45 protein-coding genes and 8 pseudogenes (2 of these 53 cut by a window edge) are annotated in these 57,671 nt (G+C 60.8%); 25 read left to right on the top strand and 28 right to left on the bottom strand.

The window, feature by feature from the left end; all coding sequences use genetic code 11:
• Positions 1-251 carry the 3' portion of a helix-turn-helix domain-containing protein gene (locus tag NA637_RS01730; protein WP_019751556.1) on the top strand. It extends 25 nt beyond the left edge of the window, so only the last 251 of its 276 coding nucleotides appear in the window; the start codon falls outside the window, past its left edge; its stop codon occupies positions 249-251.
• Between the two features lie 350 nt (positions 252-601).
• Here NA637_RS01730 and ligD read toward each other — a convergent pair whose 3' ends face one another.
• The 3 genes and pseudogenes from ligD to NA637_RS01715 form a co-directional block, all read right to left on the bottom strand.
• Entirely contained in the window at positions 602-3,196 is a 2,595-nt protein-coding gene (gene ligD / locus NA637_RS01725; protein ID WP_019751555.1) for a DNA ligase D, read from the bottom strand.
• Positions 3,197-3,393: 197 nt separating this feature from the next.
• Positions 3,394-4,161: pseudogene (locus NA637_RS01720) on the bottom strand (DNA polymerase ligase N-terminal domain-containing protein); the annotation flags it as partial.
• Positions 4,162-4,217: 56 nt separating this feature from the next.
• Positions 4,218-4,535 (bottom strand): hypothetical protein, encoded by a 318-nt coding sequence (locus NA637_RS01715; protein WP_256070706.1) that lies wholly within the window; start codon positions 4,533-4,535, stop codon positions 4,218-4,220.
• A 272-nt stretch (positions 4,536-4,807) separates the two neighbouring features.
• On the opposite strand from NA637_RS01715, the gene NA637_RS01710 reads away from it, so the two are divergent.
• Positions 4,808-5,089: a DUF1652 domain-containing protein gene (locus NA637_RS01710; RefSeq protein WP_256070705.1), complete on the top strand. Its 282-nt coding sequence runs from the start codon at positions 4,808-4,810 to the stop codon at positions 5,087-5,089.
• A 32-nt stretch (positions 5,090-5,121) separates the two neighbouring features.
• Here NA637_RS01710 and NA637_RS01705 read toward each other — a convergent pair whose 3' ends face one another.
• Positions 5,122-5,652, bottom strand: coding sequence for a ferritin-like domain-containing protein (locus NA637_RS01705; protein WP_256070704.1), 531 nt, complete (start codon positions 5,650-5,652; stop codon positions 5,122-5,124).
• Positions 5,653-5,836: 184 nt separating this feature from the next.
• On the opposite strand from NA637_RS01705, the gene NA637_RS01700 reads away from it, so the two are divergent.
• The gene (locus tag NA637_RS01700) at positions 5,837-6,949 is read left to right on the top strand and encodes a mechanosensitive ion channel family protein (RefSeq protein ID WP_256070711.1); all 1,113 of its coding nucleotides are present in this window, start codon (positions 5,837-5,839) and stop codon (positions 6,947-6,949) included.
• 91 nt (positions 6,950-7,040) lie between these two features.
• On the opposite strand, the gene NA637_RS01695 is transcribed toward NA637_RS01700, so the two are convergent.
• On the bottom strand, positions 7,041-7,541 hold the full coding sequence (locus NA637_RS01695) for a CinA family protein (RefSeq protein ID WP_256070703.1): 501 nt from the start codon (positions 7,539-7,541) through the stop codon (positions 7,041-7,043).
• 301 nt (positions 7,542-7,842) lie between these two features.
• On the opposite strand from NA637_RS01695, the gene glgA reads away from it, so the two are divergent.
• The 7 genes from glgA to NA637_RS01660 all read left to right on the top strand — a co-directional run bounded on the left by glgA (position 7,843) and on the right by NA637_RS01660 (position 19,814).
• Complete coding sequence (glgA, locus tag NA637_RS01690; protein ID WP_256070701.1) at positions 7,843-9,393, top strand: glycogen synthase GlgA; 1,551 nt, start codon at positions 7,843-7,845, stop codon at positions 9,391-9,393.
• A gap of 12 nt (positions 9,394-9,405) precedes the next feature.
• Entirely contained in the window at positions 9,406-11,187 is a 1,782-nt protein-coding gene (gene treZ / locus NA637_RS01685) for a malto-oligosyltrehalose trehalohydrolase (RefSeq protein WP_256070700.1), read from the top strand.
• Positions 11,187-13,265 (top strand): 4-alpha-glucanotransferase, encoded by a 2,079-nt coding sequence (gene malQ / locus NA637_RS01680; RefSeq protein WP_256070699.1) that lies wholly within the window; start codon positions 11,187-11,189, stop codon positions 13,263-13,265. The genes treZ and malQ overlap by 1 nt, the downstream gene beginning before the upstream one ends.
• Complete coding sequence (locus tag NA637_RS01675) at positions 13,262-16,075, top strand: malto-oligosyltrehalose synthase (RefSeq protein WP_256070698.1); 2,814 nt, start codon at positions 13,262-13,264, stop codon at positions 16,073-16,075. Before malQ ends, NA637_RS01675 begins: the two co-directional genes overlap by 4 nt.
• Positions 16,072-16,464, top strand: coding sequence for a DUF2934 domain-containing protein (locus tag NA637_RS01670; RefSeq protein ID WP_256070697.1), 393 nt, complete (start codon positions 16,072-16,074; stop codon positions 16,462-16,464). Before NA637_RS01675 ends, NA637_RS01670 begins: the two co-directional genes overlap by 4 nt.
• A gap of 105 nt (positions 16,465-16,569) precedes the next feature.
• Positions 16,570-18,720 carry a glycogen debranching protein GlgX gene (glgX, locus tag NA637_RS01665; protein ID WP_256070696.1) on the top strand — a complete coding sequence of 717 codons (2,151 nt, stop codon included), beginning with the start codon at positions 16,570-16,572 and terminating at the stop codon, positions 18,718-18,720.
• 242 nt (positions 18,721-18,962) lie between these two features.
• Positions 18,963-19,814 carry a M23 family metallopeptidase gene (locus tag NA637_RS01660; protein ID WP_256070694.1) on the top strand — a complete coding sequence of 284 codons (852 nt, stop codon included), beginning with the start codon at positions 18,963-18,965 and terminating at the stop codon, positions 19,812-19,814.
• Here NA637_RS01660 and NA637_RS25470 read toward each other — a convergent pair.
• From NA637_RS25470 to NA637_RS01630, 7 genes are all read right to left on the bottom strand, one after another.
• On the bottom strand, positions 19,733-19,993 hold the full coding sequence (locus NA637_RS25470) for a hypothetical protein (RefSeq protein ID WP_336605489.1): 261 nt from the start codon (positions 19,991-19,993) through the stop codon (positions 19,733-19,735). The two genes, NA637_RS01660 and NA637_RS25470, sit on opposite strands and share 82 nt — an antisense overlap.
• 147 nt (positions 19,994-20,140) lie before the next feature.
• On the bottom strand, positions 20,141-20,968 hold the full coding sequence (locus NA637_RS01655) for a DODA-type extradiol aromatic ring-opening family dioxygenase (protein ID WP_256070693.1): 828 nt from the start codon (positions 20,966-20,968) through the stop codon (positions 20,141-20,143).
• 409 nt (positions 20,969-21,377) lie between these two features.
• Complete coding sequence (locus NA637_RS01650) at positions 21,378-22,370, bottom strand: OmpA family protein (RefSeq protein WP_256070692.1); 993 nt, start codon at positions 22,368-22,370, stop codon at positions 21,378-21,380.
• Positions 22,371-22,481: 111 nt separating this feature from the next.
• On the bottom strand, positions 22,482-23,048 hold the full coding sequence (sigX, locus tag NA637_RS01645; RefSeq protein WP_423836694.1) for an RNA polymerase sigma factor SigX: 567 nt from the start codon (positions 23,046-23,048) through the stop codon (positions 22,482-22,484).
• A 107-nt stretch (positions 23,049-23,155) separates the two neighbouring features.
• Complete coding sequence (locus NA637_RS01640) at positions 23,156-23,980, bottom strand: mechanosensitive ion channel family protein (RefSeq protein ID WP_256070690.1); 825 nt, start codon at positions 23,978-23,980, stop codon at positions 23,156-23,158.
• Positions 23,981-23,982: 2 nt separating this feature from the next.
• Positions 23,983-24,228 (bottom strand): CrfX protein, encoded by a 246-nt coding sequence (locus NA637_RS01635; RefSeq protein WP_256070689.1) that lies wholly within the window; start codon positions 24,226-24,228, stop codon positions 23,983-23,985.
• Between the two features lie 385 nt (positions 24,229-24,613).
• Positions 24,614-25,846 carry a glycosyltransferase gene (locus NA637_RS01630; protein WP_256070688.1) on the bottom strand — a complete coding sequence of 411 codons (1,233 nt, stop codon included), beginning with the start codon at positions 25,844-25,846 and terminating at the stop codon, positions 24,614-24,616.
• A gap of 145 nt (positions 25,847-25,991) precedes the next feature.
• Here NA637_RS01630 and NA637_RS01625 point away from each other — a divergent pair, with 145 nt between their 5' ends.
• From NA637_RS01625 to NA637_RS01615, 3 genes are all read left to right on the top strand, one after another.
• Positions 25,992-28,409: an ELM1/GtrOC1 family putative glycosyltransferase gene (locus tag NA637_RS01625; RefSeq protein ID WP_256070687.1), complete on the top strand. Its 2,418-nt coding sequence runs from the start codon at positions 25,992-25,994 to the stop codon at positions 28,407-28,409.
• 76 nt (positions 28,410-28,485) lie between these two features.
• The gene (locus NA637_RS01620) at positions 28,486-29,520 is read left to right on the top strand and encodes a glycosyltransferase family 2 protein (protein ID WP_256070686.1); all 1,035 of its coding nucleotides are present in this window, start codon (positions 28,486-28,488) and stop codon (positions 29,518-29,520) included.
• Positions 29,521-29,599: 79 nt separating this feature from the next.
• Entirely contained in the window at positions 29,600-30,316 is a 717-nt protein-coding gene (locus NA637_RS01615) for a hypothetical protein (RefSeq protein WP_256070685.1), read from the top strand.
• 491 nt (positions 30,317-30,807) lie between these two features.
• On the opposite strand, the gene NA637_RS25600 is transcribed toward NA637_RS01615, so the two are convergent.
• The 4 genes and pseudogenes from NA637_RS25600 to NA637_RS01600 all read right to left on the bottom strand — a co-directional run bounded on the left by NA637_RS25600 (position 30,808) and on the right by NA637_RS01600 (position 32,998).
• Positions 30,808-30,972, bottom strand: a complete 165-nt coding sequence (locus NA637_RS25600; RefSeq protein ID WP_423836693.1) for a type II toxin-antitoxin system HicA family toxin — start codon at positions 30,970-30,972, stop codon at positions 30,808-30,810.
• Positions 30,973-31,042: 70 nt separating this feature from the next.
• Positions 31,043-32,059, bottom strand: coding sequence for a hypothetical protein (locus tag NA637_RS01610; RefSeq protein ID WP_256070684.1), 1,017 nt, complete (start codon positions 32,057-32,059; stop codon positions 31,043-31,045).
• Positions 32,060-32,155: 96 nt separating this feature from the next.
• Positions 32,156-32,386: pseudogene (locus NA637_RS01605) on the bottom strand (transposase); the annotation flags it as partial.
• A 144-nt stretch (positions 32,387-32,530) separates the two neighbouring features.
• Positions 32,531-32,998 (bottom strand): YkvA family protein, encoded by a 468-nt coding sequence (locus tag NA637_RS01600; RefSeq protein WP_256070682.1) that lies wholly within the window; start codon positions 32,996-32,998, stop codon positions 32,531-32,533.
• Positions 32,999-33,748: 750 nt separating this feature from the next.
• Here NA637_RS01600 and NA637_RS01595 point away from each other — a divergent pair.
• From NA637_RS01595 to NA637_RS25465, 3 genes and pseudogenes are all read left to right on the top strand, one after another.
• Positions 33,749-33,988: a ribbon-helix-helix domain-containing protein gene (locus NA637_RS01595; RefSeq protein ID WP_256070680.1), complete on the top strand. Its 240-nt coding sequence runs from the start codon at positions 33,749-33,751 to the stop codon at positions 33,986-33,988.
• Positions 33,988-34,383: pseudogene (locus NA637_RS01590) on the top strand (putative toxin-antitoxin system toxin component, PIN family); the annotation flags it as partial. The gene NA637_RS01595 and the pseudogene NA637_RS01590, both read left to right, overlap by 1 nt.
• A gap of 16 nt (positions 34,384-34,399) precedes the next feature.
• Positions 34,400-34,949, top strand: a pseudogene (locus tag NA637_RS25465) (DUF4158 domain-containing protein); the annotation flags it as partial.
• 213 nt (positions 34,950-35,162) lie between these two features.
• Here NA637_RS25465 and NA637_RS01575 read toward each other — a convergent pair.
• From NA637_RS01575 to NA637_RS01555, 5 genes and pseudogenes are all read right to left on the bottom strand, one after another.
• A pseudogene (locus NA637_RS01575) lies at positions 35,163-35,816 on the bottom strand (aminotransferase class I/II-fold pyridoxal phosphate-dependent enzyme); the annotation flags it as partial.
• Between the two features lie 3 nt (positions 35,817-35,819).
• Positions 35,820-36,398 (bottom strand): annotated as a pseudogene (locus NA637_RS01570) (transposase); the annotation flags it as partial.
• Positions 36,314-36,697, bottom strand: a complete 384-nt coding sequence (locus NA637_RS01565; RefSeq protein ID WP_256070676.1) for a DUF202 domain-containing protein — start codon at positions 36,695-36,697, stop codon at positions 36,314-36,316. The gene NA637_RS01565 and the pseudogene NA637_RS01570, both read right to left, overlap by 85 nt.
• 10 nt (positions 36,698-36,707) lie before the next feature.
• The gene (locus NA637_RS01560; protein WP_256070675.1) at positions 36,708-37,076 is read right to left on the bottom strand and encodes a YidH family protein; all 369 of its coding nucleotides are present in this window, start codon (positions 37,074-37,076) and stop codon (positions 36,708-36,710) included.
• A 249-nt stretch (positions 37,077-37,325) separates the two neighbouring features.
• Complete coding sequence (locus tag NA637_RS01555; protein ID WP_256070673.1) at positions 37,326-39,008, bottom strand: methyl-accepting chemotaxis protein; 1,683 nt, start codon at positions 39,006-39,008, stop codon at positions 37,326-37,328.
• Between the two features lie 559 nt (positions 39,009-39,567).
• On the opposite strand from NA637_RS01555, the gene NA637_RS01550 reads away from it, so the two are divergent.
• From NA637_RS01550 to NA637_RS01535, 4 genes are read left to right on the top strand one after another with little or no spacing between them, the layout of a single operon-like run.
• Positions 39,568-41,106 (top strand): MBOAT family O-acyltransferase, encoded by a 1,539-nt coding sequence (locus tag NA637_RS01550; protein ID WP_256070672.1) that lies wholly within the window; start codon positions 39,568-39,570, stop codon positions 41,104-41,106.
• A gap of 30 nt (positions 41,107-41,136) precedes the next feature.
• Positions 41,137-43,056 (top strand): HAD-IIIC family phosphatase, encoded by a 1,920-nt coding sequence (locus NA637_RS01545; protein ID WP_256070671.1) that lies wholly within the window; start codon positions 41,137-41,139, stop codon positions 43,054-43,056.
• Positions 43,053-43,301 (top strand): acyl carrier protein, encoded by a 249-nt coding sequence (locus tag NA637_RS01540; RefSeq protein ID WP_019339589.1) that lies wholly within the window; start codon positions 43,053-43,055, stop codon positions 43,299-43,301. Before NA637_RS01545 ends, NA637_RS01540 begins: the two co-directional genes overlap by 4 nt.
• 3 nt (positions 43,302-43,304) lie before the next feature.
• Entirely contained in the window at positions 43,305-44,372 is a 1,068-nt protein-coding gene (locus tag NA637_RS01535) for a hypothetical protein (RefSeq protein ID WP_256070670.1), read from the top strand.
• A 71-nt stretch (positions 44,373-44,443) separates the two neighbouring features.
• On the opposite strand, the gene fahA is transcribed toward NA637_RS01535, so the two are convergent.
• Positions 44,444-45,745, bottom strand: coding sequence for a fumarylacetoacetase (gene fahA, locus NA637_RS01530; RefSeq protein ID WP_256070669.1), 1,302 nt, complete (start codon positions 45,743-45,745; stop codon positions 44,444-44,446).
• 1 nt (position 45,746) lies between these two features.
• Positions 45,747-47,051, bottom strand: coding sequence for a homogentisate 1,2-dioxygenase (gene hmgA / locus NA637_RS01525; protein WP_256070667.1), 1,305 nt, complete (start codon positions 47,049-47,051; stop codon positions 45,747-45,749).
• 115 nt (positions 47,052-47,166) lie between these two features.
• Here hmgA and NA637_RS01520 point away from each other — a divergent pair, with 115 nt between their 5' ends.
• The 4 genes from NA637_RS01520 to NA637_RS01505 all read left to right on the top strand — a co-directional run bounded on the left by NA637_RS01520 (position 47,167) and on the right by NA637_RS01505 (position 51,623).
• Positions 47,167-47,940 (top strand): IclR family transcriptional regulator, encoded by a 774-nt coding sequence (locus tag NA637_RS01520; RefSeq protein WP_256070666.1) that lies wholly within the window; start codon positions 47,167-47,169, stop codon positions 47,938-47,940.
• Positions 47,941-48,051: 111 nt separating this feature from the next.
• Positions 48,052-48,246: a hypothetical protein gene (locus NA637_RS01515; protein WP_256070664.1), complete on the top strand. Its 195-nt coding sequence runs from the start codon at positions 48,052-48,054 to the stop codon at positions 48,244-48,246.
• A 752-nt stretch (positions 48,247-48,998) separates the two neighbouring features.
• Positions 48,999-50,633, top strand: coding sequence for an AMP-binding protein (locus tag NA637_RS01510; protein ID WP_256070663.1), 1,635 nt, complete (start codon positions 48,999-49,001; stop codon positions 50,631-50,633).
• A gap of 165 nt (positions 50,634-50,798) precedes the next feature.
• Positions 50,799-51,623: an alpha/beta fold hydrolase gene (locus NA637_RS01505; protein ID WP_256070662.1), complete on the top strand. Its 825-nt coding sequence runs from the start codon at positions 50,799-50,801 to the stop codon at positions 51,621-51,623.
• Here NA637_RS01505 and NA637_RS01500 read toward each other — a convergent pair.
• Positions 51,609-51,866: pseudogene (locus tag NA637_RS01500) on the bottom strand (EamA family transporter); the annotation flags it as partial. The gene NA637_RS01505 and the pseudogene NA637_RS01500 sit on opposite strands and share 15 nt — an antisense overlap.
• A 92-nt stretch (positions 51,867-51,958) precedes the next feature.
• Here NA637_RS01500 and NA637_RS01495 point away from each other — a divergent pair.
• Positions 51,959-52,230 (top strand): annotated as a pseudogene (locus tag NA637_RS01495) (GFA family protein); the annotation flags it as partial.
• 27 nt (positions 52,231-52,257) lie between these two features.
• Here NA637_RS01495 and NA637_RS01490 read toward each other — a convergent pair.
• The 4 genes in view from NA637_RS01490 to NA637_RS01475 are tightly spaced (each overlapping or abutting the next) and all read right to left on the bottom strand, a layout consistent with a single transcriptional unit that may run on beyond the window.
• Complete coding sequence (locus tag NA637_RS01490) at positions 52,258-52,614, bottom strand: copper-binding protein (RefSeq protein WP_256070661.1); 357 nt, start codon at positions 52,612-52,614, stop codon at positions 52,258-52,260.
• On the bottom strand, positions 52,611-55,775 hold the full coding sequence (locus NA637_RS01485) for an efflux RND transporter permease subunit (protein WP_256070660.1): 3,165 nt from the start codon (positions 55,773-55,775) through the stop codon (positions 52,611-52,613). The genes NA637_RS01490 and NA637_RS01485 overlap by 4 nt, the downstream gene beginning before the upstream one ends.
• Entirely contained in the window at positions 55,772-57,214 is a 1,443-nt protein-coding gene (locus NA637_RS01480) for an efflux RND transporter periplasmic adaptor subunit (protein ID WP_256070659.1), read from the bottom strand. The genes NA637_RS01485 and NA637_RS01480 overlap by 4 nt, the downstream gene beginning before the upstream one ends.
• On the bottom strand, positions 57,211-57,671 hold the end of the coding sequence (locus NA637_RS01475) for a TolC family protein (protein WP_256070657.1). The gene runs 793 nt beyond the window's last position; the window shows 461 of its 1,254 coding nt (coding positions 794-1,254); the start codon falls outside the window, past its right edge; the stop codon is at positions 57,211-57,213. Before NA637_RS01475 ends, NA637_RS01480 begins: the two co-directional genes overlap by 4 nt.

Below are 57,671 nucleotides of genomic sequence, written 5' to 3'. Positions count from 1 at the left end.
AAGCGCTACGAAATGCTCGTGTTCGTAAGGGCTTGACACAGGAGGACTTTGGCAGCATCAGCAGTCGAACCTACATCAGCTCCTTGGAGCGGGGGATGAAAGGGGTAACAGTCAACAAACTGACCTCAATTGCCGACATGATGGGTGTGCACCCGCTTAGCATTTTAGCTGAGGGTTTTTTGCTGCAATCTGGGGGCAGTCTTGACGAGCTGCTAGCCCGCGTCCGAACCGAAATTGGTGATGAGCACTGAAGACTCAACATTGTAGGCTTAGCCTGCTGATGCAGACTGCAGCTGGTGAAATATGCACATACAGAAAAGGTAGTTAGCAGCCTTTGCGACAGGCCACTAACACCTCAAAGCCGCATTCCTCTCGGCAATCTGGAGCGGGGTTGGAAAAGCTGTCCACCCTCGCGTACACGCTCATGTGCCTGGTTAGCGGCATGCATTGACGCATCAGCGCTTGTGGGGGGCGAATTGAAAACTCCATTCCCAGATAGAGGTCATGACTGTTCAAGTCGGACGAAACCCCTGGTCACGGGCAGGTAACATCATGGTCAACTCAAGCCCAAATTCCCAATCGTAGGTTTATAGGCTCAGGGTCAGAGCTTCTTCATGCCCACCCGCCGGCGCATCTCGGCAGTAATCGTCTGCCGGGTTTTCTTTATGTCCGCCCAAGGTTCATTGCCTACTTCAGCCAATCGCCCAAGCACATTTTGTATGTTCCACAGGTTACCGCCCTTAAGCTCCTTCACTTCTTCTCGAAATATCGGAACCGACACAGGCAGCCCCTCGCGGGTCCGCGCTGCGTAGGCGCAGATCGTGGTCGCGCCCAATCCGTTGCGCAGGTAATCGATGAAGATCCGCCCGACACGGTTTTTCGGCCCTGATACTGCGGAAAATCGCTCAGGCAGCATTTTAGCCATGTGGCTGACGATAGCGTGGCTGAAGTTCTTGACCTCATCCCAGCCATGCTTGCGGGTCAGCGGTACCACCAAGTGAATTCCCTTACCGCCGCTAGTCTTGAGGAACGCCTTGAGCCCCAACTCATCGAGCACTGTGAGTGTCAGCTGGGTGGCTTCGACCATACTTTTCCATGGCAGCGCCGGGTCCGGGTCGAGGTCAAGGACGAAGCGGTCAGGTTTGTCGAGATGGTCCGAGGTGGCGTTCCAGGTATGTAGCTCGACTGTGTTGATCTGCACCGCCCCTATTAAGGTCTCGACGTTGTTAATGACCATCATTGGCTGGCCCGTGAGTTTATGATCGAGGGAGATGATGCCGGGAACCTTAAGGCGCTCGGCGTTCTTCTGGAAAAACAGTTCTCCGGTAATTCCATCAGGCGCTCGCACTAAAGCTACAGGGCGGTCCTTGAGCTGCGGGAGAATCCACTCGGCCACGCTTGCGTAATATTCCGCGAGTTGGACTTTGGTTGTGCCGCTGGTAGCGTCAATGACGCGATCCGGGTGGGTGATGTGTATCTTGCTATGTTCAGAATTGATCTGAGACGGCGCAGTCGGGGCCTTCTTCTTGGCTGAGGAAGCTTTGGCATCGATATTTTTCCCATGGATATTTTTAATGATAGTCGGCTGCTCCACCGTGATGTCGCTGGCAGGCTTGTCATCACGAAGGCCATGGAACACCGCATGACGCACCGAGCCGTCCTTGGTCATTTCGGCATAGGCCACTTCTGCCAGCAACTGCGGTTTAAGCCAATGCACACGAGTGAGCTCTGCACTTCTGGGCGGGTTAGCCACTGCAGGTTTCTTGGTTCGGAGAGGCTTGATTCGATCATGGATGCTCTTGAGAGTCGCCTCCGTAAACCCGGTGCCGACTTTGCCGACGTAGCGCAACTCACCGCTGTCTCGATCATGCAGCCCCAGGAGCAGGGCGCCGAATGCATTGCGTGAGCCTGTGGGATCGGTGAAGCCAACGATGATGAATTCCTGGCGACGCTTACACTTGAGTTTAATCCAGTCACTGCTGCGCCCAGAAGCGTAGGACGAGCCGAGGCGCTTGCCGATCAGACCCTCCAACTGCATATGACAGGCGCTGGTGAGCAAGTCATTAGGGTCTTCGATGAAGGCCTCGGAAAAACGCAGTAGGGGCTCTTTGCCGGACTTTAGGATCGCCAAGAGCGCAGCCCGGCGTTCCTCGACCGGCACCTCGCGCAGGTCCACGCCATTGAAATAGGGCAGATCGAACAAGTAATAGAAGATATTGCCACTCTGGCCTGCCTCGAAAGCGTTTTGCAAGGCCTGAAAATCCGGTATGCCTTGGTCGTCGATGACCACAATTTCACCGTCTAGCCAAGCTGAATTCAATCCTAAGGAAAGCAATGCCTTGGCCTGCCTTGGCAATTTGTGGGTCCAGTCGTGCCCGTTTCGTGTAAAGAGTCGAACCTTTTGATCTTCTATCCTGGCAAGCATCCTAAAACCATCGAATTTGCACTCATAGATCCATCGACCGCTAGGAGGCTTTTCCACCAGAGTCGCCAGCTGCGGCTTGATGTAGCCCGGCAGTTTCGCCTTGCGCGCACCGGTGAGTGGCGAGAGCTTTGTTTGCCGTACAGGCTCTGCAGCTTTCTTGGTGGGCTTGGCCTTGGCTGTAATTGATGTGTTGGGTGATTTGGCAACGATTGCCCGTTCGCTGATCACGCTGTCGGGTTCGGCGACAACCACGTCGTAAATATCTTCAGGCCGAGCGGAACTGTCTTGATGCTTGATAAGAAACCATTGCTCCTGCTTGCCCGGCATGTGCGTGCGAACCAGGTTCCATAGACCGCTCAGCTTCTCGCCCTGCAGTTCAAACTTGAGGCGGCCCTTTGCGTAGGCCTCGACCGGGTCGCCCAGAGGAATCCACATGCCGCGGTCCCAGACGATGACGTCGCCAGCACCATAGTGGCCTTCGGGTATGCTGCCTTCGAAGGTAGCGTAATCCAGCGGATGGTCTTCGACATGCACCGCCAGGCGCTTGACCTTGGGATCCAGTGACGGCCCCTTTGGTACCGCCCAACTCTTGAGCGTACCGTCCAACTCTAAGCGAAAGTCGTAATGCAAGCGCGAGGCATCATGCTTCTGAATGCAAAACTGCAATGCATGCGCTTTGCCCTTGCGCCTGCTAGATTTTGTGAGGCCAGCAGGCTCTGGACTCTCCTTGAAATCACGCATTTTGTTGTATTTTTCGAGCTTCTTTTCCATGATGCCCTCCGCAGAGTGCTTACAACATCGACCTTCGCCTCACCTGAACTCAGCATTTTGAAATTTACAGCTGTGAGGCTGGGTGATAGATCTCGACGCGAAACGCAACGGGTGCATTTTTTCAATCGCAACACCGTAAACAGCTCAGATAGAAAAATAAGGCTTCTCAAACGCAACAGCTGGGCTGGTACCTATTTGTACTTGACTTCATAGCGCCAATCGCCGTCGGGCACCGACTCGACCAGGGTTGCCAGCTGCGGCTTGATGCTGTCAGGTAAGGGGGCGGGTTTGGCTCCGGAAAGCGTCGCTTGCGCGGGTGTCTTGCGGCTGCGTGCCACCGGCGTCTTGACCGGCTTGACCGGTTTGGCATCGACTTCGAGCTTGGCCTTGCCGCGCTTGCGCGGAATCAGGGTCCGATCGCTGAGCACGCTATCGGGCTGCTCCTTGACGATGTCGTACTCCTGCTCGGAGCGCGCCGCCTCATCGTTCGACTTGATCAGAAACCATTGTTCCTTGCCGCCGTCCATGCGAGTGCGCACCAGGTTCCAGGTGCCGCTGAGCTTTTCCCCCTCCAGGGCGAATTTCAATTTGCCCTTGCGATAACCTTCCTGCGGATCGCCCTGCGGAATCCAGATGCCACGATCCCAGACGATCACATCCCCCGCGCCGTAATGGCCCGCCGGGATGGTGCCTTCGAAGGTCGCGTAGTCCAGCGGATGGTCCTCGACGTGCACCGCCAACCGACGCGACTTGGGATCCAGCGAAGGTCCCTTGGGGACCGCCCAGCTTTTCAGCGTGCCGTCGAGTTCGAGGCGGAAGTCATAATGCAACCGTGTCGCATCGTGCTTCTGGATGCAGTACTGCAGCGCGTGCGGTTCGCCGCGTTTGCGGGCGGCCTTCGCCTCGCCACCGGGTTCGGGGGTCGCGGCGAAATCACGCTTTCGGTTGTACTCGTCAAGCGCCATGGCACAGCCTCCGTGGTGCGCGAACGATTGGCTTCGGCTGGGCGGCGGTTGGGCTCCTATTCAAGCGAGCCCGGGTCCGAGGCGGAATCCGTCGGGCCGCCGTGGCTGGAGTGGCGACCCGGTTGAACGGATGGATCTTTCACGTCCGGGTCAGACTCACCTTCGGTAGCCGGTGGTGTGGCGACTGGATCACCGTCCTCCGTCACCGTGCGGCCCTGGTTGTTCTTGCGGGTCTCGAGGGTTTCCTGCGGCGTTGGATTGCCCATCGGGCTGGGTCGCGCGCCCTTCTCGTCCTCAGGCGTGCCGGCGGGCCATTGAGCAAACGCCGATGAGGCTATAACGCTGGCGAAAATTGATGTCAGTAATAATTTCATCGTTGCATCCTCTCTGCCTATGAGGGACCGCGGCGCCCGAAACGGCCAGGCCCATGATTGCGGGTGGGTAGCGTGATGCCAAACAAGTCGAACCCTTCAGCAGGCGCAACGGCAGCCTTTGCGCCGCGGTTGCCCTTCTGCCGAGCGGTGGCAAAACGGTATTTACAACGAGACAGGTCCTGCTAGCGTTGACACATGCAGCGGGTATCAAGCCGCGGCATCTGGCTGCGAGTAGCCTCGCTGAACCTGGACACACGATGGGAGGAAGGATCATGGCTTCGCGTCTACCTCTGCTGACGATAGAGAACGTCCTGCGCAACTACCTTCATCCGTTCCGCTGCGATTGTCATGCCCAGGAAGACAGCCGCGTCACCGTCCGACTCTACGAAGAACATCTGGATGGAGAGGAGCTGACCGTGCTCGGCATCACCGATGATCAATGTCGCGATGCAGCCAACCTCGTACGGCTCGCCCAGGAATTGCGTTTCGAGCTATACGCGACTCGTGGTGGTCTGACGAACGACTCGCTCCCGGCAAAAGTGGCCGAACGGTAGCCCAGGCTGCCGCTCGGCCAACGGCTGCTCTTTCAGCGCTTGGCCTCGGTGTTGGGTGTTTGCGCACGGGTCAGATAGGCTTGAGTCAACTCCGCAAGATGACTGCGCATCCAGTCGGCCATCGCAACTTCTTCAGCCAGAATGCGAGTGCAGATTTCCTCGGTCTGCGTATCGCCTACGGCCTTGGCAGCGGCGATCAGGATTTCGTAGGAGGCGATCTCCAGGTTCTCGAAGACGTAGCCCATCTGCGCGCCTTTGACGATTTCGTCATTGACCATCATTCCGCCCATGGCCTGCCCCATCGCCATCATCTTGCCCCCCAGATCCTTGAAGCCCGAATAGGACTTGTCGTACCGCTGCAAGCAGGTTTCGATCAACTTGGCCTGGTTCTGGGTTTCGGTGATGTGTTGCTCGATACGTGCCTTCAGCTCGGGATAGTGCTCGATGCGGCTGGCCTGCTTGCTGAGCATGGACTCAGCCTGGGCTTCCATTGCGTGAGCATCACGCAACCATTCAATCAAGCGTTCGCCGCGGACATCATTTCCGGTTTGTGCACTTTGCATGTCGTCTCTCCCATGGTTTTCGATAGCGATCAGGTTCACACCTCTTGTTAATGTGAAACGGACTGCACGTGGGAGTTCCGCGTATCCGACTGACAGCATCTCTGGCATGAACTTGCAGAGCCGCGACCAGTCATTAATGCAGTCATCAACGCGGAGCTGGCGTATCGAAACCTTTGATTTTCTCCTGCAATGGGAGCGCTACATAACCGAGCCCGCATTGCGCACGCTGCTGGCAGCAGCCTTCGTGGTGGTGCCGCTGAGCGTGTTCAGCCGGGTGCTGACGGCGGTGATGCTACGGCTTGGCCGCGGTTTTCTTCTCACCAAGGCCGTCTCCGAACAGCTGGAAAAACCCATTCGGGTATTGCTGCCGCTGCTCGGCCTGCAAGCCGTGCTGACGGCGGCCAGCGACGAACTGGCGCTGATCAGCCTCGCCCGGCGCCTCGCCGCGCTGGTCATGATTGCCTGCTTCACCTGGCTGGCTATGCGGCTGATACGCGGGCTTGAGCAGGCGGTGCGGTTGAGAAACCCCGTCGACGTCAGCGACAACCTGCGCGCACGGCAGATCCAGACCCAGTCGCGGGTGCTATTGCGGACACTGAGCTTCTTCATCGTCTTGATCGGTGCCGCGGGAATGCTCATGACCTTTCCGGGCGCTCGCCAGTTCGGCGCTAGCCTGCTTGCATCGGCGGGTCTCGCGGGCCTGGCCGTTGGCTTCGCCGCTCGCCCAGTGCTGGCCAACCTGATCGCGGGGATTCAGATTGCGATCACCCAGCCGATTCGCCTGGATGACGTGGTGATCGTTGAAAACGAGTGGGGGCGAATCGAGGAGATTACCGGCACCTACGTAGTGGTGCGGATCTGGGATGACCGGCGGCTGGTGGTGCCGCTGCAATACTTCATCGAAAAGCCCTTCCAGAACTGGACGCGGCGCAATTCAAGCATCATCGGCTCGATATTTCTCTGGGTCGATTATTCGCTGCCGTTGGAACCCGTGCGCGAGGAACTGCGGCGGCTGTGCCAGGAGGTGCCGGAGCTGTGGGACGGGCGCGTGATCGTGCTGCAGGTCACCGACAGCAGTGAAAAGTCGATACAGGTCCGGGTGCTGGTCAGTTCACCGGACTCATCGCGCAATTGGGACCTGCGCTGTCACCTGCGGGAGGCCTTGATCAAATTCATCCAGCGCGAATATCCCGGCTCCCTGCCGCAGCTGCGAGCGGACCTCAACGTGGGCCGGAAGCCAAGCGTCGACCACTCAGTTTCCGACCATGTCGAGCCCGAACGTCAGCCGCCGGTGTGACCGCAGTGGACATGCACCGGCTGTGCTGCAATACCGGGCATTAGGCGACGAACTGGTCGTGTGTCGGTGCGTGAAGGCGGTCGATGTCGAGTCATTCATGCTCCCGCAGTTTACGCAGCAGCTGCGCGTATTTGCTCGGCAACTGCTCTAGCCCGTAGCGAGCCGCCTGCTTACGAATCGACACACGATCACCTTCGAACTGAACGGTTTCGCTGATGCTCACTTGGCGCTCCCCTTGCATCAGCGCATAGGCGTAACACTGCGTGCCGCCGGCATCCTCTTCGTTGTCGTCGGCCACGCCAGTGTTTGCAATGGCCATGTCGGCGACGCTGGCGTTCAGCGCGCCGATGGCCATTTCGGTGGCGACCTCTTCGCTGGTAAGGCCAAAGGTTTCGATGGTTTCGAAGCTGACATGCAGCAGACGGTTCTTCGCCTTCGGCGAATAGACGACAAATCCGCTGTCGAGCGCCTTGCCACAACCTGGGATGTCGCCTAACAGGGAGGCCATCAGGCCACAAGTGCAGGATTCCGCAGTGGTCAACGTCATCTGTTTGTCACGAAGAAACCGCACGATTTCAGCAAGGTCTTGCATGGTATTGGCTCCGGCTTTCAGCTTGGAAAAATCTAGCGTCAGTCAGATTTCCGAGGCGATAATCGGAGGCAAAGTTCCGACCCTCCGCACTCGGTGTACAGGCAAGAACTATTTCGCAGCGACCGGGTCTTTTTTCAAGGTAGGGCCAGCGCAGCTCTACGCCGCTCCTCGCGCGGCTCCAGTACAGAAAATCAGCTTTGCCGTGCTCATGGCTTGCAGCGCTCCGAGTGGTGCTGCGTGGAAGAAACGTGCTTAAAGCAGGCCTGCTAGAGACGCTGGCCGCTTGGGGAGAGGTAAACTTATGAGTATTGCAGCTGCGGACACCCGCCCCGTCCGCTTGAACATTGCACAACGCCTGGCGCCGCCGGCTGAACGTCCCTTGCTGCAATTGCGCAGCACCCAGGACGACAAGAAAAAGATCCTTTTTGTGACATCCGAATTGACCGACCTGGTCAAGACCGGCGGCCTGGCCGATGTGTCCGCAGCCCTGCCCCGGGCCCTCGGTGATCGGCATGACGTGCGCGTGCTCATTCCCGGCTACACACAAGTGATGCAGTGCGGCGAGCCGATTCGTATCGTTGGCAGCGTGACGCCCCGCGCTGATCTGCCGCCGAGCCGAATCGGCCGCCTGGACATGCCGGATGGCCTGATCATCTACGTGGTGGTCTGCCCGGACCTCTACGAGCGCGACGGCCTGCCTTATGGCGATGAGCATGGCCAGGATTGGCCGGACAATCCGCTGCGCTTTGCCCGCCTGTGCATGGCTGCAACCGATATTGCCGATGGCACGGCAGGTATCCGCTGGACACCTGATCTGGTCCATGCCCATGACTGGCCGACTGGGCTCACACCCGCCTACATGCATTGGCGCGGCCTGACCACGCCAAGCGTATTCACCATCCACAACCTGGCGTACCAGGGCAACATCGACATGAGCCTGCGCCGCTCCCTGGCAATCCCCCTGGAAGGCTGCGGTCCCGAGCGCATGGAGTTCTACGGCTCGCTGTCGCTACTCAAGGCCGGAATCGCCTATGCGAATCAGGTCACCACTGTCAGTGCGACTTACGCCCGGGAAATCACCACGCCGGAATTCGGTTGCGGCATGGAGGGTTTTCTCAGCATGAAGGCACGCCAGGGCCTGCTCACCGGCTTGCTCAACGGCATCGAAGAAAGCTGGGAGCCGCGCAGCTGTTCTCATCTGGTCAGCCCGCTCGGCCCGAATGACTGGTCGGGCAAACAAGCCAACGCAGCGCATGTTCGCAAGCTGTTCGCGCTGGATGAAGGAAACGGTCCGCTGTTCTGCGTGGTTTCACGCCTGGTGCATCAAAAAGGCATCGACCTGACCATCGAGGTTGCCACCGCCATTGTCGAGCACGGTGGCCAGCTGGCGATCCTGGGCCGTGGCGATCCGCATATCGAAGACCAAGTGCGGCGCCTTGTCGAGCGCTTTCCAGGCCGCGTCGGTGCGCGTATCGGCTTCAACGAAACCGACGCCCGTCGCCTGTTCGCCGGCAGTGACTTCCTGCTCATGCCATCGCGCTATGAGCCGTGCGGCCTGAGCCAGATGTACGCCCAGCGCTTTGCGTCCTTGCCGATAGCCCACCGCACCGGCGGCCTGGCGGACAGCATTGACGACGGCGTCACCGGGTTTCTGTTCAGCGAAGCCACCGTCGACAGCTATCGCGGCGCCGTCGAACGCGCCCTGGCGGTGCATCAGAATACCCAATTGCTCAATGCCATGCGCTGCCGTGCCATGAGCGGGGGATTTTTCTGGAGCCACGCGATCGAACCCTATGACCAGTTGTACCAGCGCCTGTTGGGCGGACGACGCGAGGTCAGTGCCACTATCTAATGAGGTTGATCAATGCAGAACAGGCCCTCGCGCAACGGGCAACACGGACCGGTGCTACTGGATGATTCCCATACCCGGTTCAGGCTCTGGGCACCAGACGCGCAAAGCGTCAGCCTGGTGGTAGTCGGCGGCGATACGCTGCCCATGCAGGAAGGCGCTGATGGCTGGTACAGCGTCGAGGCCGATGTCGGCGCCGGCACACAGTACAGTTTCCTGATCGACAATGAGCTCCAGGTGCCGGACCCTGCGTCGCGGGCACAATCGGTTGATGTGCACGCCCCGAGCGTGGTCGTCGATCCTGCTGCCTACCTGTGGCGCAACACGGATTGGCAAGGCCGCCCCTGGCACGAAACCGTGCTCTACGAGCTGCACGTTGGCAGCTATGGCGGCTATGCGCAGATCGAGCAACGTCTTCAGGCACTGGCTGATCTCGGCGTCACGGCCATCGAGTTGATGCCGCTCGCCGAATTTCCGGGTGACCGTAACTGGGGCTATGACGGCGTCCTGCTCTACGCGCCGGAGGCCTCCTACGGCACACCCGATGAGCTCAAGCACCTGATCGACACCGCCCATGGCCTGGGCCTGATGGTGTTCATCGACGTGGTCTACAATCACTTCGGCCCGGACGGCAACTATCTGCACCGTTACGCCACGCATTTCTTTCGCCACGACCAGCAGACGCCCTGGGGGGATGGAATCGATTTCCGCCGCCGCGAAGTGCGCGATTTCTTCATCGACAACGCGCTGATGTGGTTGATGGACTATCGCTTCGACGGGCTGCGCATGGACGCTGTCCACGCCATTCCCGACCGGACCTTCCTGCCTGAACTGGCTGAACGCGTGCGTGCGGAAGTCGAGCCTGGTCGCCATGTGCATCTGGTACTCGAGAACGAACACAACCTTGCCAGCCTGCTTGCGGATGACTTTACGGCCCAGTGGAACGACGACGGCCATAACGTCCTGCACACCCTGCTCACCGATGAGAGCCAGGGCTATTACGGCGACTACCATAGGGACTCGACCAACAAGCTGGTGCGCTTCCTTGGCGAAGGATTCATCTACCAGGGCCAGGAGAATCGCCGTGGCGAATCGCGTGGCGAACCGAGCGGCCACCTGCCCCCCACTTCGTTCGTCCTGTTTCTGCAGAACCACGACCAGACCGGTAACCGGGCATTCGGCGAGCGCCTGATCAACCTGGCGCCAGCGGATGCATTGAAGGCGGCGACTACCGTGCTGCTGCTCTCCCCCATGGTGCCGCTGCTGTTCATGGGCGAGGAATGGGGCGCACGCGAACCCTTCCTGTTCTTCACCAGCCACCACGGCGAGCTAGCCGATGCCGTACGCGAGGGGCGCCGTGGTGAGTTTGCGGAATTTGCCGAATTCGCCGACGAGCACACCCGCGAGCGCATTCCCGATCCAAATGCGCTGGAGACGTACGAGGCCTCCAAACCCGATTTCAGCAAGCGCGACGAGCCTGAACACGCCGAATGGCTGCGCTTGTATCGCCAGCTGCTCCAGCTTCGCCACGCCGAAATCGTGCCGCGCCTGGAAGGCTCGCGCTTCCTCGGCGCTGAAGCCTTGGGCGACGCCGCTGCGTTGGCGCGTTGGCAACTGGGCGACGGCAACGAACTGCGCCTGGAGCTCAATTTGAGCGCCAAGGACCTTGCCGTTACGCCGCCCGCTGCGAATACGCGCTTGCTGCACAGCAGCCGTGAAGGCGATTCAGGCGGCACTGACACGATACCTGCGCACACCGCCAGGATGTATTTGCTCGATTCTGCAGGAGTGTCTTAATGAGCGATGAACGACTGAACCGCCTGGCCGAGGCGGCTGGCCTGTCCATCGAATGGGTTGATGCAGACGGCAAGGACCAACGGGTCAAGCCGGCGGTCTTGCGTGCCGTGCTTGGCGGGCTGGGGCTACCGGCCGACAGCGATGATCAGATCGAACGCAGCCTGGACAAACTGGACGCTGGCGCAGGGGCCGCTAGCGTGCCACCGCTGCTGACATTCGACCTGGGCGCAGCGCTGGATCTCGGTCAATATTTTGAACCGTCCTCCCGTTACAGCCTGACGCTCGAAGACGGTAGCCAGCAGGACGGCACGTTGGACGCCCAGTCGCGCCTTGCCGCCATTGATGTACCCGGCTATCACCAGCTGAACATCGCCGACCAGCAGCTGACGCTCGCCGTTGCGCCAGTCGCCTGCCCAAGCGTCGAGGACGTGGCCGGCCCGGCCGCCTGGGGAGTCACGGTGCAGCTTTACGGGCTGCGGCGTCCGGGTGACGGCGGGCTCGGCGATACCCAGGCGCTCGAAGCGGTTGCACGCAACGCGGCGGCACATGGAGCCGACGCTTTGGGCATCAGCCCTGTGCATGCGATGTTCACAGGCAACAGCCAGCAATACAGCCCGTACTCACCGTCGAGCCGGCTGTTCTACAACATTCTGCACAGCGCACCTGGCAGCGTGCTGGGTGAAAAGCCGCTGCGCATGGCAATCGAGTCCTGCGGGCTTGCCGACGAGCTGCAGCGCCTCGAGTCGCTCGAACTGATCGATTGGGATGCCGCCTCGCAAGCCCGGCAGTGCCTGCTGCGCACGCTGTACGAGGATTTCTCCACAGGCGGCAACGCTCAGCAGGCAGACTTCGACAGCTTCCGCGAGACCGGTGGTGAGGCGCTGGAAAATCATTGCCGCTTCGAGGCGCTACATGCCGCCCTGCTCAGTCCCGAAGGTTATCCGCAACACTGGCGTGACTGGCCCGAGGAATACCGCACGCCCCAGAGCCCTGCCGTCGAACAGTTCGCGCAACGAAACGCCGCCGAGGTGAGCTATTACGCGTTCTGCCAATGGTTGATCGCCCGTGGACTTGAGCGGGCCCAGATTGCCGCACGCAGTGCCGGAATGAAGATCGGCCTGATCAGCGACCTGGCCGTCGGAGCCGACGGTGGCGGCAGTCAGGCCTGGAGCCGCCAGGACGAAGTGCTGGCAGCACTCAGCGTGGGTGCACCGCCAGACATCATCAATCGCCACGGGCAGAGCTGGGGAATCTCAGCGTTCTCCCCATGGGGCTTGAAGGCCCATGGTTACCGCGCGTTCATCGAAATGGTAAGGGCCAATCTGGCGCATGCCGGTGGCATCCGCATCGACCATGTGATGGGCCTGATGCGCCTGTGGGTGATGCCAGCGGGCGCCGGCCCTACCGAAGGCGCTTACCTCAACTACCCGTTCGATGACCTCCTACGGCTGCTCACGCTGGAAGCCTGGCGGCGCAACGCCGTAGTGCTCGGTGAAGACCTCGGCACCGTGCCCGAAGGGCTACGTGAAAAGTTAGCGGCGCGCAAGCTGCTGGGCATGCGTGTACTGTTCTTCGAACGCGATGACAACGGCACGTTCAAGCCGCTCGAAGAATGGCCCGCCAGTGCAATCGCTACGTCCACCACGCATGACCTGCCCACCATTGAAGGTTGGTGGAAGGCCCACGATATCGACTGGCGTATCCGCGTCGGCCAGCACCGTGAAGACGAGCGCCCGGCGCAGCTGGAGGAGCGCGAGCGCGAGCGCGCCGGGCTGCTGCGGCTGTTGCGCGAGTATGCGCCGAGCGTCAAGGGCGACCTCACCGATCCCGACGTCCTGGCCGACGCCTGCGCGGTGTGCCTCGGACGCTCGCCGGCCCCCTTGGTGCTGTTCCCGGTTGAGGACGCCCTGGGCCTGCTCGAACAGCCGAACATGCCGGGTATTGTCGACACCCATCCCAACTGGCGCCGCCGCTATCCCGGTGACAGCGCCACCATGCTTGACGACCCCGCCTGCTCCCGCCGCCTGGAGCTCCTCTCCAGTGCGCGCGAGCAGGCTATTGGAACTAAACATCGATGAGAGACCTTAGCGCCACGTTGCGACTGCAGTTCCATCGTGACTTCACCCTCGACGATGCTACCGCACTGGTCGATTACTTCGCTGACCTGGGCATCAGTCATCTGTACGCGTCGCCCCTGTTGACGGCCCGCCCCGGCTCGATGCACGGCTACGATGTCATCGACCCTACCCGGATCAATCCGGAACTGGGCGGCGAGCCCGCACTACGGCGCCTGGTCGACGCCCTGCGGGCCAAAGGGATGGGCCTGATACTGGATATCGTGTCCAACCACATGGCGGTGGGTGGCTCGGGCAATCCCTGGTGGCTCGACGTGCTCGAATGGGGCCGCCGTAGCCCCTATGCGCAGTTCTTCGACATTCAGTGGAACTCGCCTGATCCGCTGCTCGAAGGCCAACTGTTGGTTCCTTTCCTTGGCAGTGACTACGGCGAAGCCTTGCAGCAAGGCAAGATCCCCCTGAAGCTGGACATCGATAATGGTGCGTTCTATGCCGAGCACTACGAGCACCGCTTCCCGATTTCGCCTCCGACCTACGGCGAAATCCTGCGCCTGACCGACCAACCGGAATTGCGCACCCTGGCGCAGCATTTCGACGCGTTGAAGACCGAGCCCGCGCCGTACCAAACCGCCCGCCAGTTGCGCGCGGATCTGGCGCGACTGCTGGAAGACAGCGCCACGCGGCAGACACTCGAAAGTGCGCTCCGGCACTACGACTCGACCACCGAAGAAGGATTCAAACGGCTTCACGGGCTGCTCGAACGGCAGCATTATCGTCTCGCCAGCTGGCGCACCGCAGGCGACGACATAAACTGGCGCCGCTTCTTCGACATCAACGAGCTGGGTGGCCTGCGTGTGGAGAGACCGGTGGTGTTCGAGGAAACCCACGCGAAGATTTTCGAGCTGATCAGCGAAGGATTGGTCGACGGGCTGCGCATCGACCACATCGACGGTTTGGCCAATCCGCGCGGTTACTGCCGCCGTCTGCGGCGCCGTGTCGATAGGCTCAATGCCGCACGTCCCGAAGGCGCCGAACAGGATCATGTGCCGATCTACGTCGAGAAGATTCTCGCCGAAGGTGAGCGCCTGCATGATGACTGGGGTGTCGATGGCACCACCGGCTATGAATTCATGAATCAGGTATCCTTGCTGCAGCACGATCCAGCTGGCAAATCCGTGCTCTGCTCGCTGTGGAGCGAAACCGCCGACCGCCCCGCGGATTTCATGGAGGAGGTCCGCCAGGCTCGGCAACTGGTGCTCACCGGGCCGCTGGCCGGCGACTTCGAAACCGTCGCCCAGGCACTGCTACAGGTTGCGCGGCATGACGTGATGACCCGCGACATTACCCTGGGCGCTATCCGCCGCGCGTTGCTCGAGCTGATTGTTCACTTTCCCGTCTATCGCACCTACATTTCCGCGCGCGGCCGGCGCGAGGCTGACGAGCCTTTCTTCCAACAGGCGTTGGCCGGAGCCCGGACCACACTGGGCGAGGCCGATTGGCCGCTGCTCGATCATCTTGACCGCTGGTTGGGCGGCGAAGACCTTCGCTCGTTGCCGCCGGGACCTGCACGGCGCATCCGCCGACATGCCTGCACCCGGTTCCAGCAACTGACCTCGCCGGCTGCCGCCAAGGCCGTGGAAGACACCGCCTGCTACCGCTCCGGCGCGCTGCTGTCACGCAACGACGTCGGCTTCGATCCGCAGACCTTCAGCGCGTCTGTCGACACCTTTCATGCCGAGTGCCTGGCGCGTGCCGAACATTTCCCTCGAAACCTGCTGACCACGGCCACCCACGACCACAAACGCGGCGAAGACACCCGTGCTCGGATGACCGTGATCAGCGAGCGTGCCGAATGGTTCGCCAGCAAAGTGCGCCACTGGCGCCAGCTCGCCTATGGCCAGCGTCAGGAACTGCCCGATGGGACGGCGCCTTCTGCTGGCGATGAAATGTTGCTGTTTCAGGTGTTGCTCGGCTGCTGGCCGCTGGCTCTGAACACCGACGACAAGCCGGCCATGGAGACCTTCTGTGAGCGGATGATCCAATGGCAGGAAAAGGCCGTACGCGAGGCCAAGTTGCGCAGCACCTGGACCGATCCAAACAGTGACTACGAAGGCGCGTGCCAGCATTACCTGCGAGCGCTGCTTCTGGGCGACGAGTGCAAAACGCTGCGGGACGACATCGCGGCGGCTGCCCATGAGCTGGCACCTGCCGGCGCGTTGAACAGCCTTACTCAGACGCTCCTGCGGATGACCACTCCAGGCGTGCCCGATCTCTATCAAGGTGCGGATTACTGGGATTTCAGTCTGGTCGACCCCGACAACCGCCGCCCGGTCGATTTCGATACCCGTCGCGCCACCTTCCGGCCGGATGCCCAACCGACCGAACTGATGGAGAACTGGCAGGACGGGCGCATCAAGCAATGGCTGATCGGGCGCACGCTCAAGCTGCGTCGGGTCCAACCTCAGTTATTCACCGCGGGCCGCTACCTGCCGTTGCAGGTCGAGGGTGAGCACGCCGAGAGCCTCATCGCCTTTGCCCGTGAGCTCGATGGCAGTTGGTTGATTGTGGTAGCAGCGCGTCTGGCCAGCGGCCTGCTCGGCGACAGCACGACACCCAGTATCCCGGCCGAGCGCTGGGGCGACACCCATGTTCGATTGCCCGATACGCTGAGCGGTCATGCGCTGGAGCGACTTTTTGACGGAATGGCAGTCACAGCCAAACAAGAAAGGTTGAGCGTGACTGAAGTTTTGCAGCATCTTCCTTTTGCGCTTTTACAGCTAACAAACAGTTCAACAGGAGAATCCGAACGATGACTAAACAAGAGCAGCGCATTCGCGAACTGGCGTATGGCATCTGGGTATCGGAAGGCCGTCCGCACGGTGAAGATACACGCCATTGGGAGATGGCACGCAAGCTGGCCGAGGCGGAAAACGATACGTCCGATACCAAGCCGGCAAGAACCCCCAGGGCAGTCACCAAACCAACGGATGCAACGCCTGCTGAAAAATCAGCCAAGCCGGCCAAAGCAGCCAAGTCTGCAAAGGACATCAAGGAACCGACAGACGCCAAGCCAGCCAAGCCAGCGGTCGCCCCAACCAAGGGAACTGCACGCGCAAAAGCCAAGGCGGGTACCGACGCAGCCGAAGGCACACCGGAAGGCGTGAAGAAGACTCGCGCGCCCCGAGCCAAAAAAGAAAGCTGAACAACGCCGCGCCACGAAACCTAACCAGCCCTCGAAGAGGGTTGGCAGACTGAGACGACTCTTCACCTTGCACAGCACCTACCTAGCGTTGCCATCGGAGATTTCATGAGTAGAAACAAACCTGCGGCGCCTCAAATTCTGGTGCCTTCACGTATTCGCGAAGGACAGCCCTTCCCGCTGGGCGCCACCTGGGACGGATTAGGGGTTAATTTCGCGATCTTTTCCGCGAATGCCACAAAGGTTGAGCTGTGTCTGTTCGATAGTGATGGTAAAACCGAACTCGAGCGAATCGAGCTGCCCGAATACACCGATGAGATCTGGCACGGCTACCTGCCTGATGCTCATCCGGGGCAGATCTATGGCTACCGGGTGCATGGGCCTTACGAGCCGGATGCCGGCCACCGATTCAACCCGAACAAACTGCTGATCGACCCCTATGCCAAGCAGCTGGTCGGTGGGCTGAAATGGTCCGAGGCGCTCTTTGGCTACACCATCGGCCACGCCGATGCTGACCTGAGCTACGACGAGCGCGACAGCGCGCCCTTCGTACCGAAGTCCAAGATCATCGACCCGGCGTTCACCTGGGGTCATGACCGACCGGTTCAGGTGGCCTGGGACCGCACGATCATTTATGAAACCCACGTGCGCGGTTTCACCATGCAGCACCCTTCAGTAGCCGAAGACATGCGCGGGACATTCGGCGGCTTCAAGACGCCGGACGTCATTGATTACATCCGCAAGCTCGGCGTCTCTTCGGTGGAGTTCCTGCCCATCCATGCATTTGTCCAGGACCAACACTTGCTCGAAAAGGGCATGACCAACTACTGGGGCTATAACAGCATCGCCTTCTTCGCGCCTCATCCGAAGTACCTGGCAAGCGGTAAGATCAGCGAATTCAAGGAAATGGTCGCGCACCTGCATAACGCTGATCTGGAGGTCATCCTCGACGTGGTCTACAACCACACCGCGGAGGGCAACGAGTTGGGTCCCACCCTGTCCATGCGCGGCATCGACAACGCCTCTTACTACCGCCTGATACCCGATGAGAAGCGCTATTACATCAACGATTCCGGCACTGGCAATACCCTGGACATGAGCCACCCGTGCGTGGTGCAGATGGTTACCGACTCACTGCGCTACTGGGCCGAGGAAATGCATGTCGACGGCTTCCGCTTCGATCTGGCCACCATCCTGGGTCGGGAACATGACGGCTTTGACGAGCGCCACGGCTTCCTCGTGGCGTGCCGCCAGGACCCGGTCCTCACCAAGACCAAACTCATCGCAGAGCCTTGGGACTGCGGCCCTGGTGGCTATCAGGTGGGCGGCTTCCCGCCGGGTTGGGCCGAATGGAATGACCAGTATCGCGACACCGTTCGGGCCTTCTGGAAAGGTGATGCTGATCAGTTGCCGGACTTCGCCGCGCGCCTGACGGGGTCGGGCGATCTGTTCAACCAGCGGGGCCGTCGTCCATTCAGCTCGGTGAATTTCATTACTGCACATGATGGCTTCACCCTGAACGACCTGGTGTCGTACAACGACAAACACAACGAAGCCAACGATGAAGACAACCGCGATGGCAGCGACAACAACATTTCCTGGAACCACGGCGTAGAAGGTCCGACTGACGACCCCGAGATCCGCGAACTGCGCTTCCGTCAGATGCGCAACTTCTTTGCAACGCTGCTGTTCTCCCAGGGCACCCCGATGATCGTCGCGGGCGACGAGTTCGCTCGCACCCAACATGGCAACAACAACGCCTATTGCCAGGACAGCGAAATCGGCTGGGTCAACTGGGATATCCCGGAAGAAGGCCGGACACTGCAATCCTTCGTCCGGAAACTGATCCGCCTGCGTCAACGCTACCCGATGCTGCGCCGTGGACGCTTTCTGGTCGGTGCCTACAACGAAGAACTGGGCGTCAAGGACGTGAGCTGGATTGCACCTCACGCAGAAGAAATGACAGTCGAGCACTGGGAGGATGGCAACAACCGCTGCATGGGCATGCTGCTGGACGGCCGTGCCCAGCCTACCGGCATCCGCAGGACCGGTTCGGACGCGACCCTGCTGATGATCGTCAACGCCCATCATGACGTGGTGAACTTCACCCTGCCGGAAGTACCGCAAGGCATCTACTGGAATCGCCTGATTGACACCAACAACCCCAACGCGCGCGCCGAGCGATTCGATTTCAATAATGAATACACACTGACCGGCCGTTCGCTGCTGTTGTTCGAGCTGATCAAAGAAGAAGAGTGAAGCTAAAGCGCTTGCCTTTGATCCGAGTCGAAGCAGCTGAAAAAGCCCCGGGTAACGGGGCTTTTTCCTATCTGCAGCGCACTGTTGAATTAATCCCTCAACCGTTCGTTTGATCTCGACGTGCGGTATTGAACCCCGCAATGCAACCCAAGTCCCAACCCACAGCGCGGCGTTCATGAACTCAACGGATTTGTTCCTGCCAGCCGCGGGCAGAGTGTCCCTTCCGTGACGGATCACTTTTTATGCAACTCACTCGGCTGATCTCTTTCGTCCTTCTAATCTTGTGCTCGCTCGCCACCCTGCCCTCGCTTGCCGGCGGGACCATCAGCAACGCGACGCTCCCCGCCGCCACGCCCGGCACTGTGAGGCTGTACGTCAACCGGATCGGGTCGGGCAAAGCGATGGATGTGCGCAACGATACGGACGTTCCCGTCGAAGTCGTGCTGCGCCTGACGCGCATGGTCAATGTCACCGGCGTTGGCAAGGGCGTGGTTCGCAAGACGGTCCCCGCACGGACCCGCATGCGCATTGCCACGCTTCGCAAACGCCAAGCCAGCTATCCACTGATGTACCAGCACTCGTTCAGCTATTCGTTGATCTACTCACCGGAGCCGGGCAAGAAGGGTTCTGTTGGCGGTTATGCCTATGCCCTGCCTTGGAAAGGCGGTCCGTTCTCCATTTCCCAGGGCGCTGGCGGGGACTACAGCCATACCTCGCCCAAGGGCCGCTACGCCGTCGATATAGCCATGCCGGAAGGCACGCCAATCGTTGCGGCGCGCGCGGGAACGGTATTGAAAGCGAGCGATGGACAGCACGGGCGGATGCCCAACCCGGCGGGCAACTACGTGCGCATCCTGCACGACGACGGTACGCATGGCGCGTATCTGCACCTGAAGCGCGGTTCGGTAAAGGTCAAGCCAGGGCAACAGGTGAAGGTCGGCAGCCTGCTTGGCCAGTCCGGCAATACAGGGCGCAGCACGGGTCCGCACCTGCATTTTGTCGTGCAAAAAGCCTATGGCGACTCGATGTTGTCGATCCCCTTCCGTTTCGCGCAGCCGGTCAGCACGCTGCCGAATGTCGCCAGTAACGATTGATCGCTGCGGCGCGTCAGCGTTGCCAGGCAAAACCGGAGGTCTCGCCGGCCGACATGCGCTGCAGATGATCGGCCACTGCGGTTTCCATTCGCCGCCAACTGCTCTTCGTCCTGAATCTGCAATGTTACCGTCAGGCTGTTGTCTCCGGCCGTCAGCCAGCATTGGGTGGCGCCCAACACGACATGCCCCTGATGATCATCGAAATCCGTCTCGAACTTATGGCCTCAGTGTTTGCAGAGACGGGCCGATCAGGCAACTCGGTTCGGATGTCTGGATTTGTACGGTGGAGCTGAGCATGAGGGATTCTTTCTAAATGGATTGATGAGTCAGCCAAACCGATAGGCTGACAGCGTCGTATGCATGACGCGGTCGGTGAATATCCTGCGCCCGGCACTGTTGCCCGCAGCGCCGGCCGCCACCATCAGCGGTAATAGATGTTCTTCGCCGCGCGGCGGATGACACAGCCGCGCCGAAGGCGCCTGCTCCCAGTACTGGAGCAATGCCTCACGACGCGCGGCCGGCGCCCTGACGGCGTCGCTCAACCATTGATCGAAGGTATCCGAAATCGGCGCAAAACGCGGATCGCCATAGCCGCGCATGTTGTGGAAACTCATGCCGCTGCCCGCGATCAGCACGCCGTCGTCGCGCAACGGAGCGATGGCGCGACCGATGGCAAGATGGGTTGCAGCATCTAGATCGCACTGCAGCGACAACTGCACCACCGGCACGTCGGCCTCTGCAAACATCAGTTTCAACGGAATGAAGGTGCCATGGTCGAACCCGCGCAGACCATCTTCGCCCGCCGGAATGCCAGCTTGGCCGAGCAACTCGACCAGACGTGCAGCCAACGGCGGATCGCCTGGCGCCGGGTAGTCTAACGCGTAGGTGTGCGCCGGAAAGCCGTTGTAGTCGTAGATGAGTTCAGGCCGTGCGTTTGCGGTAACCATGACCCTGGGCTCCATCCAATGCCCGGATATCAGTACGATCGCGCGAGGGCGCCGTGGCAACGTTGCGGCGACAGACCTCAGGAAGGCAGCCATTGCATCCCAGGCATCGATCGGGTTCCATTCCATGAAGAAGCACGGACCGGCACCGTGCGGCACGAATAGTGTTGGCATCCGAGCCGGTGGCGTCCTGTTGGGGTGTTCGTACATGGCATCGTGATCCTGAGCGGTCGGACGCACAGTATGGATTACACGCGTTTTGGACTGAACAAGACAATCCACGTCAACAATGTCAACTGGGCGTAGGAGCTGCAATGCTCGACCGAATCAACGGAATGCGTATGCTTGCCCGTGCGGCCAATGCCGGCAGCCGCTGCGCCGGCTGCGCGTCATCTGGGGCTGATGCCGGCCATGGCAACCAAGCATGTTGATGCGTTGTGAAGCACGCCTTGGGGTCAAGCTGGTCCACCGCAGCACCCGAAGTAAGCCTGACTGCCGCAGGGGCGCGATGCACCAAAAAAAACCGATGCCAGACTCAGGCATCGGTTTTTTCTGAAAAGCTTAGAAGGAGCCCAGAGACTAAACGGGGCACCTGCCAGCTAGCGAAACAAGATACGAATTAACGTACCTGCGCTTCGACTTCGGCTTCTACACGACGGTTGATCTGACGACCTTCCTCGGTGCTATTGTCAGCAACCGGGCGGGATTCACCGTAACCGACCGAATCGACACGCTGGCTCTCAACGCCGTACTGGTTGACCAGCACCTCGCGGACAGCCTGAGCACGACGCTCGGACAGACGCTGGTTATATTGATCGGTGCCCACCGAGTCGGTGTGACCTTCGACGACGGTGTTGGTCTGAGGGTACTGCTGCATGAAATCAGCCAGATTCTTGATGTCGCTGTAGCTTTCTTCGCGAACGAGGGCCTTGTCAAAATCAAACTTGACGTCCAGCTCGACGCGAACGAGCTCTGGCTCTGGCTCTGGCTCGTTGTCGACCATTGGCGCTGGTGCTGGCGCAGGGGTCGGCTCGACCTGTGCTACCTGCTGCTGCGCACCACCACCGAAGTTCAGACCGACACCTACGCCAGCCATCCACTCAGCTTCGTCCGCATCGATGTTGTACATGCCGTCGACACTCGCCTTGGCGAAGAAGTGTTCGGTGAAGTAATACTTCACGCCAGTACCGACGTTGGCGAAGGTGCTTTGATCACGACCGCCACGGGCAGCTTGACCTATGCTTTGGTGAGCGGCACCTGCCGATACGTAAGGACGCAAACCAACACCCGGCTGGCCGAAGTGATACGTGGCGTCCAGAGAAGTCAGGCTACCCTTGATATTCTTGTGTCCGCCTGCGCCGATCGGGTCTTCGGACGTCAGGTCGTGGTATTCGCCATACGACAGACCAAGCGAAACGTCATCAGTCAGGAAGTAGCTGGCGCCAGCTCCGTACAGTTCGCCGTCACGCTGAACATCGCGCGAGCTATCAGTGAAGTAATGTTTACCGAATGCTTCCACCTCTACGGCACCCTGGCCCTGGGCGAGCGCGCTAATAGAGGTGGCGGCAACCAAAGAGCCAATTACAACGCCCAACGTATTTTTAAGCTTCATCCGTAAATCCCCGTCTGGTGGTGAGTATCAGAAAACAATCCAAGGAAACCGGCTAACTGTGAGCCCAAGCTGTTCGCTAACGTTCGCTAACGATAGGACAGCTTAATGCCGTTAAGTTTCAGCGATTCCCGAAAATTTTTCGCGTAGTTTATCTAGCGCTCGCTTGTAACGCATCTTTGTTGCGCTTAGCCCCATGTGCATGATGCCGGAAATTTCCTGAAATTCCAACTCTGCTACAAAGCGCAGAACGAGAATTTCCCGGTCGATCTGATTCACATGGACCAGCCACTTGTCTAGCTCAGGCCTTTGTTCAACGTTCTGCGCCTTTTCCTCGAACGCTTCTTCCGCAGGATCAAGGCTCAACGCATCAAGTAAGCGGCGCTTGCGGCGCTCTTTCCGGTATTGGGTGATACACTCATTGTAGGTGATGCTATATAGCCACGTTTTGAACTGCGAGTTACCTTTAAAGTTCTTTAAACCGTATAAGACCTTGAGCATCACTTCTTGGCAAACGTCATCAGCGTCTCGGTCGTTTCCCAGATAACGCGCGCATACGTTGAAGAGTGTACGCTGATAACGGCGCATCAGCTCTTCATAGGCTCTCGTTACATGAAACAGCTCCGCATTGGCGCGCTGCACCAGCTCCTCATCGGAGAGATGGCGGGGGTCGTAGCTCATGGTTGGCGGATGGGTTTTAGTCAAGGCGCTTCGAACCGGCAATAAGCGTGGCGGCCGTTTCGCGGTAACCCGCAGAAGAGGCGGCGCACTTTAACAGAATACCGGGCCTAACGGCTGCCTACGCGCTGCTCTAGCAGCACTCTATTTGCGACCGAGATCAGCTCGCCTTCATCGGTAAGCAGCAAGGTTTTCACGGTCCCAATCTCTTCGATCGAACCCTCCAGCCCTTCGATGCGCACCCGCTGGCCAACCTCATAAAGTTCACGAACGTAAATGCCGGCGAGAATCTGACTCACCAACTCTCGGCTACCGAGACCGAAAGCCAACGCAACCGCCAGCCCGACAGAGATCAGTGCAATTGCGATGACGTAGTTGAGCAGCTCGGTCTTAACCTCCAGCTGGCCGATTGCGACGGAGATGATGATGATGATCACCAACCCCTGCGCGATGCGTCCAAGCCCGGCGGAATATTCAAGACCAACGCTTTCAGCAGCGCCTCGCACCAAGCCATTGACCAGCTGCGCCAAGAATATGCCAACCAACAGAATCAGCCCCGCCCCGAATACCTTGGGTACGTATAGCGCGAGCATATCGAGCGTCGCCGAAACGCGAGCGAGTCCCAGGGATTCCGCAGCCGACACTAGAAAGATCAGCAATACGAACCAATATACGATCTTGCCGATCAAAACCGAGATTGGCATGCGAATACCGGCACGCCCAAGTAACGTGGTCGCCCCGGTACCGGCAACCAATCGGTCCAGACCCAGCTTTGCCAGGACCTTCGACAACAAAGTGTCCAGTAGTTTGGCGACGACAAAACCAACGGCTACCAGCAAGAGCGCCCCGAACAAACGAGGAATGAAGGCAGCGATAGGTTGCCAAAGGGCGCTCATAGCACCCAGCAAGCTCTGGCTCCAGGGATCGAGTTCCATGATCAGTCGACCTTATCGAAAGTAGTACGGGAACCGGAATGGCGTCGAGTCACAGCCGAGGTGTGCGGTGCGCCGGCACTAAACGCGATCAGCACAGCCTTCAGCCAGTGCCCCATCAGGCCAAACAGGTCGCCAGCGCCTACCTGCCGGTTGGCCGTTTTCAGTACACGATCCAGGCGGGCATCGTCATAACGCTCCGACTGCGTATTGAGCATGTCCCGCAGGGATTCTTCAAAAGGATCGCGCATGTTTACCTCGCTGACAGTCTGATCTAGCTTAGCTAGACAGCCGATAGACAGACGGAAAGCGCTAGTACATGAGAAGGAGATGATCAAAACCCGGCTTTTTTTAGGCTGAGCCGGGTATTATGCCGATTATCGTGAAGGACACAAGATTCGTCACATGGCATACATGGCATGACCACCGTAGAAATACGCTCCCAGACCGCGTTCCGGATTCCAGGCGCGCCGCCGACCGGATCTATCGGCTCGAACGGGGGCAACCGGTGGCGGTCGAGATCGGCGACAACAACCTTGCATATCAACCCGCCTGAACCGATCCGACGACGGCGTAGGCATAGATGCCTTGCGCCGTCGTTTTGCTGTTGACCGTCACATTGAGCTCGCCTTTCCGTCAGGTGTTCAATTGCTCTGTCCGGGCAAACTCGGTCGGCAACAGCAGTTGCAGATAGCGCTTGGCGCTGCGCTCCAGGCTGAACTCAGCACCCCGCCAGCGCAGCGTCTCCGCCGGTAGCGGCGCATCGAGCGTACGCGCCATGGCTGCGGTCAGCGCCTCGATATCATCTACCGGAACCAACTCGCCAAAGCGCCCGCCTTGCAAGATTTCCGTCGGACCGCTGGGGCAGTCCGTGCTCACCACAGGGCAGCCGCAGGCCAGCGCCTCGATCAAGACATTGCCTAGCCCTTCGTAATCGGACGAGAGCACGAACAGCGCCGCCCGGGAAAAGGCCGCATAGGGGTTGTCCACGAAGCCGGGCAGTGCCACGTCGCCGTCTACTCCCAGCGTATGGGTCAGCGTTTCAAGCCGGGGCCGCTCGGGCCCTTCGCCCAGGATTATCAACCGCACCGCACGCTGTTCACGCAGCCGGGCGAAGGCGTTCAGCAGCAACGTAAAGTTCTTCTGTGGCACCAGTCGCCCGGCAGCAACAATGACCGCCGATCCACCATCCTCCAGCCACGGATGCGGTGTCGGCGCGGCGGCACGGACCGCCAACCCCGGCGTGACCACTGGATTGTAGACGGTATCGATGGCGCCGCGCGGCAGCCCGGCGGTAATCGCCAGATCATCGGCGACACCATCGGAAACCGCAGTGATCGCATCGGCCCGTGGGTAGGTGCGTGCGATCAGCGGCGCAATATGACGCCAGCGCCACTTGCGGCTGAGCATGATGGACCGAGAAAGCTGAGTATGCTCGCTGATGACGACACGGGTGGGCGCGCCGCTCAAGCGCCGAGCCCACAGCGCCAGCAGATTGGTGGGCGTCTTGGCGGCGAGCAGCGCCGCCGGGCGCACGCTGGCCAGATAACGAGCCAGATCGGCCAGATAGGGCTGGACGGGCGCCGGATGCCGCGTCAGCAGCACCGGGCGCGCCAATGCAGTGAGGCCGGCGGGGTCTATGCGAACGAGCTCCAGCCGTGTGACTAGATCGCTCCGTGGCTGGAGCGTCACGATGTTGACGCCTGCCGGTATCGCCGATAGATAAGGGCCTTCGGCACGACACAGCACCAGATCCACCGGATGGCCGGCAGCGCAAAACGCTTCAGCCAGATGAAGTATCGAACGGCCTACGCCACCGGCAGCAAGCGAAGGCAATAGCAGGGCAATCCTGGGGAGTTGTTGTGTCACGCAAAAACCGGGCTCATGGTCGAATCGGCGCCAACGCTGTTTTTTGATTTGCCGTAATGTAGCATGCCAACAAACCGCTTTAGGCGCGCTTAATGAAGGGGATTTTCCGTTGACAAGCAATGCTTCGTGTCTCAACGAGGAGACCTTGACCATCGCCGCCCGACCGATTCGAGTTGAGCGCGCCGATACCTCGCATCAGCCCCACTGCGTGATACTGCCGGCGTTGACATCCGATCCGTCGCCGCGCCCCCCTGTACGCATCTTCCTAGGCACCGAAAAGGCTCAGATACGGGCCCAGCGCATATTCTTCTACTCGGTCGAACGCGTCCGCAATCCTGATCGTGAGTATCGCATCTACCTGATGAAGGACATCGCCGGCTTCGATCAGGCGAAATGGCGCACCGGCTTCACCAACTATCGCTTTGCGATTCCCGACTTTGCCGGCCGTGAGGGTCGCGCCATCTACAACGATGTCGATCAAATCTACTTTACCGATCCCGCCGAACTGTTCGATCTGCCCATGGCCGACCATGGCTATCTCGCCATTTCTGCCAAGGACACCTCGGTCATGGTGATGGATTGCGCCCGCATGGCGCCATGGTGGAACCTCGAGCAGGCCAGACATGCCGACAAGAAGGCGCTGACCAACACGCCGGCGGAACAGCCCGGCCTATGGGGTAAACTCGACGGTCGCTGGAACGCACGTGACGAAGAGTATGAGCATGGCCGGACTCATGTGCTGCACTACACCGCGCTGCACCAGCAGCCCTGGCAGCCGACGCCGCGGGCCTATTCCTACCATCCCAACGTGCTGGGCGATCTGTGGCATCGCCTGGAGCAGGAAGCGGACGCTCAGAATTACGGGCCCTTTTCCCGCCAGACGCCGAGCCCGTGGTTCGACCAGGCGCTGCGCGCACTCGAAACCCGTCCTGACGCCGATGAAGCGTTGAGCAGCAGCCCCCGGGCCGCGACGCTGGCGAGCGAATGCAACGCCACTTCGCTGCTGTGGTGCCGGCCCGCTCGGCAGGCCGCGTCGCCCTCGCCGCTGAACATCGAGGCCAGCCAGACCTGGGATCCCGAACGTGACGCCGCGGAAGATACTTCCTTCGACTGCGTCGCGGTGACGGGCGTGCTCGAACACCTTCCCGCCGAGGACGTGCCCTGGTTCATGGCGGAACTGGCTCGGCGCACCCGCCATTTGCTTTATGCAGGCGTTCAGCTTCCCGATCCCCGGCGCGTCGATGACCTGCCGTTCTACCGCACCCACTGGTGGCGCGAGCAGCTGCGGCGCATCAGCCGCGCTCGTCCCGACCTTGTCTGGCATCTCGATATTCAACGTGACGGGAGCCAGCAGCGCGAGTGCGTCCAATCCGGGCTGACCGGCGCGCGCGGAGGGCATGGCCGGGTGCCACGGGTATGGCTGCTGCTGGGCCGGCACCAAGGCGATAATGCCCAGCTACAGCTGCTCGCGCGGCGTCTGGGCTGGCCGAGCGAGGAGAAATGGCTGAGCTATAAGCCGGCCATGCCGAAACCTGCACTCTTCGACAAGCCCTCGCTTGCCAACGTCGATCAGGCTCATTCCGATCGTCTCGAGCCGCCCTGGCCGGACCTGATCTTGAGCACCGGTCGGCGCAGCGTCCATGCCGCACGCTGGATCAAGCAACAGTCGGGAGGCCATACGCAGTTGATCTTTCTTGGCCGGCCGCGCGCGCCGCTGGACTGGTTTGACCTGATCATTACCACGCCCCAATATGGCCTGCCGGCACGGGATAATATCGTGCACAATATTCTACCGCTCAATGAGCCCGATACGGCAGCGCTCGATCAGGCCGCCACCCACTGGCGAGACCGTTTTGCCGAGCTGCCCCGGCCGCACATCGGTGTGCTGGTTGGTGGCCCCACCTCGACGCAGCATTTCGACCAGGCCACGGCCCGCAAGATGGCCGAGGCCGCCTCTCGTCTGGCCAAGGCCCGCGGAGGTTCTCTGCTGATTGCCACCAGTCCACGTACTGCGCCTGATGTGGCGGATGCCTTCTTTACCGCCGTCGATACCCCCAGCTATCGCTATGCCTGGCACAGTGACAGCGGCGCCGACAACCCCTACCCCGCCTACCTGGCACTCTGCGATGAATTCATCGTTTCCGGTGACAGTGTCTCGATGCAGGCCGAAGCCATCCGTACCGGACGGCCGGTGTATGTCTTTCCGCTCGAAATGCCGGCGAAGTCATGGCACCGCTTGGGATACCGACTCGAGGCTTTCATGCATGGGCGGACGCGCGAGACCGGCACTCGCGGCATCCATCGTCAGCAGGACTGGAAGGGCCGGCTCTATGACCGCGCCTTCTGCCTGGGCCTGGTACCTGCACCGCGCAATACCAGGCGTCTCCAGAACGTACTCACCATGCGTCATCTGCTCGAGGATGTTCGCGATGTGCCAAAAAGCACCGGCCCACTTCGCCCGCGCATTGATATCACGGACGAGATCAGCGCTACGGTAGAAAGCATTCAGGCACGCGCCGGTGAGCATTACTGGCGCGAACGGGCCGGCCAGCGCCAAGGGTGACAGTGATGCTGCGATGGCCCGGCAATGATCGAATGCTCATCCATGCTACCGTAATCGCTACCGAACCAGAGAACTGATGAGTATGCCTGCGACCCCACGGGTGACGGTCTTTATCCCGGTGCATAACCGCCAACGCTACATCATTACCGCCGTCGACAGCATACTGGCGCAGACCTTCAGCGATTTCGAACTGCTGGTCATCGATGATGGCTCAACCGATGCCACCCTCGACGCGCTGGCGCGCTACGGCGACCCGCGGCTGCGAGTTGAAAGCAACCCGCGCAATCTGGGCATTCCGGCAACCCGCAACCGCGGTCTGGAGCTGGCGCGCGGCGAATACATCGCCCTGCTCGACAGCGATGACATCTCCCGGCCGAACCGCCTGGCGCGCCAGGTGGAGATCCTGGACCGCCATCCGCAGCTGGCGCAAATCGGCAGCGCCTGCGATTTCATGGATGCCGATGGCCGGCCAATCGACCGGGTCCGCCGTCAGCCGCTGAGGGCGGATGATGTGGCTGCCAGCCTGGCATTCTTCTGTGCATTGACTAATCGTACGATCATGGCGCGTACCGCTATTCTGCGCGAGCATCGCTACCGCGAGGACTTTCCGCGCTGTCAGGATTATGAATTGCATCAGCGCCTGTCCCGCACTCAGCGCATGGCCAATCTCGGAGAGATACTTGTCTGTGGCCGGGAACACGATGGGCGCTTCACCAAGCAGACCGATGCACTGGGGCGCGACCGTAAACGCGAAATCTGTCGCCGTGCGCTGGGTGAGATCGGCCTATCACCGAGCGAAGAAGACCTTGATCGCCATTATGCGCTGGCGCGACCCAAGAAGCTCGGCGCCGCGCTGAATGCGGAGTATCTCGACTGGGCCCAACAGTGGCTGGTCCAGCTCGACGCCGCCAATCGGCGTAGCCAGCGCTATGTGCCCGAGGCGCTGACACGGGTCATGACCGAACGCTGGGTAGAGCTATGCTGGTTCGCGCGTCGCCAACTCGGCCCCAGCGCGGGCCTGTGGCTGATGCGCTCACCGCTGGCCCGACGCGTGCCTGCCGACCTGCTGCGTCGCCTGTATGCCCCAGCCGGTCGCGTGCTGACATCATGAGCGTGGCCATTATCATCTGATTGTCGCGACAGAATGCAGAGCCTGTTCACGAGCGCCCCTTGAGGGGAAGGAGCCTGTAATGCGCTATCTCGATTTCGAGGCGCTGGAGCGTATGAATGCCAAGGCGTTCCAGCATCAGCATCCCTACCCCTGGGCCAATCCGGCGGGTCTGCTGACCGCTGAGGGCTATGCGGCACTGCGCGAAAGCCTGCCCGCAGCCGATCATTTCGAAAAAGTGTTTGGCAAGGCGCGCCGTTACGGCCAGCAGCCCCATGACCGGCTGGCACTGGAATATTCGCCGGCACTTGAACTCTCGCCACATTGGCAGGCCTTTATGGCGGAGCTGCAAGGTCCGCACTACCAGCAGTTCATGACCCGCATGCTCGGTACGCGCGCCTTCAAGCTGCGCTTTCATTGGCACTACACGCCGGCAAGCTGCTCGGTTTCGCCGCACTGCGACGCTCGCGAGAAGCTGGGCTCGCATATCTTCTACTTCAATACCGAAGACGACTGGCAGCCAGAATGGGGCGGGCAGACCGTGGTGCTCGATGACGGGGGACGCTTTGACAGTAAAAGTGCGCCGGCATTCGAGGATTTCGACAGCGCTACCGAGTCCCATGCGATGGGCAACCATAGCCTGCTGTTCACCCGGCGCGGCAACTCCTGGCACGGCGTTCGTGAGATCAGCTGCCCACCGGGACGTTACCGCAAGGTCTTCATCGTGGTCATCAACGAACGGCGCCCACTCAAGCAGCTTTCCAAGACATTCAAGCGCTTGTTCAAGCCGGTAGCCTGATTGCGCGGCACGTCAGTGCCGCGCAATCATCGCCCTCATGGGGGCGGCAATCAATCGCTGTTCTTCTTCCTGTCGGTTGCCGTTGCAGGGGCTGTTCATGGCTGCCAATCCTCCAGCTACTCCTGCAGCAAAACGTGCTGTGCGGGCAGCCCGTTGCGCAAATACTCGTCCAGGGCAAACGTTCTGACACCCTCGACATATGCGCCCACGGCGGCATGAGCGGCGATGCTTTCGGCCGTCCGCTCGGAGCCTTTGTTAGGCGACGCCCTGGAGTTTATTGGCAAGATCCCGTCCGGAGGTCGCCGGTGGCAAGTTCCGGCCCTCGCTTCGATATAGCGCTATGGTTTCTTCTACAATTTGGCACAATTCATGGAATACGGCCTCCTCATCATCGCCGTGGCAGCCACCGTACAGGAGGCCCGGCGAACTTCCGACGTAGCACTCGCCTTCCTCTGACCACTCAACAATCTTCATATACCGTGCACTGTCTCTCATGACTGAACCTCTTCAATTGCCTTCTCCACCGCTCGCTCCTGGTAGCGCTTGGCGTCGTCTCCTGATTTGCCCGACAGGGTAATGGGTCGGCTTGCTCGTGGATGCACAAAGTTTCGGTGGCTACCCTTACCTCCGCGGCTTTCGAAGCCTGCCCTCTCCAGCTGCGCTAGATCTCACACTTTCAGTGGCACCCTTATGTTCCTTCATCTATGTTCCTTCATCGCGTGTCGCCTACGCTCTGTCTGAAAAACGTCCGGTCATCGCATCATGGAGGGCGGCAATCAACCGCTGTTCTTCCTGTAGGTTGCCGGGGCCGTTCATGGCATGCGCCGGCCGCTGGCGGCGCTGCGACAGCTTGTATAATTGCTTCTCAATGGCATGCAACGGCAGCTGTCCCGGCTTATGACGCCGCATCTGACGGAGCAACCAGCGTCTGGAAAAGGGCTTTTTGGTCGAATGACGCACCAAAAGCGCTAGTAGCCGCTCGGCAACGGGAAAACCGGCTTCGGCGCCCGCCAGTCCGTACAGCATTCTGCACGCGGCATCTTCAAGCTTCGGCGAAGAGCTATGGTGCTTGCCCTTGAGCTCATGCAGGAAGACCCCCAGATGCAACGCCATCGATATGACCGGGTCGCCCTCCAGGCTCATCTGCCCGCAATCGATGGCCCGCAGTGGCGCCTGCAAGTCGGGTGACACCATGACATTGCCAGGATGGAGATCAAGATGACTGATACCGGCATCGCGCAGCGATACAAGCATGTCGCAAAACTTAAGCAATAAAGTTCTATGCAGCGTCGCATTATCTTCATGCGACCTCCAGACAACATTGAAAGGCTGCCAGTCCTCCAGATATTCCTGGAGCAGAACTTGCTGTACTGGCAGACCATTGCGGAAATACTCGCCAAGGGCAAACGTTTTGACGCCGTGTGGCGTGCGCTCCCACAAGGCCAAGTTATAGGCCAGTTCAGCGGTGCCGTGACTGTACCCCACCAGCGGATTGCTCTGCCCCAACAGCGCGCCCAGACGCTTGCGCGGCATTAATGTCAGCTGTTTAGCGAAATAGCGAGGTGTAACCGGTAGTGCTGAAGGAGCGAGGCGATAGCACCGACGTGATTTGATGGCTTTCTCACGCAGCAGCGTCACGCCTGCTGAATGGCCTGTCTGTAGATAATCATCGAGCAGCTGTGCTGGCGCACGAGCGCTATCCTCAACCAGCCACCACTGCCACCCCGAGGCGGAAAATGACATGGGCCCATCGAAGCGAGCGGTCAAGAAGCGCGGTCTCAGCCACTCTGTAGCGACCCGTCCTGCACAACCTGTCATGACATTGGCTCCCTGCCACCCTTACGGGTGTTTGCTCAATTCCGATTTCGGGCGTAATGCGGTCATACGTTTCAGGTTCCATGCCGGGCATACCAGCGTCCATTCACCGCTGACCTTTTTCACGCCACGCAGCGAGAATTGCGTAAATCCCAACACCGATTTGAGGATGCCGAACACCGGTTCCGCCGTTGGTTTGCGCGGTGCATGCCATTCTCGACCCGCCCTGGTTTGCAGCTTGTGCGCCATGCGCTGCCAGCCAGTCGTCGATAGAAGGTGGCAGCAGGCAGCTGGTCTGGCGATCAACTGGGCGGACGGAAACGGCTGATGCTGGTTCTCACTGAGGGCAGACCACCGTGATCACGAAAACAGAATACAAGGGGAAAGCCCGACAGGCTGCTAGTGTCCGACACTGCGCCCGTTACTGACGTCATTCTCCATTGGTGCGTCCAAGGAGGGTAATCGGTCGATACTTGCTCGCATATCCGCTGACTGGCTGTCTCTCCAGGTCCGAAACGCCTGCAACTCGCCAGACCACTTGCGGATTATCCAACCCAATACTGCCAGATCATCAACGAAGCCAAGACCGGGAATCCAGTCTGGGATAGCGTCCAAGGGGGACAGGAAATACAACAAGCCAGCCACCGCAGCCACCAGTGCGGGCCTGCTGACCTGCCGATATTCGCCTCGCCACCACGCCACGCATAATTGTTGCAGCAAACCAAGGTCTTCACCCAAACCTTTCATCAATCCACCCTGAGCCGAGCGTTTGCGCGCGACCGCAAGCAGCACGATGGGCAACCGGCCACGAGCGAGCACGCGTTGCGCCATCGGTAGGTATTTAAAGAAATTCGAAAACATTTTCATCAGATACTCCGATTAGAGCAGCGTTGTTCATTCTCTTGAAAATATCCACAGAACCTGTGGATAACCTTGTGAACAACTGCTGGATGACTGGCTGGGAAGCCCGCGTGACTTGGCCGCTAAACAGATCGGCGATTTTTTACTCAGCGCAAATAACTCTTTTTAAATCAGTAAGTTATAAAAGTAAAACGAATTGCTGTGCGCGTATTATGGGTGTTGGCAGACAGGACGCTGATCGATGTGAATAACCGTAACATGTCAACGTCTTTTTAAGGTCGATTCGGCCTCAAGAAGTGGATAAAGCTAGCTGAGCGTTCTAGACATGATGTTTTGACCTGCCCGTCCTCAACGATCGTGGGTTACCGTTGAGGATGGGTATAACCCCCTTGAGCAGAGCCACCTTGAGGAGGGCAGGTCATGGCCAAGTTTAACGCTGATCCGCTTCAATTCACACCGTCGGTGCTCCCGTAGAGCCGGAACAAGCAACGATTCATAGCGCTTATGTCGGCCTGGATGTGCAAAAAGAGACGATTGCGATTTTACGAAGGTGAGATTGCCAATACGCCCAAGCGGGTCGAGCGCAAGATTCACCAGCTCAGCGATCGTTATGGCGGGGGCCTGCTGCAATTTGTCTATGAGGCCGGTCCCTGTGGGTATGAACCAAAAACCAAGGTTTTATCGAGCCGTTGCATAGCCTGCTGTAATTGGCGTATAAGCATATAAGCGCACAAGCACCTATTGACAGAGAACCCCATGAATACGATTCGCTGGAATGTCGCTGTCTCGGCCGACACCGACCAGTCCCTTCGCATGTTTCTGGCCAGCCAGGGTGGCGGCCGGAAAGGCGACCTGTCGCGCTTCATCGAGGAAGCGGTACAGGCACACATCCTGGAATTGACCGCCGAACAGGCCAAGGCAGCTAACGCCCATCTGAGTGAGGCAGAATTGACCGAAGCGGTTGACGAAGCGCTCGACTGGGCACGTAAGCGCTGATGCGGGTCGTGTTGGATACCAACATCCTGTTCAGCGCCCTGATCTCACCGCACGGTGCGCCCGATACGATCTATCGCGCCTGGCGGGCGGCACGATTCGAGGTCGTCACCTCGCGGATGCAACTCGATGAAATCCGCCGGGCCATCCGCTATCCCAAGCTCAAGGCCATCCTACAGCCCGCCAAAGTAGGAGCCATGATCAATAACCTGCAACGGGCTGTGGTACTGAAGCGTCTGACCATCGAGATCGAAGCCGATGATCCGGATGATTCGTTTCTGCTGGCCATGGCCCTGGCAGGCGATGCGGACCACCTGGTGACTGGTGATCGCCGCGCCGGCCTGTTGCAACGCGGGCACATCGAACGTACGCGGATCGTCACGCCCGCCGTGTTCTGCCGAGGTGCTGTGATCGATGCCGGTCGGTTTTCTGACTCAGGAGCAACGCGACGGCTTTGGTCGCTATGTTGATGCACCCAGTCGTGAAGAGCTGGAACGCTACTTCCACCTGAGCGATGAAGACCGTGAAGCCGTCCAGGTGCTACGAGGCGACCATAACCGTCGGGGCATGCCGTTCTGCTGACCACCGTCCGCTACGTGGGCGTTTTGCCGGACAAGCCCGCCGCCGTGCCGGTGGAAGTCCTACATGTGCTTTGTCGCCAATCGGCAATCTCCGATCCGGACTGCCTTCAGCGCTATAGCGATCATCGCCGCTGGATACATGCGGCCGATATCCAGGAACGTTATGGCTATCGCCATTTTACTGACCCTGGTGTCGGCTTCCGCTTGAGTCGTTGGCTGTATGCGCTCTGCTGGACGGGCACCAACCGGCCTGGCGTGCTGTTTGAGCGCGCCTCTACCTGGCTGCTGACCCACGAAGTCCTCCTGCCTGGCGTTTTTCTCAACTGGAACGCTTCATCGCTCTACGAGCACATCAACATGCTCGGGCGGTATTCGTTCGCGGTGCCTGAAGAGGTGGCCCGAGGGGAGCTGCGGCCGCTGCGCAATCCCGATGATGAACTGTAATGGGTCACACACCTGTTCTGCAACGCGAGCGCAGGCAGTCCGCAAGTGTGTCGCCTGCCGGATGTCAAAACGGGGTTAGGCTCCCTTTCTGCTTGCGGTGCTCCCCACACTGCGGAGGCAGGGCTTACGTTGGTTTTCGCTTCCATTGCACCTCAAGCCTCCTCCCTCCCCTCAGTGAACAGCCTGGCCATGTCCGGGGAGAAATGAGCAACATTGATCCTTGTGTGATCGGACTGATCGCGTTCGACAGCGAAGGCTGATCCAGGCATCAGGAGAACGTCGCGCTTTGCCAACCTGGCGATGAACGAGGTCAAGTCCGCCATGTCGGGGTGACGGACCCAGAGAAACATGCCACCGTCTGGGACTATGTCGAAGCGCCAGCCCTGCTGGGTCAGAGCCTTCTGTGCCCGCTTCTGGTGAGTCATCAGCTGCTGCTGGACGCTCTTCATGTGCCGGAGGTATGTGCCGTCGACGAGAACAGTGTTGACGAAACGCTCACAGAAGCCAGGCACAGCTACTGAGGTGAGCAGCTTGAGGCGAGTAAGTGGTTCGATCAATTCCGCCGCGCATGCGATATAGCCAACCCTCAGAGAGGCAGACAGCAACTTCGAAAAACTGCCGATATAAATAACCTGATCAAGACTGTCGAGCTCGGCAAAGGTCTGCCTGTTGGCCGGGCTGAAATCGCCATACACATCATCCTCAATGATCAAGAAACCGTGCTCCACGGCCAGACGCAGGACGCTAAAGGCGTTACGAGGGCTGAGATTGCCCCCCGTGGGGTTGTGATAAGTGCTGTTGCAAAAGAACGTGTTCTTGAGGCGTGACAGCCCTTGGGTAAGGTTGACCTTCCAGCGCAGCCTGCGGTCTTTGTGGCGCTGCTCGATAACCGGCTGCAGCAGGAGGTGGTGCATCACCAGCGCCAGGTTCTTCAGCAGTTGCTTGGCGTGAAAGTCCTGCTTCACGGCCACCACGCTGCGGCCGCTGAAGTTGTCCAGGCACAGGGTCTGCTTGAGGCGGCGGTAGTCCGTCTCGATGCCCCAGCGGCGGTGGTAGAGATCCGCGAACACCGCCACAGGGAAGGTCTGCCGATCCAGCAGGGAGATCACCAGCACTTCGCTTTCGCCGCTCGCCAGCTCGACCCGAACCAACCGCAACTTGAGCAGGGCCGCGGGATCGACGCCGGCCTCGGTACAGGCGCAGTCGCGGATAAATCTGGCCGGATCAATAGTTGTACTCGCGCCTGTCCATCGTCCTTGCCATTGCTGATCGAGTTTCTGCAAGTTTGAGCAGGCTGCCGTTTTTATGGAACATCCGGGCTGATTGGCAGGAAAATTACGGTGTAGAGCCCAAGCACGCCAAGCGCAAAGACCGATGCGCCAATCCACAAAACCGACAGTGCATCAGCTTGCATTCGCCCGCTTTTCACCCCGTTGGCGCTGCGGGTGTAGCGTCGCTGTTGGGTCGTCCAGATGCCCAGTGCAGTGGCTAGGGCTAGCGCGACCAACACCGCGACGAAGGTGCCGTGGTAAGGCATCCAGCGCAGAAACAGCGCACTTACTGTAATCATCGTCAGCAGGGTCCGGCCCCAGGCCAGCGATGTACGTTCGGGTTGCAGACCGTGATCTTCATGCAGCGATGGCGGCGCTGGTTTGGGCTCCAAACGACGGCCGAAGGAAATATGCATCGGTGTTCGATCAGTTGCGTAACGCGATGAAGGCGATCAGTACCAGCGTCACCAGTGTTCCGCCAATGGACAGGATCGGGATCAACAGTGGAAACGGCAACGGTCCCTGGTGACGCATTGCGCGCTCGATGGTCAGCCAGCGAAAGCAAGCCGTCGAGCTGATGAACATCGCCAGCAGCAAAAGCGAAATCGACAGGACCTTGCGTATCTCCAGCGGAAATATTTCGCTGGCGAATGCCTCGACCGCGACACCACCCGCCAATACCGCCAGGGACGTTCGTATCCAGGCGAGAAAGGTCCGTTCGTTGGCCAGGGTAAAGCGCGGATCGGGCTCCTTTCCGCCAGACAGCAACCTGTGACTCCAGCGACTGCGTTCCATTGTGCTGATGCATCTCCTGTCGGAAAGTTAGGTAGATCATTCAAACAGAAACGATGCCGCGCTGCAGGTTCCGTTGAATATGCCTCGCAGTTCAACCGATGTCGTACGCTTGACATTTAGATACGGGTGGAATCAGCGTGGAGCTATCGCTTCCCGGCGCGCCAGACGATGCATTTGAAGCGCAAGGCGGCTGATGCGCCCGAGGAGGCCAGGACCGTTGCCTGGAAAGCCCAGAAACGCAGGCTGCACTCAGATGCGGAATTGACGCACCAATCCACCCAGACGCTCACCGACATTGGCCAGGTTGCGTGCGGTCTGGGCGCCCTGCTGGGTCTCTTCCGCAACGTTCTCAACGGCTGTGGCGATTTGATGGACGCTGCGGTTGATCTCTTCAGCCACTGCGGTCTGCTCTTCCGCCGCGCTGGCGATTTGCGCGTTCATGCCGTTGATGGTGGCGATCAGGTGGGCGATGGCATCCAGCGAAGCGCCTGCCTGGTTGGCCTGGGCACTGCTGGCATCACCCGCTTCACTGGAACGGCTCATGGCGGCGACGGCCTGTTTGGCGCCGGTCTGCAGGCGATCGATCATGCCCTGGATTTCCTGGGTGCTCTGCTGGGTGCGGCTGGCCAGCGCACGAACCTCGTCGGCTACGACCGCAAAGCCACGCCCCGCCTCACCGGCGCGCGCCGCCTCGATGGCAGCGTTGAGCGCCAACAGGTTGGTCTGCTCGGCGATCGAGCGGATCACATCGAGCACACCCACGATGGCATGCACGTCCTGCTGTAGCGCATCCAGCGAAGTGCCGCTGCTGCGGATCTCTTCGACCAGCGAGTGAATCTGGCGAATGCTGGAATCCACCACGGCTTTCGCCTGTTGGCCTTCCTGATCAGTTTGTTGTGCAGCTTCAGCGGCGCCTTGGGCGCTATGGGCGACTTCCTGCGCCGCGGCCGACATCTCGTTGATTGCCGTGGCGACCTGATCGGTTTCCTGGCGCTGGGTCTCCATGGCTTTCTCGGAGCGCTGTGCCTGGGAAGCGACCTCGGCAACCATGCCGGTCAGTTGGCCGGTCAATTCCGCGACCTGGCTGACCATGCTGTGGATCTTGCCGACGAAGCGGTTGAACGAGCCGGCCAGCTGGCCCAGTTCGTCACGGCGATCTTCCGGCAGGCGGTGAGTCAGGTCACCATCACCAGCAGCGATGTCATCGAGCTGGGCGCGAATGACCTGGATCGGCTTGACGATGGAGTTGCTGATCACCACGCCAGCGATACACAGCGCCGCCAGCATCACGCCAGCGATGACCAGAATGCTGGTAAGGATCGAGTTGACCCGGCCATCGATTTCCGCCCTCACCTCGCTCAAGGCCGATTCGATATTGTCCAGGTTGATCGCCGTACCCAGCGCCAGGTCCCACTTGGGCAGGTAGTAGCTGTAGGCAAGTTTCGGCACCGATACCTTGTCGTTACCGGGCAACGGCGATGAGTAATTCACGAAGTAGGTGTTGTTTTTCGCTACGGCCACCAGTTCACGGTTGATGTAGACGCCGTAGGAGTCGCGACGGTCGCTCAGGTTGGAGCCCACATCCACCGGACTCTCGCCGCGGAACAGCCGAACCACATTGGAGTCATGGCCGAAGAAGTAACCGTCTTTGCCGAACTTGATCTTCTTGAGGATGGCGATGGCCTCGGCACGACTGGCCAGATCCCCTTGCGCGGCCGGCTCGTAGAGGTGAGCCACGCTGCTCACACCAATCCGCATGTAATCCTCGAGTCGTGTCCGGGCATCGTCGATCATCCGCTCGCGGGCGGTATCGACCTCTTCTTCGGCCGAGGAATTGAGGATCCGGGCTGCCGCACCGCTTAAAACCAACGCGAACAGCGTGACAGGCACCAGTGCGAGAAGCAGGATTTTGATTTTCAGCGTGAGACGCATGAAGTGGCATCCAAGAGGGGTGAGTACTGATGAGTCATCGGCTGACCGGGCGGGAACTTGACGCCGATTGAACGTCTCTGGTCGTTCAAGCGACGAACAGCACACTTTCCGGAAAATAGCCTTCGCCAACGCTTCCCTTCTCAGCCCTGACTTTCCTGGAGCCGCGGACAGCCGATGCCGAGTGCCTCCCTCAGTGCGCAATTTTCGTGCGTGCGGCAACCTGACGCGTCTATTTCTCGACCGTTTTCCAATATCTCAGCAAAGGCTCTACAACGGCCGTTTCGCTTGATCTTCATGGGCTTTTCCACCCGTCCGGATGGGTTGTTGGAACGGACAAATGGCGAAACTTTTCGAACAACCTTGAGTCTTTGATTAACAGACCCAGGCACTGGGAGTGCGCGCTGAAAACTGTTCGCAACTCCGCAACAGAGCCGCGTTCAGGCTGGTGCGTGACGTCCGAGAACGCGCCAACGGCAAGTGTTCGGTAGGCGGCGGCTCGCCGCAACATTTACCGTTCGAAGGACGACTGTCAATTGTTCAGGGATAGGGAAAAAGAACGATGCTCTTCAATTCGATGGTGTTCATCGCCGGGTTTCTTCCGGTGGTGCTTTTGGGCTTCATTCTCCTCGCAGGCTCCGGTAGACAACGTTACGCCGCGATCTGGCTGACACTGGCATCACTGGTGTTCTATGGCTGGTGGAACCCCGCTTACGTGCCGCTGCTGGTGGGCAGCATGGTGGCCAACTACCTGATCGGTGGTTACCTGATGCGACGGCCCTCGCGGAGCCTGCTGGTTCTCGGTGTGGCGGCCAATGTCGCGTTGCTGGGCTACTACAAGTACACCGGCTTTCTCTTTGGCACGCTCGACAACGCCTTCGACCTCGGATGGTCCGTGGGCGACATCATCCTGCCGCTGGCGATCTCGTTCTTCACCTTCCAGCAGATTGCCTATCTGGTCGACGCGCACGATGGCGAGGTCGTCGAGCATGACTTCGTCAATTACTGCCTGTTCATCAGCTTCTTCCCGCAGCTCATCGCCGGCCCCATCACCCATCACGGCGAGATGCTCAAGCAGTTCAACGACAGCAGCACCTTCCGCCCGCGGCTCGACAATATCTCGCTGGGGCTGACCGTATTCCTGCTCGGCCTGTTCAAGAAGGTGATCATCGCCGACCCGCTGGGCGCCAATGCCTCGCCAATCTTCGCGGTCGCCGCCGACGGCACGGTGCCGGCGCTCTACGACGCCTGGTACGGCGCGCTCAGCTATACCTTGCAGATCTACTTCGACTTCTCCGGCTACAGCGACATGGCGATCGGCCTGGGATTGCTGTTCGGCCTGCGCTTGCCGGTGAACTTCAACAGTCCCTTCAAAGCGCACAACGTTATCGATTACTGGTCGCGCTGGCACATGACGCTGACGCGCTTCCTCACGGCCTACATTTATAACCCCATCGTGATGCGCATCACCCGCGCACGGATGGCCGCCGGTAAGCCGTTGCCGCGGCGAGGCAAGATGAGCCTCGGGACCTTTGTCGTGCTGATCGCCTACCCCACGGTATTGACCATGTTCATCTCGGGCGTCTGGCACGGTGCGGGCTGGCAGTTCGTGGTGTTCGGTCTGTTGCACGGGTTCTACCTGGTCGTCGTCCACGGCTTCCGCGCCTACAAGGCGCGCCGTGGTTTGCCGCTGGACAGCGACAAGCTCTGGCACCACGCCGGCGCAGTCCTGTTGACCTTCCTCTGCGTGGTCGTGGCGATGGTGTTCTTCCGGGCCAGCAGCGTGACCGCGGCGATGGCGATGCTCTCGGGCATGGCTGGCTTGAGCGAGCTGAGCACCAGGTTCGACAAGTCCGACTACCTCACCGTCGCCGTACTGCTCGCCTTTGTCTGGTTCATGCCCAACGTGCAGCAGTGGATGGCCGGCTTCCGCACTGCCCTGGACGCCCAACCGCGCGAGAACTGGCTGCTGCGCTGGTTGCCGATCGCGGTATGGAGCCCGACGCCAGCCATCGGCTTGGCCGTGGGCGTGCTGAGCTTCTTCGCCCTGGCCGTGGCGTTTTCCGTGGCCCCTACCGAATTCCTCTATTTCCAATTCTGAAACCGTCTACACGTAAGGAGTGACACGCTAATGGATCAGCTTCTCTGGTTAGCGCAACACCCTGATCTTGGCAGCGCCATTGGCGAGGCCAAACGCGAAGCCGACCCCTTCACGCGCCTGGATCTGGCCGCGAAGCTGGCCGGCTACCGCCGCGATTTCACGCTCACCACCCGGCTGGACCGGCTCGCAAGCGAAGGCTTGCGCGCGCTGGCGAACGGCGAAACGACCAACAACGGGCTGCGACCATTGCGCATCGCCCTGCTTTCATCGCATACCGTCGATCATCTGGTGCCGGCGATTCGTGTCGCGGGCCTGCAGCGTCGCCTGGCGCTCTCGGTGCACGTCGCGCCCTATGGCATGTACCGTCAGGCGCTGCTGATGGACGACGCCGAGCTCGCCAACTTTGCCCCGCAACTGATCGTCCTGGCGCTGGATGCGCGAGACGCGCCACTGCAGTTGCCGCTCGAAGCCTCGCAGGCAGACGTCGACGCCGCGGTCGCCGAACGGGTCGACGAATTGCGCCTGCTCTGGCGCCGGGCACGCGAGCGCTATGCCGCCCAGGTCGTCCAGCAAACCATCGTGCCCGCCGACCCTCCGATTTTTGGTTCATTCGAAGCGCTGGTTCCGGCCTCACCCTACGCACTCATCGATCGCCTCAATGCGGCCATCCGTGCTGCAGCCCGAGAAGATGGCGTACTACTGATGGACCTTGCCTGGGAAGCCGCCCGTGGCAGTTATGGCGACGGCCTGGCTGAACCGGTGCGCTGGCATCAGGCCAAGCAATTGGTCAGCCCGAACCTGGCGCCGCTGTATGGCGACCAACTGGCTCGCATCGCCGCCGCCAGCATCGGTCTGTCGCGCAAATGCCTGGTGCTGGACCTGGACAACACCCTGTGGGGTGGCGTGGTCGGCGACGATGGCGTAGACGGCATCCACCTCGGCCAGGGCTCGCCCAGTGGCGAAGCCTTCCTCGCCTTCCAGCGCTACGCAGCACAGCTGGCGCGCCGCGGCATCATTCTCGCGGTGTGCAGCAAGAATGATCTGAGCGTGGCCGAAGCGGCGTTCAATCATCCCGAGATGGCGCTCAAGCGCAGCGACATCGCGGCCTTCGTCGCCAACTGGGAAGACAAGGCTGGCAACCTGCGCCGCATCGCCTCGATGCTCGACATTGGGCTCGACAGCCTGGTGTTCGTCGACGACAACCCCGCCGAGCGCGACATCGTGCGTCGCGAGCTGCCGGAAGTCGCGGTGCCGGAACTGCCGGATGACGTGGCCGACTACCCGGCACGCGTCGCCGCCGCCGGGTACTTCGAGGCCGTCTCCTTCACCTCGGACGATGCCACACGCGGGCGCAACTATGCCTTGAACGCTGAGCGCAAAGCCGCGATGAGCCAGGCCACCGACATGGAAGGCTATTTGCGCGGCCTGGAAATGGTACTGACCGCCACCCCGATCGGCGCTGCGGAGCTGGCCCGCAGCACCCAGCTGATCAACAAGACCAACCAGTTCAACCTCACTACCAGTCGCTACAGCGAGGCGGAAGTCGAGCGCATCGCCAGCGACCCGCGCTGCGTGGCGCTCGCCATCCGACTGGCCGACAAGTTTGGCGACAACGGGTTGATCAGTGTGGTACTGGCGCGCCCGGACGAGGCTATCGCCGCAGATGAACTGCTTATCGACAGCTGGCTGATGAGTTGCCGCGTGCTCGGTCGACAGGTCGAAGACGCGGTGCTCGAGGTGCTGATCAACGCCGCCAACGCCGCCGGCTATCGCGCGCTGATCGGTGAGTACCGGCCGACCGAACGTAACGGCATGGTCGCCGAGCATTACCCGCGGCTGGGCTTCGTCCAGCATCCCGCGCTCGCTGACAGCAGCCGCGACGCCACCTTCTGGCGTTACGAATTCACCTCCCCTCGCACACCCTGCCATTTCATCGAGGTATCGGCATGACCGAAGCAGAAGTACTCAAGCAACTCACCCCGGTTTTCCATGATGTGTTCGATGACGACAGCATTGTGCTGTCGCCAGAAATGACCGCCAACGACATCGAGGGCTGGGACAGCCAGACCCACGTGATGCTCACGGTCGCCGCCGAACAACGCTTCGGCATCAAGTTTCGGACGGCGGAGCTCGAGTCGCTGCGCAACGTCGGCCATTTCGCCCAGGTCATCAGCGCCAAGCTGGAGGGGAAATAATTCATGATCCAGACAGCAGATGTGCCCAGGGACGGGAGCAATGCCGAACAGGGAGCAACCCGCGCGGCCAGCGTGCCGGGCCGGGTACGTTCGCGGTATCTGCTGTCGTTGTTTGCCGGGCTGTTCGGCGCACTGGCGATATTTTGCCTGACGCTGTTCGCGCTGAACCGGACCGGCAACCTGCCACCCCCGGCGTTCTCCAATATTTCCTGTGTCGATGAAAAACTGAGCTTCCTGCGCGACAACCCGATCCAGTCGCCGAATCTGCTGATCATCGGTTCTTCCGTGGCCTGGCGCCACGTGGACGGCCAGGTGCTGACCGAGGCATTGCCCGGGGTGCGCCCCATGAACGGCGCGTTCTGCGGGTTGTTCGCCAACCAGTCGACGTACGTAGGGCACTGGTTGCTCGACCGACAGCCGAGCATTCAGAGCGTAGTGATGATCGCCGATCCGCAGGATTTCGCCGGTTGCTGGCGTGTGCCCACCGCCGTGTTCAACCGTGAGCACGTCGACCCTTACGTCTATGAAAACGCCTCGCCCTGGGGCCACTACATGCGTTACTTCTCACCGAAGTCGCTGGCGCGCAACGCGTTGACGGTCAAGGCTCAGCGCGCCGGAGAAATCGAGTGGGACCCGCTCGTGTTCAATCGCTTCGGTGATGGCCCGCTGGACACGAGCAATACCCGTGAGCTGCTGTACGGTCGCCCGGACCCGTTGGATGCCAGCTGCTTCGCGGCATTGCGCGGAATGAGCGCGCGCCTGGCGCAGGAAGGCCGGGAGCTGATGGTCGTCTCCACGCCGCTGCACCCGCAGTGGAAGGAAAAGTACGATCCAGACGGTACGTTCCTGGCCGACTTCGACAAGCGAATCATGGACATCCTCAAAGCCACCGGTGGCACCTACTGGAACGCCGACAAAGACTGGAGCACGCCGGTCACCTCCTTTGTCGACGCGGTACACATGCGCTGGTCGGTGGTCCAGGAATTCACCGCAGCCCTGGCCGAACAGATGCGTGACGCCGCCATTGCACCTGCGCCATCAGCGGCTCTGGAAACCGCCAAACTGCCCTGATTGGCGGTACACGAATGGAAAAGCCCGGGCTGTCTGCACATGCCCGGGCTATTTGCTCACCACGATCGCTGCTACGCCGGCATCACCCGCCCGCGGCACTCGCCAAAGCCGATGGATGCCTGTCCGTCCCGACGGCAGCGTGCCTTGAGGATGATCTCGTCACCATCTTCCAGAAAGGTGCGAGTTTCGCCGCCGGGCAGTTGCAACGGCTGCTTGCCGCCCCGGGTGATCTCCAACAGGCTGCCAAGGCTTTCAGGACTGCTACCGGACAAGGTGCCGGAACCGAACAGGTCGCCGGGTTGCAGGCTGCAGCCGTTGACGCTGTGGTGCGCGACCATCTGCGCCACGGTCCAGTACATATTCGTCGTGCTACTCAGTGCGATGCGCTGTGCAGGCTGGCCCTTGTCGCGCATGGCCTCGGTCAGCAGCAATACTTCGAGTTCGATATCCAGCGCGCCCTGCTGCTGGTCCTGCTCATCAAACAGGTACGGCAGCGGCCGCGGATCGCCTTCGGGCCGCGCCGGTTGCGCACAACGGAACGGCTCGAGTGCTTCCGGCGTTATCACCCATGGCGACACCCTGGTGGCGAAGCTCTTCGAGAGGAACGGGCCAAGCGGCTGATATTCCCAAGCCTGCAGATCGCGCGCCGACCAATCATTGAGCAGGCAGAACCCGGCGACGTGACTGCTGGCTTCGCCGATCGGGATCGATTCGCCACGGGCATTGCCTGCACCGATCCAGATGCCCAGCTCCAGCTCATGGTCAAGCCGCTTGCTCGGGCCGAAGCTCGGCTCGCTGGCTCCCGGCGGCAGGGTCTGGCCGTTGGGACGCCTGACGGTTACGCCGGACACGTCGACCGTCGAGGCACGCCCGTGATAGCCGATGGGTACGTACTTGTAGTTGGGCAGCAAGGGGTGGTCGGGCCGGAACAGCTTGCCGACGTTGTTGGCGTGATGGATGCCGACATAGAAGTCGGTGTAGTCGCCCACCTTGGCCGGCAGATGCATCTGACAGCGGTCCATGGGCTGCAGCAACGACTCGCCCATGCCCTGCAGCCGGTCACGCTGCGCGCTGCCCTCGCCGAGCAGATCCAGCAGTTCACCTCGCAGCGCTTTGCGGGCAGGCGCTCCGAGCGCAAAGAAGGCGTTGAGGCTGCTGTCACCAGCCGCTTTGGCCGCTTCTAGGGCCTGGCCGTCGAACAAGCTGGCCTCGCAGGCGGCGCGTAAGTCGAGAATGTAATCACCGATGGCGACGCCACCGCGTGGCTGGTCGCCGTCACGGCTGAATACGCCCAGAGGCAGATTGGCGAGGGGGAAATCCGAATGGCCATTGGCCGACGCGACCCAGCTGCGTTGCTCTTGTTGTGCGGTCATGTCATTTCCCGTTTTTATCGAATGTCTTGGTCAGGCCGGCCCAGCAGCTGTCGTAATCGCTCTGCAGCTGCGGGCTTTCCAACGCCTGACGTGTGGCACGGAGCACCTGGCCGGTCTCGAACATAAAGGCCATGGTGTTCTCGATCTTGTGCGGTTTGAGTTCGGCCTTGATCGCCTGTTCAGTGGACACATGATCCGGGCCGTGGGCGCTCATGCAGTTGTGCAGCGAGGCACCGCCCGGCGAGAAGCCATCGGCCTTGGCGTCGTAGGCACCATCGATCAGCCCCATGAACTCGTTCATCAGGTTGCGGTGGAACCATGGCGGGCGAAAGGTGTTCTCCGCCACCATCCAGCGCGGCGGGAAGATCACGAAGTCGATATTGGCCATCCCATGAATGGCACTGGGTGACGTGAGCACGGTGAAGATCGACGGATCGGGATGATCGAAACTGACGGTGCCGATGGTGTTGAAACGGCGCAGGTCGTATTTGTACGGTACGTGGTTGCCATGCCAGGCGACCACGTCCAGCGGGGAGTGATCCAGTTCGGTTACCCAGAGCTCACCGAGAAACTTCTGCACCAGCTGCACCGGCTCGTCGCGCTCCTCGTAATGCGCAACCGGCGTCAGGAAATCGCGCGGGTTAGCCAGACCATTGCTGCCGATCGGCCCCAGGTCGGGCAGGCGCAGCGCACAGCCATGGTTCTCGCAGACATAGCCGCGCGCCGTCGAATCCAGCAGCTCGACCCGAAAGCGCATACCACGCGGAATCACTGCAATCTCCAGTGGCGCGACCTCAAGCACACCCAACTCCGTGACCAGCTTCAGCACACCCTGCTGCGGCACGATCAACAGCTCGCCATCGGCATTGAAGAACACCCGTTCCATCGACTGATTCGCCGCGTACCGATAGATGCTCGCCCCGTCAGGCTGGTTGGGTTCGGCATTGGCCACGATGCACGTCAGGCCATCGAGGAAATCAGTCGCGACCTCGGGAAAGGGCTGCGGATTCCAGCGCAGCCGATTGGGCGTGATTGGGCCCAGCTCCGCGCTGAGTTGCCGCTCCAGGCGCTGGTATTGCCCGTGGTGGGCCGATGGTCGAATACGGTACAGCCAGCTTCGCCGTGCTTCGCTGCGCGCGACCGTAAACGCGGTGCCGGAGAGCAATTCGGTGTAGAGGCCATAGGGGACCTTTTGCGGCGAGTTCTGCCCGACCGGCAACGCACCGGGCAGAGCCTCGCTGCTGAATTGGTTGCCGAAGCCGGACAGGTATCGAGAGGTTTCGCCCGTTTGTTGTTGTGGATGCATAGCCATCTCTCAGTTCGCGTAATGCGTTTACGCAAAAAGTAATTTGAACTCACCAGGGCGTCAAGTTATAAACAGCGCCTCGATAAGCGAGCCCGCACGACAGGCATTTGAATTCATGGCAGACAGCAACGCGGACACGGTGCCACGGCGGCAGAAAGTACAGGCCGCAGAGGTAGGCACTGACATCCTTACGGCCCTGGCCGAACTGGCCCCGGCGACCTCCCTATCACGCCTGGCCGAACATGTCGGGATGCCTGCCAGCAAGGTCCATCGCTATTTGCAGGCCCTGATGGCCAGCGGCTTCGCTGAGCAGGACCCGTTGACGAACCATTACGGGCTGGGCCGCGCCGCGCTGTTCGTGGGGTTGGCCGCGTTGGGCCGATTGGATGTGGTCAAACTGGCAACACCGCATCTGGCGCAGCTGCGCGATGAACTCAACGAAACCTGCTTTCTTGCGGTATGGGGCAACCGAGGTCCGGCTGTCGTGCATGTCGAGCAAGCCGTGCGCGCCGTCACGCTGGTAACGCAAGTGGGCTCGGTGCTGCCTTTGCTGGGCTCATCCACCGGGCTGGTGTTCAACGCCTTCATGCCCAATGCCGAAACCGCCCAGTTGCGCGAAGCGGAACTGCGGCTTCCCTCGGCGCCCACCCCTGCCGCCCTGCTCGCCGCCATGAGCGAACTGCAACGCACCCACATTCAGCCCGTGCATGGCCTGTTGATGGCCGGCGTCAACGCCCTCTCCGCGCCACTGTTCAGTGGCGACCAGCGGTTGGCGGCTGTGATCACCATCGTCGGTGGCGAGCCCGGCTTCATGGCCGAAGCGGATGGCGCGGCGGCGGAGCGACTACTGGCGGTTGCGCGCACGATCAGCGCCCGGATGGGTGCCTAACGGCAAACAGGACGAACGGCAGCAGCGGATGCTCCTGCGTCAATGGCGCAAATTGACCGGTGGCTGGCAAAGGTCTAGCGTTCGTCTGTCTTTTCCAGACCCGGAGGCATCATGGATATTCAAATCCGACCGCTTACGTCATTCGAAGGCAGCAGCTGGGAGGTTCGCTTGGACCGAAACAAGGTCACGTTTCGCAGCGAGTCCGAGGCCCGAGCTTTCGTTCAGCTCCTCGAGTCGCGCCTATCGGCGCCCCATCAACTCCCCGACGTCGCCACCGACCTTCAACTCCACAACCGAGCTGGCTGATCGCATCAGGCAGGGTTGCCTGTAGCAATGCCAGCAGCCCTGCCTTCCCGTGGCTAACGCCCGCCGGAACCAACCTCAGATACGCAGCGCGACACCCAATCGCAGGTTCGCGGCCAGGCTCGTAACTGCCGCGAATGCCGACATAGCCGGGAATGTTTTCGAAATCTTCGTTGCTGGCGTGATCCAGGTACTGCTTGTCGAACAGGTTCTTCAGTGTCAGGTTGAATACGAGGCGGCCATCGCTCAACGCCGACCACTGGGCATAAGGGTCGTGCACGCCGTAACCGGGTCGAGGGTGCCCACACCGGTCCGCAGCGAATCGACAGCCGTGACGGAGCGGCCCCTGCCAGCCGTAGCTCTGCCTGTCAGTCGCGCGGGATTCGGCAAAACCGATCCAGGTGTCACCCTGGGTCGTGCCCAACCCGTTGTGCTCGTAGAGATTGAGCCCCTCACCGTCCCGCTCGACATCGTTGTGGTGGCAGCTCAGCCCGACGCTCGCCTGCTACCAGTGCTAGGCGCTCTGCAACTGCCGCCTTGTACGTGGAGAACAGTCACCTCGCTACCGCTCAGCTCCAGCGGCTCCGTGGTTTGCGCGTACAGCTGGCAGGGCATGGCGCCGATCCGCGCAGCGAGCCGAGCAGCGATAGTTGTCCAAACCGCTCATCCAGTTTGGTGGCATTTGCCATTGTTGCGGGCTCCTTGCAGCGCCACTATCCGGACACCTCAATAACAACAAGCTCCAGGAGCCAGCCATGCGCGACCATGCCACTGCGGCCAGCGAATTCGACTTCCAGCAGACGGTCTCGGCCATCCTCAGCGGTGATCTCTCCGCCATGAATGCCTGCGTCGAGTGTTGTGACCGTCACGCCGATTCGGACAAGGTCGCGCTTATCTGGGAAGGCCGCGATGGCCAGCGTGCCAGCTGGACCTTCGCCCAGCTCAAGGAAGCCGCGGCGCGCTTCGCCAACCTGCTGGACAGCTATGGCATCAAGCCGGGCGATACCGTTGCCGGTCTGTTGCCGCGCACCCCCGAGTTGCTGATTACGATTCTTGGCATATGGCGCGCCGGCGCTATCTATCAGCCCCTGTTTACCGCCTTCGGCCCGAAAGCGGTCGAGCATCGGGTCAAGGAATCCGGCGCCAGGCTGGTCGTCACCGATGCCGCCAACAGCGAGAAGCTGGACGCTGTCGAAAGCGCCCCGCGCCGCCTGGTCGTGGGCGATGGCGCCGACGACTTCTGGACCCAGGTCAATCGGCAATCGAGCGCATTCGAGCCGGTCCTGCTGGCGGGTGATGCACCCTTTCTCGCCATGTTCACCTCCGGTACCACCGGGCCGGCAAAGCAGCTGCACGTGCCGCTCAAGGCCATTGTTGCGTTCGTCACCTATATGCGCGATGCAGTCGACCTGCGACCCGAGGACAATTTCTGGAATATCGCTGACCCGGGCTGGGCGTACGGCCTGTATTACACCGTCACCGGGCCACTCGCCATGGGCCATTCGACCTTGTTCTACGAAGGCGGCTTCACCGTCGACAGCACCTGTCGCATCGTCAGTGAATACAAGATCACCAACATGGCCGGCTCACCCACCGCGTTCCGCCTGCTGTTGGCGGCCAGGGACGAGGTCGAGGGCCAGATCAAGGGGCGCCTGCGCGCCGTGAGCAGCGCAGGCGAGCCGCTTACCCCCGAGGTGATCCGCTGGTTCAGCAGCGGCCTTGGCTGCACGATCCACGACCATTACGGACAGACCGAACTCGGCATGGTCCTGTGCAACCACCACGCGCTGAGCCATACCGTGCGCATCGGCACGGCGGGCTACGCGATGCCCGGGCACCGCGTCGTGGTGATCGATGATCAACAACGCGAGCTGGAGCCCGGCAAACCGGGAATGCTCGCGCTGGACCGCAACCAGTCTCCCCTGCTCTGGTTCAACGGTTATGCGGGCACCCGCACCAAAGCCTTCGTGGGGCATTACTACCTGAGCGGCGACACCGTCGAGCTCAATGACGACGGCAGCATCAGCTTCGTTGGTCGCGCCGATGACGTGATCACCACATCCGGCTACCGGGTCGGCCCTTTCGACGTGGAAAGCGCCCTGGTGGAACACCCGGCCGTGATCGAGGCAGCCGTGATCGGCAAGCCTGATCCGGAGCGCACCGAACTGGTGAAGGCTTTCGTTGTGCTGCATGCGAGCCACAAGGCCGACCAGGCATTGGCCGACGAGCTGCAACAACACGTGCGTCAGCGCCTTTCCGCCCACGCCTACCCGCGCGAAATCGAGTCCGTCTGCGAACTGCCGAAGACCCCGAGCGGAAAAATTCAGCGATTCCTGCTGCGCGACCGGGAAAAGACAGCGCAGCAACCCACAACAGCAGCGGCGAGCTGAACCCAGACAGTCGGCACCTTGCAACCTGGTCAGGCTGCCGCCAGTCAATGCTGTCGGCGTGGCGTAAGCCTTCGGCGGCCCGGCGTGGCCGCTTCTTTTTGGCAGCCGGCATGACGGCTGTCGCGCCGAGGGATACCAACCCGAGCCGGCGATACAAGGATTCTCATGACCCTTTCGACCGAAGACCGCGTTCTGCCCACCGAGCACGGCGACGTATTCACGCGGCGCTGGCGCAGCCGTCATTCGCGCAGAACACCCATCGTCCTGATGCACGATTCCCTCGGCTGCGTCGAGCTGTGGCGCGACTTTCCCGAGCGCCTAGCTGCAGCCACCGAGCGCGACGTCATTGCCTACGACCGGCTCGGCTTTGGTCGCTCCACAGCGCATCCGGGGGGCTGGTCGAACAGCTTCATTCGCGACGAAGCCGAGCGGTACTTTCCACCGGTGCGGCACGCGCTGGACATCGAGCATTTCATCGCGCTCGGCCACAGCGTAGGCGGCATCATGGCCGCCAGCCTCGCCACCCATCACCCTGACCACTGCCGCGCCCTGATCACCATCGCCGCCCTTGCCTTTGTCGAAGATCGAACCTTGCAAGGCATCCGTGCCGCTCAAGCGGTATTCGCCGAACCGGGCCAGGTCGAACGCCTGCGCAAATACCACGGCGCAAAGGCCGAGTGGATTCTCTGGGCCTGGATCGACACCTGGCTGTCGGACAGTTATGCCCACTGGACGATCGAGGAAAGCGCCCCGGGCTTCGCCTGCCCGTTACTGGCCATTCATGGTCGGGAAGACGAATACGGCTCGCTGGATCATCTTCACCGTGTCGCTGCGCTGGGGAGCGGCAGCGTGCAGAAGCTTCCGCTCGACGCCTGCCAGCACGTTCCCCATCGTGAGCGACCTGAGGCAGTGCTCGACTCGGCTGCCCGCTTTCTCCAGGAGCAAGGGGAAGGAGGGATGCAATCGATCAACCGTTCACCGCGCGCTTGACGCGCTTGAATAGAAGGCCAGCGCGGTAGCCGTGATCAGGATCAGCGCCATACCGACGATCTGAAGCCCGGCCAGGCTTTCGTCGAGAACTGCGACGCCGAACAGCGTCGCACTCACCGGCTCAACCATTGCCACCACCGAAGCGACAGCTGGCGCGGTATGGTGCAGGCCGATGATATACAGCGTGAAGGACAACCCCGCGCCAAGCACGCCCAGTAGCATGAACAGCGGCCAGCTCGGCGAACGGAAAACAGCCTTGGTACGAGCCGGTCATCTGTTTTCAGCTATGGCTGTCGGGACAGGTTCGATCCGACCATTGAGCAGAGCAAGCCAGCATGGAGCGATTCGCCGGTGGTTGCCTGTGCGGCAACCTGCGGATCGTGGCGACGGGCCGCCCGAAGCGGGTTGGTCTTTGTCATTGCCTCGACTGTCGAACGCATCACGGTGCCCTCTTCTACGCCGCCGCAGTGTTTGCGCAGGATGCCGTGACGATCACCGGCGAAGCGCAGGACTATGCCGGGCGATGTTTATGCCCCGCTGTGGCTCGTCCGGTTTCGCACGCACAGCAGACGAAATCGAAGTGCATCTGGGCTTCCTCGATGCTCCACGGTGCCGAGGGGTATGACCCCGCCTGTTAGCGTTTGTCGATTCGGGTGACGATGGCGTTCATCCCTTTCGAAACAAAGTCGAACTCCACCTGGTCCCCCTGTTGCAAGGTCCGGAGTTGATCCGGCGTTGCCTTGAAGCCCATCGTCATGGATGGCCAGCCGAGTGCTTCGATCGGGCCGTGAGCGATGATGACCGAGCCCTTTTCCAGGTTCACCTTCTTGACCACGCCGGTGGCCGTAGCGGCCTGTCCGGCCGCCTGCTGGTCCGTTTGCATGTTCGTGCCTTTGTGATCCATCGACATGCCGTCCATGGGGTGCTTGTTGGCGGCATGGGCAGCAGGTATCAGGAAGAATGTCGCAAGACAGATGTGCTTGATGTTCATGGATGTGCTCCAGCGGAGTTGATGGATTGGTGCGGGATGGTCGGCAATTGTCGGCGGCGCATCAGCAAGTACGCCGCCGGCAGCACGAACAGGGAAAGCAAGGGCGCGGTAATCATCCCGCCGACCATGGGCGCGGCGATGCGGCTCATGATTTCGCTGCCGGTTCCGCCCCCCAAAAGGATGGGCAACAGACCGGCGATGATGACTGCCACTGTCATGGCCTTGGGGCGCACGCGCTGTACGGCGCCCTCGCGAATCGCGCCGAGCAGGTCGGCTTCATCTCGCGCACCGGCGTTGAGGCGGTCTCGCCAGGCATTCGTCAGGTACAGCAACATGATGACGCCGAACTCAGCGGAAACCCCGGCGAGCGCGATGAACCCAATACCGGTCGCGACGGAGAGGTTGTAGCCCAGTAGATACAGAAACCAGACACCTCCGGTCAGGGCAAATGGCAGCGTGGCCATGATCAAGAGCGCCTCGCCGAAGCGGGAAAACGTGAGGTAGAGCAGAACAAAGATGATCAGCAAGGTGGCCGGCACCACCAGTTTCAACTTGGCGTTGGCGCGCTCCATGAACTCGAATTGACCGGAGTAGCTGATGCTCATGCCGGACTCGAGCTGAACACCTTCGCTGACCCTTTGCCTCAGATCGCTCACCACAGCGGCCATGTCCCGGCCACGAACGTCGACGTAGACCCAACCCGACAGCCTGGCGTTTTCGCTTTTGAGCATCGGTGGGCCGTCGGTCACCTTGATCTCGGCGACCGTGCCCAGGGTGATCTGGCTGCCCTGCGGCGTGTAGATAGGCAGGTCGCGCAGATCCGTCAGCGAGTCGCGCCATTCTCGACCGTAACGGAGGTTGATCGGATACCGCGCAAGCCCTTCGACGGTCTCACCGATGGTCTGGCCTCCGATGGCACCGGCCACGATCGATTGCACATCCGCTATGTTCAAGCCGTAACGTGCCGCCGCGACACGGTCGATGTCCACATCGATATAGCGCCCGCCTGTCAGTCGCTCGGCCAACGCCGAGCTGACACCGGGCACGGTCTTGGCGATTTTCTCGATGGCCAGGGTGGCGTTGTCGATCTGCGCCAACTCGGTGCCATACACCTTCACCCCGATCGGGCTTTTGATACCGGTCGCCAGCATGTCGATGCGGTTGCGAATGGGTGGGATCCAGAGGTTGGCCAATCCAGGCACTTGCACCGTGCGGTCCAGCTCCTCCACCAGTTTTTCGGGTGTCATTCCTGGGCGCCATTGATCCTTTGGCTTGAACTGGATGGTGGTCTCGAACATCGTCAGCGGTGCCGGATCCGTCGCGGTATCGGCTCGGCCGGCCTTGCCAAACACGCGGGCAACCTCTGGAACCGTTTTGATCAGCCGGTCGGTCTGCTGTAACAGCCCGGACGCCTTCTGCGCCGAGAGGCCCGGTAGTGCAGTGGGCATATAGAGCAGGTCACCTTCGTCCAGCGGTGGCAAGAACTCACCACCGAGTCGACTGGCAGGCCACAAGCCCGTCAGAAACACCAGAACCGCCACCAGCAAGGTTGTCTTGGGCCAACGCAGCACCGCGTCCAAGGCAGGCTTGTAGATCCGGATGAGGCCCCGGTTGAGTGGGTTGCGGTGTTCATCCGGGATTTTGCCCCGTATCCAGTAGCCCATGAGGACCGGAATCAGCGTGACGGACAACCCGGCGGCGGCCGCCATTGCGTAGGTTTTGGTGAACGCCAGCGGACCGAACAGCCGGCCTTCCTGCGCCTCAAGGGTGAACACTGGAATGAACGACAGGGTGATGATCAGCAGGCTGAAGAACAGGGCCGGTCCGACCTCGACGGCCGCCTCGGTGATCACCTTCCAGTGCTCCTGGCCTTTAAGGGTGGAGTCTGGGTAACGCTTGTGCCACGCCTCGATGTGCTTGTGAGCGTTTTCGATCATGACGATAGCTGCGTCGACCATCGCTCCGATGGCAATGGCGATGCCGCCCAGGGACATGATGTTGGCGTTGATACCCTGCCGCTGCATGATCACGAAGGCGATCAGGATGCCGATCGGCAACGAAACGATTGCCACCAAAGACGAGCGCAAATGCCATAGGAACAATGCGCAAACCAGTGCAACGACGATGAATTCCTCGATGAGCTTGTGGGTGAGGTTTTCAACAGCGCTGTCGATCAGTTTGCTGCGGTCGTAGGTCGTGACGATTTCAACACCCTGAGGCAAGCTCGCTTTGAGTTCGTCGAGCTTGGTCTGGACTGCGGCGATGGTTTCCCGAGCGTTTTTGCCGCTGCGCAGAATGACCACGCCACCGGCCACTTCCCCCTCGCCATCAAGCTCGGCAATGCCGCGGCGCATTTCCGGGCCGAGCTGAACGTGCGCAACGTCTCCGAGTGTCACCGGCACGCCACCATCGAGACGCAGCGGAATGGCTCGAAAATCGCTCAGCGTTTGCAAATAGCCGGTCGCACGAACCATGAACTCGGTTTCTGCCAGCTCCAGGACACTCCCGCCGGTTTCACGGTTCGCCTCGTCGATGGCCGTTGCGACCTGCTGCTGTGTCACGCCCCGGCTGGCCATGCGTACCGGGTCGAGTACCACCTGGTACTGCTTGACCATCCCGCCGATGGATGCGACTTCCGCCACGTTGGGCAGTGTCTTGAGCTCATAGCGCAGGAACCAGTCCTGCAGCGAGCGCAGCTGCGAGAGGTCATGCCTGCCCGTGCGATCCACCAGCGCATATTGGTAGATCCAGCCGACACCCGTGGCATCTGGGCCCAGGGCGGGCTTGGCCGCGGCAGGCAGCCGGCTTTGCACCTGACTCAGGTATTCCAGTACCCGCGAGCGGGCCCAGTAGAGATCCGTGCCGTCCTCGAACAGGACGTACACGTAGCTGTCGCCAAAGAACGAGTAGCCGCGCACCGTCTTCGCGCCTGGCACCGACAACATCGTTGTGGTCAGTGGATAGGTGACCTGGTTTTCGACGATCTGAGGCGCCTGGCCCGGGTATGGGGTGCGGATGATGACCTGGACATCGGAAAGGTCAGGCAAGGCATCGACCGCTGTGTTCTTGACCGACCAGACGCCCCAGGCCACCGCGAAAACAGTGGCCAGCAGAACCAAAAATCGGTTGCCGACCGACCAGCGAATCATGGCTGCGATCATGGCTGGCCCCCGAGCTTCACGATGCGCTCGATGATCAGGCCCTCGTCAGTTTCACGCACGCCAACGCGGACACGGTCGCCCGACTGCAAGCCTGAGGCAAGCGATGGATCGGCAACCGGAAAGGCCATGGTCATCCCAGGCATGTTCAAGGTCTTGAACGGCCCATGCGACATCCCAACCATGCCGTCTTCCAGCCCCACAATCGTGCCTTCCGCCTCGTGCAAAGCAGACTCGAAGGAGGACTTAGGCTGTTCCAGGCTGTGCGCGGTCAGTCCGCGCAGACTCGCCTCGGAATCGAGCAGGAACTGCCCGGACGCGACGACCTTCTGGCCGGCTTCGAGCCCTTCAAGTATCTCGGTCCTGTCATCGAATTCCCGACCGATACGCACCTCGACGGGACGGTAACGGCCTTCATCCTCTGCCAGCATGACCAATGCCCGGCGGCCGGTCCGAATGACCGCTTCGGAAGGAATGACCAAAGCCTGCTCGACGTCGCGATTCAAGGTCACTTGCGCCGTCATGCCGGGGCGCAGTCGCTGTTGTGGGTTAGGTAGCTCGACCCGGACACGCACCGTACGGCTATCCAGGTTGGCCTGCGGCAGCACGGCCTGAATCGTCCCGTCCAGGGATTCGCCGGCAAAGGCCGGCAAGCGCGCGGTTACCTTCTGCCCTTGTGCCAGATGACCGACCTGGGCCTCAGGCACCGCCACCTCCAGCCAAACCTTGCTCAGTCCATTGATGCGTGCAAGCGATGCGCCGGCAGGTACTGTCATGCCCTCGCGAACATCGAGACTGTTCAACACCCCACCGATCGGGCTGGTGACGGTCCAGACCGTGCGTGGCTTGCCGCTCCGTTGCAGTTGCGCTATGACGTCTGCCGGCATGCCGGCGAGACGTAACCGCTGCCGCGCCGCGGCCAACAGCTGGGGTTCACCGACGTCCCGGAGCGCCAGGTACTCTTCCTGTGCCGCGGCCCATTCCGGTATGAGCAGATCGGCCAGCGGCGCCCCCTCATCGATCACGTCCTCGGGCGCACGATCGTAAACGCGCTCGACGAAGCCTCCAGCGCGCGCCTGCACCAGCGCCACGTCGCGCTCGTCAAACATCAATGCTCCGGTGGCTTCAAGCGACTGACTGATCGACTCACGCACAGCCGTCGCCAGACGGATGCCGAGATTCTGAGTCACGCTCGGGTCGATCTGCATCGATGCCCCGTCGCTGCCTTCATCGGCATAACGCGGGACGAGTTCCATGTCCATGAAGGGTGACTTGCCCGGTTTGTCGAATTTCTGCTGCGGGACCATCGGGTCGTACCAATAGAGCACTGTCCTGCCCTCGTCTTCAGTTGCTTGTGCCAAGGCTGCGGTGGGCATGGCCGCTGCGGTCGCAGCGATCATCACGCTGAGTACGAGCGCCAGCTGTTGTGGGTGAAAGCTCATGGTTGGGTATCTCCAAAGGCGAAATGCAGGCGGGCGTTGCTCAGCGAAAGATCACGAGACGTGTCGATGCGACGCAGACGGGTTTCGACGAGCTGACGGCGCGCATCGATCACAGCGATCAATTCGCCTTTCCCGGCGCGGTAGTCGGCCATGGCCAGGTCGAGCTTCTGTTCTGCGAGCGGCAGCAGGGTTTGTTCGAGGCGCGTCAGGACCCGAGACAAGCGCTGATATTCGGCCAGGTTGGCGGTCAGCTCCTGGTCATGCATACGTAACGTCGCCTGGCGCTGAGCCTCGATCTGCGCGAGCCGTGCCCGCTCGGCTGCGATTTTCGGGTCCTGCCGCGAGCCGGTGAACAACGGCAGGTCGAAGCTGACGCTGAGGTTCACCATGTCGCCGTACTCCCGGCCCCGACGCAGGTAATCGACCCCCCAACTCCAGTCCGGTGTTTTTTCGGCGA

The organism is Stutzerimonas stutzeri, from assembly GCF_024448935.1.
GTDB classification, from domain to species: Bacteria; Pseudomonadota; Gammaproteobacteria; order Pseudomonadales; family Pseudomonadaceae; genus Stutzerimonas; species Stutzerimonas stutzeri_AO.
This window is presented reverse-complemented; position numbering and strand designations above follow the sequence as displayed.

What these genes read in the sequence shown, in the direction of transcription:
- ligD (WP_019751555.1), bottom strand. Translation starts at nt 3,196, where the DNA reads ATGGAAAAGAAGCTCGAAAAATACAACAAAATGCGTGATTTCAAGGAG.
- NA637_RS01715 (WP_256070706.1), bottom strand. Translation starts at nt 4,535, where the DNA reads ATGAAATTATTACTGACATCAATTTTCGCCAGCGTTATAGCCTCATCG.
- NA637_RS01710 (WP_256070705.1), top strand. Translation starts at nt 4,808, where the DNA reads ATGGCTTCGCGTCTACCTCTGCTGACGATAGAGAACGTCCTGCGCAAC.
- NA637_RS01705 (WP_256070704.1), bottom strand. Translation starts at nt 5,652, where the DNA reads ATGCAAAGTGCACAAACCGGAAATGATGTCCGCGGCGAACGCTTGATT.
- NA637_RS01695 (WP_256070703.1), bottom strand. Translation starts at nt 7,541, where the DNA reads ATGCAAGACCTTGCTGAAATCGTGCGGTTTCTTCGTGACAAACAGATG.
- glgA (WP_256070701.1), top strand. Translation starts at nt 7,843, where the DNA reads ATGAGTATTGCAGCTGCGGACACCCGCCCCGTCCGCTTGAACATTGCA.
- treZ (WP_256070700.1), top strand. Translation starts at nt 9,406, where the DNA reads ATGCAGAACAGGCCCTCGCGCAACGGGCAACACGGACCGGTGCTACTG.
- malQ (WP_256070699.1), top strand. Translation starts at nt 11,187, where the DNA reads ATGAGCGATGAACGACTGAACCGCCTGGCCGAGGCGGCTGGCCTGTCC.
- NA637_RS01675 (WP_256070698.1), top strand. Translation starts at nt 13,262, where the DNA reads ATGAGAGACCTTAGCGCCACGTTGCGACTGCAGTTCCATCGTGACTTC.
- NA637_RS01670 (WP_256070697.1), top strand. Translation starts at nt 16,072, where the DNA reads ATGACTAAACAAGAGCAGCGCATTCGCGAACTGGCGTATGGCATCTGG.
- glgX (WP_256070696.1), top strand. Translation starts at nt 16,570, where the DNA reads ATGAGTAGAAACAAACCTGCGGCGCCTCAAATTCTGGTGCCTTCACGT.
- NA637_RS01660 (WP_256070694.1), top strand. Translation starts at nt 18,963, where the DNA reads ATGCAACTCACTCGGCTGATCTCTTTCGTCCTTCTAATCTTGTGCTCG.
- NA637_RS01655 (WP_256070693.1), bottom strand. Translation starts at nt 20,968, where the DNA reads ATGTACGAACACCCCAACAGGACGCCACCGGCTCGGATGCCAACACTA.
- NA637_RS01650 (WP_256070692.1), bottom strand. Translation starts at nt 22,370, where the DNA reads ATGAAGCTTAAAAATACGTTGGGCGTTGTAATTGGCTCTTTGGTTGCC.
- sigX (WP_423836694.1), bottom strand. Translation starts at nt 23,048, where the DNA reads ATGAGCTACGACCCCCGCCATCTCTCCGATGAGGAGCTGGTGCAGCGC.
- NA637_RS01640 (WP_256070690.1), bottom strand. Translation starts at nt 23,980, where the DNA reads ATGGAACTCGATCCCTGGAGCCAGAGCTTGCTGGGTGCTATGAGCGCC.
- NA637_RS01635 (WP_256070689.1), bottom strand. Translation starts at nt 24,228, where the DNA reads ATGCGCGATCCTTTTGAAGAATCCCTGCGGGACATGCTCAATACGCAG.
- NA637_RS01620 (WP_256070686.1), top strand. Translation starts at nt 28,486, where the DNA reads ATGAGTATGCCTGCGACCCCACGGGTGACGGTCTTTATCCCGGTGCAT.
- NA637_RS01615 (WP_256070685.1), top strand. Translation starts at nt 29,600, where the DNA reads ATGCGCTATCTCGATTTCGAGGCGCTGGAGCGTATGAATGCCAAGGCG.
- NA637_RS01610 (WP_256070684.1), bottom strand. Translation starts at nt 32,059, where the DNA reads ATGTCATTTTCCGCCTCGGGGTGGCAGTGGTGGCTGGTTGAGGATAGC.
- NA637_RS01600 (WP_256070682.1), bottom strand. Translation starts at nt 32,998, where the DNA reads ATGAAAATGTTTTCGAATTTCTTTAAATACCTACCGATGGCGCAACGC.
- NA637_RS01595 (WP_256070680.1), top strand. Translation starts at nt 33,749, where the DNA reads ATGAATACGATTCGCTGGAATGTCGCTGTCTCGGCCGACACCGACCAG.
- NA637_RS01565 (WP_256070676.1), bottom strand. Translation starts at nt 36,697, where the DNA reads ATGCATATTTCCTTCGGCCGTCGTTTGGAGCCCAAACCAGCGCCGCCA.
- NA637_RS01560 (WP_256070675.1), bottom strand. Translation starts at nt 37,076, where the DNA reads ATGGAACGCAGTCGCTGGAGTCACAGGTTGCTGTCTGGCGGAAAGGAG.
- NA637_RS01555 (WP_256070673.1), bottom strand. Translation starts at nt 39,008, where the DNA reads ATGCGTCTCACGCTGAAAATCAAAATCCTGCTTCTCGCACTGGTGCCT.
- NA637_RS01550 (WP_256070672.1), top strand. Translation starts at nt 39,568, where the DNA reads ATGCTCTTCAATTCGATGGTGTTCATCGCCGGGTTTCTTCCGGTGGTG.
- NA637_RS01545 (WP_256070671.1), top strand. Translation starts at nt 41,137, where the DNA reads ATGGATCAGCTTCTCTGGTTAGCGCAACACCCTGATCTTGGCAGCGCC.
- NA637_RS01540 (WP_019339589.1), top strand. Translation starts at nt 43,053, where the DNA reads ATGACCGAAGCAGAAGTACTCAAGCAACTCACCCCGGTTTTCCATGAT.
- NA637_RS01535 (WP_256070670.1), top strand. Translation starts at nt 43,305, where the DNA reads ATGATCCAGACAGCAGATGTGCCCAGGGACGGGAGCAATGCCGAACAG.
- fahA (WP_256070669.1), bottom strand. Translation starts at nt 45,745, where the DNA reads ATGACCGCACAACAAGAGCAACGCAGCTGGGTCGCGTCGGCCAATGGC.
- hmgA (WP_256070667.1), bottom strand. Translation starts at nt 47,051, where the DNA reads ATGCATCCACAACAACAAACGGGCGAAACCTCTCGATACCTGTCCGGC.
- NA637_RS01520 (WP_256070666.1), top strand. Translation starts at nt 47,167, where the DNA reads ATGGCAGACAGCAACGCGGACACGGTGCCACGGCGGCAGAAAGTACAG.
- NA637_RS01515 (WP_256070664.1), top strand. Translation starts at nt 48,052, where the DNA reads ATGGATATTCAAATCCGACCGCTTACGTCATTCGAAGGCAGCAGCTGG.
- NA637_RS01510 (WP_256070663.1), top strand. Translation starts at nt 48,999, where the DNA reads ATGCGCGACCATGCCACTGCGGCCAGCGAATTCGACTTCCAGCAGACG.
- NA637_RS01505 (WP_256070662.1), top strand. Translation starts at nt 50,799, where the DNA reads ATGACCCTTTCGACCGAAGACCGCGTTCTGCCCACCGAGCACGGCGAC.
- NA637_RS01490 (WP_256070661.1), bottom strand. Translation starts at nt 52,614, where the DNA reads ATGAACATCAAGCACATCTGTCTTGCGACATTCTTCCTGATACCTGCT.
- NA637_RS01485 (WP_256070660.1), bottom strand. Translation starts at nt 55,775, where the DNA reads ATGATCGCAGCCATGATTCGCTGGTCGGTCGGCAACCGATTTTTGGTT.
- NA637_RS01480 (WP_256070659.1), bottom strand. Translation starts at nt 57,214, where the DNA reads ATGAGCTTTCACCCACAACAGCTGGCGCTCGTACTCAGCGTGATGATC.